This is a genomic window from Micrococcus lylae NBRC 15355 (assembly GCF_001570885.1).
In the GTDB taxonomy this organism is placed as follows: domain Bacteria; phylum Actinomycetota; class Actinomycetes; order Actinomycetales; family Micrococcaceae; genus Micrococcus; species Micrococcus lylae.
On the sequence record NZ_BCSN01000001.1, the window covers coordinates 114,004 to 171,674 of the forward strand.

Here is a 57,671-nt window from a genome sequence, read left to right on the forward strand (position 1 = left end):
AAGGACGGCCCGGAGCCCGTGCCGCGTGCGGCGTCCTCCTGGGCCTTCGAATAGGCGATCGCGGTGGTGCGGGCGGCGTCGAAGACCTTCTCCTGCCCGGCGTTCTTGGCCTTGGTGGCCACACCGGCCTCCAGCTTCTCGAACACGCGGGGCACGGCCAACAGCCAGTTCGGGCGGAAGGAGGCCAGGTCCCGGGTGAGCGTGCCCATGGAGGGGGTGTGGGCGATCTGGATGCGGCCGACGAGGCAGATGACCTGCACGGCGTGGGCCAGCACATGGGCCAACGGCAGGAACATCAGCGTGCGGGAGTTGTGCCCGGACTCCTTCCAGGCCACGACCTCGTGGGCGAACGCGAGCACGTTCAGGCCCCCCGCCGCGAAGTTGCGGTGGGTGATCATGGCGCCCTTGGGCTTGCCGGTGGTCCCGGAGGTGTAGACCAGCGAGGCGACGTCGTCGAGGTCCGCGGCGGAACGGGCGGCCTCCAGGGTCGCGTCGTCCACGTCCGTGCCGCCGGCGGTGAGCTCGTCCAGGCCGGCGCCGGACAGCTGGAAGGTGGAGACCTCCAGGCCGCCGTCCAGGGCGGCGCGCTGGGTGGTCTTCTCGTGCGAGGCGGTGCCGCAGGCGACCAGCGTGGTCCCGGAGTCGGAGAGGATGTGCTCGACCTGGTGGGCGGAGGAGGTCTCGTAGATCGGCACGGAGATCGCGCCGGCGAACCAGATCGCCTGGTCCAGGACTGCCCACTCGTAGCTGGTGGGCGCGAAGATCGCCACGCGGTCGCCCGGCTCCACACCCCGGGCGATGAGGCCGCGGGCGACGCTGCGGACCTGGTCCAGGAAGGCGGAGAAGCTCACGTCCAGCCAGCCGCCGGCGCCGTTGGGCACCGCGTACACGGGGGCGTGGGGGGCCTCGGCCTGGGAGGACAGGACGAGGTCCGTGATGTTGCTGTCCTCCGGCAGGTCGGCGGCGAGGGCAGTCGAGGTCTCGGTCAGGCTAGTGGGCTTCTGCACAGGTACAGAGCCTACAGACACCCGGAGTGATCTGCGTAGCAGCAGCGGCCCCGGAGGGGCTCAGATCCAGCTGGCGAACCACATGCGCCAGCGCCAGTGCTCGTAGGGGAGGACCTCGCCGGTCCAGAGGGGAAGGAAGAACACGGAGACGGCGAGCACCAGGAGCGTGTACGCGACGATGATCAGGGCGCCGCCCCGCCGTCCGAGCCGGCCGCCGGGACGCAGCAGCACAGACAGCATCAGGACCACCATGAGCACCAGGAACGGCTCGTAGGCCACCGTGTAGAAGAAGAACATGGTGCGCTCCGGCCACAGGAACCAGACCACCTGGCCGGCGAGATACGCCCCCAGCAGGGCGCCGGCGCGCCAGTCCCGCCGCGCGATCCAGAGCCACAGGCTCACCAGCACGGCCACCAGACCGGACCACCAGAGGAGGGGGTTGGCGATGTCCGTGATGGCGGAGGAGCACGTGACGTCCATGCCGATGCAGGGCGCCTCGCCCGGATCGCCGCCTTCGTAGAAGTAGCTGACGGGCCGTCCCATGAAGGGCCACGTCCAGGGGCTGGAGGCGTAGTCGTGGGGACTGGTGAGGCCCTCGTGGAAGTTCGTGGACTCCTGGTGGTAGTGGATGAGCGAGCGCAGCGCGTCCGGCAGCAGGTGCTCCCACCAGGCGCTCGGCGGGTTCTCGGCGCCCCACTGGCGGTAGTAGCCGTCCGAGCTGAGGAACCACCCGGTCCAGGACGCCAGGTAGACGGCCAGGCCGCCGCCCACCACCGCGAGGAATGCACCCAGGCCGTCGTGGGTGACGCCGGCGCGCAGCCAGTGGCGGATGCCGGCGGTGCGGCGGGCCTCCATGTCCCAGAGCACCGTCATCAGCCCGAACACGGCCATGAACGCCAGGCCGGAGAGCTTCACGGCGCAGCCGGCGCCGAGCAGCAGGCCGGCCGCCAGCCGCCACGGACGCCAGCCCAGCAGCGGGCCGGAGGCGAGGAGCCGTCGTCGGCAGGCATGGTCCCCCGCCGCGCCGAGCGAGGAGGCGAGGCGGCGCGCCAGCTGTGCCCGGCCGTCGTCGCGGTCCTTGAGCAGGGCCCAGAAGGCGGCGACCACGAAGAAGGAGAGGAAGATGTCCAGCAGCCCGATGCGGGACAGGATCAGGTGGTGGCCCTCGGTGGCCAGCAGGACGCCGGCCAGCGCGCCCAGGGTGAGCGAACGGAACAGGCGGCGGCCGATCAGCACCGTCAGCAGCACGGAGAGCGTGCCGGCCAGGGCTGCGGCCGAGCGCCAGCCGTAGCCGTTGTCCAGGCCGAACACCAGCATGCCGAGGCCGATCAGCCACTTGCCCAGCGGCGGGTGCACCACATAGGCCGGGTCCGGATCCGGGGTGGCGGTGCCCTCGGCGAAGGCGTCGTTCACGTCGTCCGGCCAGGAGCGCTCATAGCCGTAGTGGAGCAGGGACCAGGCGTCCTTGGGGTAGTAGGTCTCGTCGAAGACCAGCCGGTCCGGGAAGTCCAGGGCCGTGAACCGCATGACGCCCGCCGCCAGCGCGATGAGCAGCGGGACGACCCAGTCCCATCTCGTCATCGCCGCCGTCGGCACGTCGAGGCGGGCGCGCAGCGCTGCCTCGGAGAACGGGTCGCCGGCGCGCGCGCCGGTCAGGGCACGGGAGGGCGGGGCGACGGAGGTTCGGGGCACCCTGCCATGCTACGGGGCCGGGCGCGTGCGGCGGCTAGAGTGCGGCGCAGACAGTGTTGGACGACGACGGCACGCGCCTGTGCCTGCCACGACGCCGTGGGTACAGGCCGGCCCTGCCGGCGACAGGGAGGAACACGCATGACCGGACAGCTGATCCTCGCGGCCACGCCGATCGGGAACCTCGGCGACGCCACCGACCGGCTGCGCGAGGTGCTCGCCACTGCGGACGTGGTGGCGGCGGAGGACACCCGCATGGCCCGGCAGCTGTGCCGGAAGCTCGGCGTGACCCCGGCCGGGCGGCTTATGGCGCACCACGAGCACAACGAGGCCGCCTCCGCCCAGGGGCTGCTGGCTCTGGTGCGGGACGGGGCCACCGTGGCCGTGGTGACCGACGCCGGCATGCCGACCGTCTCCGATCCGGGCCACCGGCTGGTGGCCGCCGCCGCGGCCGAGGGGCTGGCCGTGACCTGCGCGCCGGGGGCCAGCGCCGTGACGACGGCGCTGGCCCTGTCCGGGCTCCCGACGGACCGCTTCGCCTTCGACGGCTTCGTCCCGCGCAAGGCGGGGGAGCGGACCCGCGCCTTCGAGCAGATCCGCACCGAGCAGCGGACCGTGGTGTTCTTCGAGTCCCCGCAGCGGATCACGGCGGCGCTGGAGTCCCTCGTGGAGGTGCTCGGAGCGGACCGCCCCGCCTGCGTGGCCCGCGAGCTGACGAAGCTGCACGAGGAGATCGTCCGCGGCACCGTCGGCGAGCTGCTGGACTGGGCCCGTGAGCGTCAGGCGGGCGAGGGCATCCGCGGTGAGATCGTCCTCGTCGTCGGCCCCGGTGCCGAGGCGGAGGCGACGAGCCTGCAGGAGCTGGTGGCCGTCGTCGAGCAGAGGGTTGCCGACGGCGAGCGGATGAAGCAGGCCGCCGCCGAGGTGGCGGCCGCCCACGGCGTGCGCAAGAACGAGCTGTACGACGCGGTGCTGGCGGCCCGGAAAGGCTGAGCCGGTCCCTGCGGCGTCGGGAGTGCCCGAGCGTCGGACAGCCGTGGGGCACAGGCCCTGTCGGTCAGTAGGATGCGCGGTAGAGGCCCCGGAGGGAGCGGGCGCCGGGAATGAGCCCGGCCCGGCCCGCCGTTGGAGCTGACAGGCAAGCGGCCGCCGCGGCAGGCGAGCCGACGACCCCGTGTGAGAGAGGTGCACCATGACCGTGACCGCCGAACGTGAGAAGGCCCTGCTGGAGTCCGTCCCGAAGGGCCTGCTGATCGACGGAGAGTGGCGTGAGGCCTCCTCCGACACGACCTTCGACGTGAAGGACCCGGCCACCGGCGAGGTCCTCGCCTCCCTGCAGGACGGCGGCTCGGACGACGCGATGGCCGCCTTCGACGCCGCCTGCGCCGCACAGAAGGACTGGGCCCGCACCCCGGCCAAGGAACGGGCGGACATCCTGCGCCGCGCCTACGACATGATCAACGAGCGCGCCGAGGACTTCGCGCTGCTGATGACCCTCGAGATGGGCAAGCCCCTGGCCGAGGCCCGCGGCGAGGTCACCTACGGCAACGGGTTCCTGCGCTGGTTCTCCGAGGAGGCCGTGCGCCACTACGGCCGTACCGTGAACGGCCCCGAGGGCACCCTGCGCATGCAGGTGAACCACAAGCCGGTCGGCCCCTGCCTGCTGATCACCCCCTGGAACTTCCCGCTGGCCATGGCCACCCGCAAGGTCGGCCCCGCCGTCGCCGCCGGCTGCACCATGGTGCTCAAGGCCGCCAAGCTCACCCCGCTGACCACCCAGCTGTTCGCGCAGGTCATGCAGGAGGCCGGCCTGCCCAAGGGCGTGCTCAACGTGGTCTCCGGCTCCTCCGCCTCCGCGATCTCCGGGCCCATCCTCGAGGACCCGCGCCTGCGCAAGGTCTCCTTCACCGGCTCCACCCCGGTGGGCGTGAAGCTGATGCAGGACGCCGCCAAGAACGTGCTGCGCACCTCCATGGAGCTCGGCGGCAACGCCCCGCTGATCGTGTTCGAGGACGCCGACCTCGACGCCGCGGTGGAGGGCGCCTTCGCCGCCAAGATGCGCAACATGGGCGAGGCCTGCACCGCCGCCAACCGCTTCCTCGTCCACGAGGACGTGGCCGAGGAGTTCACGAAGAAGTTCGTGGCCAGGCTCGAGGCCCTCAAGCCGCTGCGCGGCACCGACCCGGACTCCACCCTCGGCCCGATCGTGGACGAGGGCGCCCGCGATGACATCCACGCGCTCGTCACCGAGGCCGTGGAAGCCGGCGGCGAGGTGCTCACCGGCGGCGACAAGGTCGAGGGCCCGGGCTACTTCTACCAGCCCACCGCACTCAAGGTGGACAAGGACAACCCGATCCTGAAGCAGGAGATCTTCGGCCCCGTGGCCCCGATCGTCACCTTCTCCACCGAGGAGGAGGCCATCGAGATGGCCAACGACACCGAGTACGGCCTGGCGTCCTACATCTTCTCCAAGGACTACACCCGCATGTACCGGGTCTCCGAGCAGATCGAGTTCGGCCTGGTGGGCTACAACGCCGGCGTGATCTCCAACCCGGCGGCCCCGTTCGGCGGCGTCAAGCAGTCCGGCCTCGGCCGCGAGGGCGGCGCCGAGGGCATCGAGGAGTACACCACCGTCCAGTACATCGGCATCGCCGACCCGTACGCGGGCAAGTGATGCGCTGACCGGCTGCGCTGTTGTGCTGACCCGCCGCACAGCAACCGAGACCACGGCCCCCGGAGGAGACTCCGGGGGCCGTGGCCGTCCTAGAGTGGGCCGCATGCCCACTGAACTGAGCCCCGACCACGCCGAGCCGCCCTCGGTCCCCGAGGCCTACCTGCCCCGGCAGGCCGAAGCCCCGGCCGGCGACGGTCCCCGCCGCGACGAGAAGGACGAGAAGACGGGCCGGAAGCGCCGCCTCGAGTATCCACCCGCGCCGGAGCCGCTGCCGGTGCCCGTGGTGGACAACCACACCCACCTGGACTTCCGCGACGGCCTGGTGACCGTCACGCCGTCGCAGGCGATGGACGCGGCCGAGGCCGTGGGCGTCCGCGGCGCCGTGCAGGTGGGCTGCGATGTGGCCTCGGCCCGCTTCACCGTCGAGTCCATCGAGGCGGACCCGCGGCTGCTCGGCGCCGTGGCCATCCACCCGAACGACGCCGCACGGCACGCCGAGCGCGGGTCCCTGGACGAGGCGCTCGCCGAGATCGAGCTCCTCGCGGCACATCCGCGGGTCCGCGCCGTGGGGGAGACCGGCCTGGACTACTTCCGCACACGCGATGAGGCCGGTCATGCCGTCCAACAGGAGTCCTTCCGCTGGCACATCCGGCTCGCCCGCACCCTGGGCAAGGCACTGCAGATCCATGACCGCGACGCCCACGACGACGTCGTCCGCATCCTGCTGGAGGAACAGGGCGCAGGAGGGCTCCCGGAGAAGGTCGTGTTCCACTGCTTCTCCGGCGAGGTCGACCTGGCACGCATCTGCAACGAACACGGCTGGCACATGTCCTTCGCCGGCCCGGTGACGTTCAAGGCCAACGACGCCCTGCGCGAAGCCCTCCCCGAGGCCCGCGAGGACCTGCTGCTCGTCGAGACCGACGCGCCCTTCCTGACGCCGCACCCGTACCGGGGGCGCCCCAACGCCCCCTACCTGGTGCCGTACACCCTGCGGCACATGGCGCAGGTGCGCGGGACGGACGTGGACGACCTCGCCCGTGCGATCGACGCGAACACGACGGCGGTGTACGGAGAGTTCTGACGGGCCGGGGTCCGTCCGGCGCACCGGTCGAGGGCCCTGGGACGTTCCGCCCAGGGCCCTCGGTGCTTCCGTCACCGGCCGGGCATCAGTCCCTCTTCCGCTCCTTCTTCGCCTCGTCCATCGCCTCGACGACGGCACCGGCCGCCGCCGAGACCGCGGCAGGATCCGTGGGGGCCGGGCTGGTGGACGGCGCGTAGCGGGCCCACTGGACCGCAGACCGGACGGTGTCCATCTCCTCCTGGCGCTCCGGCACGAGGGCCACCCACGCGGCGGCCGCCGCGGCCTCGGCCTGGGAGGGGCCCTGCCGGACCTTCGAACGGGCTGCGGTGTCCCGTACCTCGGCCCAGGCGGCCAGCACGCGGGCACGTGCCTGGTCCTCGCCCTCCCACGGGCCCTCCAGACGCCGCCGCCGACGGCGCCTGCGCCACCAGGCAGGCCCGAAGATCGCCGCGGCGACCACGGCCACGAGCAGGAGGACGCCGAGCACGATGCCGACCACACGGAACACGTCGGCGGCCGAGACACCGGGCTTCTGCGGCTCGTCCCCGGCCTGCTCGGTGGACTCAGGCGACGCGGTCGGGCTCGCAGCCTCGGTGGGAGAGGGAGAGGCCGATGTGGAGGCCGAGGGCAAGATCTCGGTCGGGCTCGGCGAGGCCGGTTCGGAGGCAGACGGCGAGGCGGACTCGGACGGCAGGGCGCCGGCACCGGCACCGGCCTCCGGGTCGGTGTAGTCCGGGGCATCGGCCACGCCGGAGGTCGGCTCGAAGGCGATCCAGCCGACTCCGTCGAAGTAGACCTCCGGCCACGCGTGGGCCCGGTTCGAGGGAATGTCGGTGGGCTCACCGGCCTGACCGGTCTCCGGGGCGTAGCCGATGACGATGCGGGTCTGCAGCCCCTGCGACTCCGCCATCAGGGCGAAGGCCGAGGCGAAGTGCACGCAGTAGCCGGTGCGCTTCTGGAGGAACTGCTCCGTCATGGACAGCCCGGAGCCGTCGTAGTCGTCGTCGACGGGAGCCGTGGTGGAGTAGTCGAACTCGTCCGAACGCAGCCAGGCCTGCAGGGCGTTGGCCTTCTCCCAGTCGGAGGCGCCGCCGTCCATGACCTCCTCGGCCTGGCGGGCGAGCTCGGAGTCCTGGAGCCGGGCACGCTCGTCCGCGCTCATGCGGTCCCGGTCCGGCCCCTCCTGGTCTGTGCCAGCCGCCTGCTCAAGGTGGGCGGGCATGTCCTCGGGGGCGGCCGCGATCGCCGAGTCGATCAGCGTCAGACCGCCGGACAGACGGGTCGGCGTCGGCCGCGCGATGACGGTGTCCTGCAGCAGCGGCACCCAGTCGTCCTCGGCCGCCGGAACACGCTGGGCGCCGTTCGGCACGGGGATCCAGTCGGGGGAGAACCGGTCCAACGTCACGGTCACCTGGTCCGTGGTCTGCGGCAGCCCGGGCTGCGGGAAGGCGATCTCCTGGCGGGCGAAGGGGGCGTTGTCATCCGGACGGCGCAGGTGCCACGTGTCCGCCATGATGTCCTCCACCACGCCGGTGCGCAGGTACCGGCCGGTCCCGTCCTCGGTGGTGAGGGAGATGCCCGTGGGGCCGGGGGTGCGGCGCAGGTCCTCGCCGAGGTTCACCTCGGTGTTCAGCTGGGGACCGGAGCTCTGGCCGGACGTCCACCGCTGGCCCTCCGGAAGCAGGCCGGAGGTCAGCTGCGGCAGGGTCGCCGCGGCGACCAGCAGGGCCAGAAGGGCCGCCGCGGCGGTGCCCGCCGAGCCCAGGGCGCTGCGGACGCGCCGGGTCGGGTGCGCCAGCCACATCAGCCCCATCCAGGCGGCGGCGGCCAGCAGCATCGCCGGCAGCGGAGTCACTCCCGCGGTCACCACCGCGCCGATGACGACCAGGGTCAGCGCCGGTGCGCCGGCGAGGGTGGGCTGGTCCAGGGAGCGGGCGAGCAGCAGTGTCAGCGCGAGCGCGAGCAGCAGCACCGCGCAGGTGCTGGCGACTGCGCCTGCGGATGCGGTGATGGGCGGGGTCTCCTGCGCGATCGTCCGGCCCAGGAGGGAGATCTCCTCCTGCAGGGCTCCGAACGTCTGTCCGGTCGGGAGGGCGCCGAGCAGCAGGGTCTCGGACCAGCCGATGCGCAGCCAGAAGACTGCGGCGACCACCGCACCGGCCAGCACGCCCAGCAGCCCTGCGGTGTCGCCGGAGGCGTCACGGTGTTCGAACCAGGCGGTCACCGGCGTCCAGGCGACGGCAAAGGCGATGCACGGCAGGAACGCGGCCCAGAACCAGGGTCCGGCGAAGAGGGCGTCCGCGGCCTGCGCCGCGGCACCGATCAGGACCAGGGACAGCAGTGCGACCGCGGCGCAGCCGAGCAGGGCACGGGGGAACGTCGGGGGCGCGTCGGCGGCCGACGCGTCGTCCTGGACCGGGGCGGAGACGGTGGGTGCGGCGGACATCATCGGTCTCCTCCCGTGCTCGTCAGGACGTTCCAGCCGGCAGAGCGCCAGCGGTCTGCCTCGGCGGCCGCGGCCTCGGTCACCAGCACCACGGCTCCGCGCTGCGCAGGCGCCGCAGGAGGATAGGGCGTCGAGGCGCCGACGACGGCCACGAGCATCACGGCCGCACCGTCGATGGCGTCGCGGCGCAGTGACCAGGGCGCCCCTTCATGGTCCGCGCCGTACATGTCGGTCCAGGCCGAGGCGGGGTCGAAGCGGTCGCCGGTGTGGTCCACCACGTCCACGTCCAGGTCCGTCTGGGATCGCAGGGAGTTCTCGACGGCGGCGGCGGTGGCCACGACGGCCTCCAGGGCATCGTCGGTGCTCACCTCGTGGCCGGACGGGGACACGTGCCTCTGCGGCTCACCCGAGCCGAGGGTGCGGTCCACGAGCAGCTGGACCGGCGCTCGGTCCTCGGGCTCCTCGGCGCGCACCATGAGCTGGCCGGCGCGTGCGGTGGCGCCCCAGTGCACGCGGTGCAGGGCGTCGCCGGCCGTGTGCTCGCGCAGCCCGACGTCGTCCGGGCGCTGGGTGCGTCGATACCCGATGGCGCGCGCCACCTGGGCCATCAGCACCCGGTCCAGGTCCGCCGGGAGAGGCCTGCGGCGCGGGCCCACCGGCAGCTCGGCCTCCTGGGGGACGGCGATCCGCTGACGTGCGCTCCACAGGCCGAACGGTCCGGTGACGCGGCAGCGGACGGCGTCCAGCTCGTAGCGACCTCGCCAGTGGGGGAACAGGGAGAGCGCCGAGCCGCGCAACGGGGTCCACCCGCCGGCACGGGCGGAGCGCCACAGACGGCGGAGGCGTCGAGACCGAGGCGAGGGGCCGTCGTCGGGACGCAGGGACTCGGGGAGGTACACCTCGAGGCCGGCGCCGCCGGACAGGGAGTCAGCGCGCGTGTGCACGGTGAGGTCCAGGGGCTCGAGCCGTTCGTGCAGTCCGTGCAGGCTGTCCGTGCGCGGAGCGGCCAGACCGATCCAGGACCGCTCCCAGGCGCGACGGGTGAGGACGAGCTCGACGAGTGTCAGGACCAGGGCGGCCAGCACGAGGATCAGCAGGAACAGGCCCACCGCGATCGCCTCGCGTCGGCCCAGCACCGGGCCGAGCGCCAGGAGCACGACGCCGAGGATCATGAGCCCCACGGCGTCGGCACGGGGACGGAACCGGGGCAGCCGGGTCAGCGGCGCGCTCATCGGGCGGCTCGAGCCTCGGCGCGGGAGGCGAAGGGGGCCTGGACCTGGGAGAGGACCTCGTCCACGATGCGGCGCGCCTGCGGCGAGGTGGTGTCATGGCGGACGGGTCCGTCCAGCAGCAGGCGGTGGGCCAGGACCACATGGGCCACGGCGCGCACGTCGTCCGGGACCACGTAGTCGCGGCCGCTCAGTGCGGCTTCGGCGCGGGCGGCCGACATCCACTGCACCAGCGCGCGCGGGCTCGCGCCCACGCGCACGTCGGCGTGCCGGCGGGTGGCCTGGCCGAGCGCCACGAGGTAGCGGCGCACCGGCTCGCCGACGGCGACCAGGGAGGTGGCGGCGACCAGGCTGCGGGCGGTGTCCACATCCATGACGGGCTCGACGTCGTCCTGGACGGCCGCGTCGGGGCGGTCCGGGTCGTGGGTGTGGTGGGCCAGCATCAGCACCTCGGCGTCCGTGTCCGGGTAGCCCATGGAGATGCGGGCCATGAAGCGGTCCCGCTGGGCTTCCGGCAGCGGGTACGTGCCCTGGGAGTCGGAGGGGTTCTGGGTGGCGACCACCATGAACGGGTCCGGCAGGCGGTGCGTGGTGCCGTCCACGGACACCCGGTGCTCCTCCATGGCCTCCAGGAGGGCTGCCTGCGTCTTGGCCGAGGCACGGTTGATCTCGTCCGCGATCACGAGGTGGGCGAACACCGGGCCGGGGCGGAACTGGAAGTCGTGGCGCTCCTGGTGGAACACGGAGACGCCCGTGATGTCCGCCGGCAGCAGGTCCGGGGTGAACTGGATGCGGTTCACCTCGCCGCCGACGGCGCCGGCCAGGGTCCGGGCGAGCAGGGTCTTGCCGACGCCGGGCACGTCCTCCACCAGCAGGTGGCCGCCGGCCAGCTGTACCAGGACCGCGGTCCGGACGGCCTCGGGCTTGCCTTCGACCACCTCCTGGATCCTCGCGATGAGGGCGTCGGTGAGCTCGGTGAAGGCGGGAGTGCCAGGGCGCATGGACGTGAACTCCTGTCAGGCGGGGCCGGGGAGGTGACCGCCCGCGGGATGCGCACGGCCTCTGTTTCGGCCAGCCTACGCCCCGTGATGTGGAACAGTTCGGACGGTGCGGTTCGTCACCGATCCTTGATCTACCGTGACCAAGTCGTTATCGTCGATCCCGTTCATCTCGTGATAGGTCCCTACGTCGGCGTGATCCGCCGCAGCTGCACGGCTGAGATGCCGTGGCCAGTGTGCGACTGTCCGAGTCCCCTTGAGGAGAGAAGGCTTCATGCTGTCTGCCCCGAATCTGCGTTCGACCCGTCCCGGCCGTCTGGCCGCCGTCGCTGCGATCGCCGCCCTCGGTCTGACCGGATGCGCCGGTCAGGACGATGCCGCCCAGGCGAAGCAGGAGGACGTGACCCTGGAGCGCGTGGCCCAGGTGGAGAAGGACGAGGCGGACAAGGGCGGGGACGTCGAGCGTCAGGCCGAGGAGTCGGAGAAGGCCCGGAAGGCTGAGAAGAAGGCTGCCGAGAAGTCGGAGAAGGCCGAGGCGGCCGAGAAGAAGAAGGCCGCCGAGCAGAGGGCTGCGCAGCAGAAGGCCTGGGCGGAGAAGGTTGCCGAGCGTGAGGCCATGGAGAAGGCGTGGGCCGAGAAGGCAGCCGAGCGCCGCGCCGCCGAGCAGGAGGCCGCGGAGGAGGCCTGGGCGAAGAAGGTTGCCGAGCGTGAGGCCGCGGAGAAGGCGTGGGCCGAGAAGGTTGCCCAGCAGCGCGCCGCCGAGGAGGCTGCCCAGCGGCGCGACGCTGAGGAGAAGGCCGCGCAGCAGAAGGCCGCCGAGGAGGCTGCCGAACAGAAGGCTGCCGAGGAGGCCAAGGCGAAGCAGGCCGCCGAGCAGAAGGCTGCAGAGCAGAAGGCTGCAGAGCAGGCCGCCCAGCAGAGCGTCGCCACCGAGCGCGTCGCCGTCGAGCGCACCGCCTCCACCACGTCGAACGACGCCGTGTGGGACCGCCTGGCGCAGTGCGAGTCCGGCGGCAACTGGTCCATCAACACCGGCAACGGCTTCTACGGAGGCATCCAGTTCAAGCAGGACGTGTGGGTCGCCAACGGCGGCACCCAGTACGCCCCGATGCCGCACATGGCCACCCGTGAGCAGCAGATCATCATGGGCAAGAAGATCCAGGCCATGGCAGGCTGGGGCGCCTGGCCCAGCTGCGCGGCCCAGCTGGGTCTGTCCTGATCCGACCTGCGCATGACGCCGCGGCCCGGTCCCTCCACAGGGGCCGGGCCGCGGCGCGTCTGCGGTCGATAGACTCGTGACCATGCCCGACCACGCCGACGACACCTCCGCCGCGCCCGGCGTCGCCCCGCTGCTCAGCGCCGCGGACATCCGGCGCATCGCCGCGGAGCTGGACCTGCGCCCCACCAAGTCCTGGGGGCAGAACTTCGTGATCGACCCGAACACCATCCGCCGCATCGTCGCCGCCGCCGCGCTCGCCGAAGACGAGCACGTCCTCGAGGTCGGCCCGGGTCTGGGATCGCTCACCCTCGGCCTCATGGACGCCGCGGCCGCCGTGACCGCCGTGGAGATCGACCCGACGACGGCCGCCCGCCTCCCCGCGACCGCCTCCGCGATGCGTGCGGGCGCCTCCGAACGCCTCGCCGTCCTCCACGGCGATGCGATGACGGTGACGCCCGAAGAGGTCGACGCGGTCCGACCGGCTGCGGCGCAGGGCGGCCCGACCGCGCTCGTGGCGAACCTGCCGTACAACGTGGCCGTGCCCGTGCTCCTGCATGTGCTCGAGCACTTCCCGGACATCCGCCACGGGCTCGTCATGGTGCAGGAGGAGGTGGCCGACCGGCTCGCCGCCGGACCCGGCTCGAAGGTCTACGGGGTGCCGTCGGCCAAGGCCGCCTGGTACGGCCCCGTGCGCAAGGTCGGCACCATCGGCACCCAGGTGTTCTGGCCAGCGCCCCGCATCCACTCCGGGCTCGTCGCCTTCGAGCGTGCCGCGCAGCCGCCGGTGGCAGGCGTCGAGCGTGAGGACGTGTTCGCTGTGGTGGACGCGGCCTTCGCCCAGCGCCGCAAGACCCTGCGCGCCGCCCTGTCCGGCTGGGCGGGCAGCGCTTCCGCCGCGGAGGACGCGCTGCGCGCCGCCGGCGTCGAGCCCCAGACCCGCGGTGAGGCCCTCGGCATCGCGGACTTCGCCCGCATCGCCGCGGCCCGTGGTGCCCAGGTGACTGAGGAGACCGCATGAACACGCACGCGCGCCATGATGTCCACGGCGACGTCGCCCGCCGCCACGTCACCGCCACCGCGCCGGGCAAGGTCAACGTCTCCCTCCGGGTCGGACCGCTGCGCCCGGACGGCTACCACGACGTCGCCAGCGTGTACCTGGCCGTGTCCCTGACGGAGACCGTCACCGCGGTGGCCAGGGACGACGGCCGCATCACCGTGGGGCCCTGCCCTCGCCACGTGAGCCTCGTGGACGCCCACGATGTCCCGTGGGACGAGTCCAACCTCGCCCACCGTGCCGCCGTGCTGCTGCGCGAGCGCATGGGGCTGGACCCCGAGACCCACGGCGTGGACCTCCAGGTGGCCAAGCAGGTCCCCGTCGCCGGCGGCATGGGCGGGGGGTCGGCCGACGCCGCGGCGGCGCTCGTGGCCTGCTCCGCCCTCTGGGACACCGGACTGACCCGCTCGGGACTCGCCGAGCTCGCCGCGGAGCTCGGCGCGGACGTCCCCTTCTCCGTGGTCGGAGGAGCCGCGGTCGGTCTGGGCACCGGCACCGACCTGACCCCCGTGGCAGCCCGGAATCCCGTGCATCTCGTGGTGGTCCCGGCGGACGGCGGACTCTCGACGCCGGTGGTGTTCGAAGCCCTCGACCGCCTCCGGGCCGAGGGCACCCTGGACTCTCCTGGGGGCGTAGAGGTGAACCAGGACGTGGTCCGCGCCCTGGCCCTCGCCGACCCGCTGGCGCTTGCCCTGGCCATGGACAACGACCTGCAGACGCCGGCCGTCTCCCTGTTCCCGGAGCTGTCCGATGTCCTCGACCTCGGCCTGGACGAGGGGGCGCTGCGCGGCATGGTCTCCGGCTCCGGTCCCACGCTGCTGTTCGTGGCCCGGGACGAGCAGGAGGCCGAACGCCTGGCGACCGCGGTGAAGGAACGGACCGGCATCGAGGCGATCCCGGTCCACGGCCCCGTCCACGGTGCCGGCCTGCTCTGACCGGCGCGCCACACGGGCCGGCTCCGGCCCCTCTGACGACTCCCTGACCCCACCCGGCGTCCGGCACGGACGCGGAAGGACTGACACCACCGCTCATGGCACATCTGCTCGGCGCTGAGAACATCGGCATCTCCTTCGGCACCCGCACCGTCCTCGAGGGTCTCTCCCTCGGCGTGGACGAGGGCGACCGCATCGGACTGGTCGGCCGCAACGGAGACGGCAAGTCCACCCTCATGCGGATCATGGCCGGCCTGCAGACCCCGGACTCCGGCCGTGTCACCCGGCGCGGCGGCGTGCGTGTGGGCGTGCTGGACCAGCGTGACGACCTCGACCCCGCCCACACCGTCAAGCAGGCCGTCGTCGGGGAGGTGGACGACCACGTCTGGGCCTCGGACGCCAAGGTCCGCGACGTCTTCGACGGTCTCCTGTCCGGCCTGGACCTCGAGCGGACGGTGGAGGGGCTCTCCGGCGGACAGCGGCGCCGCGTGGCCCTGGCCGCACTGCTCGCGGACGACCATGACGTCCTCTTCCTGGACGAGCCCACCAACCACCTGGACGTGGAGGGCGTCGCGTGGCTCGCCCAGCATCTGAAGGGCCGCTGGCGCCCCACCGACGGCGCCCTCGTGGTGGTGACCCACGACCGTTGGTTCCTGGACACCGTCTGCACCCGCACCTGGGAGGTCCACGACGCCACGGTGGACCCGTTCGACGGCGGCTACGCGGCGTGGATCCTCGCCCGTGCCGAGCGTGCCCGCCAGGCGGCCGTGGCCGAGCAGAAGCGGCAGCAGCTGATGAAGAAGGAGCTCGCCTGGCTCCGCCGCGGTGCTCCGGCGCGCACCTCGAAGCCGAAGTTCCGCATCGAGGCGGCCAACGCGATCATCGCGGACGTCCCCGAACCCCGGGACTCGGTGTCCTTGGCCAGGATGGCCACCGCCCGACTCGGCAAGGACGTCCTGGACCTCGAGGACGTCTGCCTGGCCCTCGGCGCCAAGACCGTCCTGGACCACGTCACCCTGCGCCTGGCCCCGGGCGAACGCCTCGGCATCGTGGGCGTCAACGGTGCCGGAAAGTCGACCCTGCTCAAGCTGCTGGACGGCCGTGTCCAGCCTGACGCCGGCCGTGTCAAGCGGGGCAAGACCGTGGTCACGGCGACGCTCACCCAGGACGTGCAGGAGCTGGACGAGGTCGCGCACCTGCGCGTGGCCGAAGTCATGGCCCGTGAGGGCTCGAGCTTCCGGGTGGGAGAGAAGGAGATGTCCTCGGGCCAGCTTCTCGAGCAGCTCGGCTTCGGCACGGACCGTCAGTGGACACCGGTCGCCGAGCTCTCCGGCGGCGAGCGACGCCGGCTGCAGCTGCTCCGCCTCCTGGTGGGAGAGCCCAACGTCCTGCTCCTCGACGAGCCGACCAACGACCTGGACACGGACACCCTCGCCGCCGTCGAGGACCTGCTGGACGGTTGGCCGGGCACGCTGATCGTGGTCTCCCACGACCGCTATCTGCTCGAGCGCGTGACGGACCACCAGGTCGCCCTGCTCGGCGACGGCAAGGTGAGGGGCCTGCCCGGGGGAGTGGACCAGTACCTCGAGCTGCGCTCTGCGATGCCGGCATCCGGATCCGCCGTCGAGGCCAGTGCGCGGACCGACGGGCCGGTGTCGGCGGCCGCAGGAGCCGGATCGGCCGACGGGGCGGCTCCTGCGGGACCGACAGCCGCCGAACGCAGGCAGGCGCGCAAGGACATGGCCCGCCTGGAGCGGCAGCAGGAGAAGCTGAGGGAGCGCGCCGCCGGCCTGGAGGCACGGCTGGCCGAGCTCAGCGACGCGCAGCGCTTCGGCGAGCTCGGACCGGTCGACGCCGAGCTCCAGCAGGTGAACGCCGAGCTGGAGGCGGCGGAGGAACAGTGGCTCCTCGCTGCCGAGCTGGCGGAGTGATCCTGTCCATGTCAGCGTTCTCACATGCGTATGTGATGAGCTCCTCGGTGCCGAACGTCTAGCCTGGACCGCCTGGGTCTGCTTACCATTCACGGCATAGGAAATGCTCAGGATCCTGGCCGCAGGAGCCTGACCGTCGGGCCGCCCTTCGTCGACTCCGACGTCCGCGGACCGCAAGCAAGAGGGAGAACGTGGCAACCACCTTGGAGACATCGGCAGCGCATGCCCGGCCTGCACGGCCGCCCCGGCCCCAGGGAGAACGACTGCTCGGTGCCTCCTGGCATCAAGGGATCCCGCGACTGCTCGTCCTGGTGGACAGCGTGCTCATCCTGCTCAGCATGCTCATGGCAGAGTTCCTCCGATTCGGGGGGCTCGGCGCCCGCATCGTCGGTATGGATGTGTTGAACTACACCGCCCTCACGGTGTTCCTCGCCGCCGGGTGGGTCGTCACCCTCGCCATCGTCGGTTCGCGCGACATCAAGGTCTTCGGTGTGGGCGCGGAGGAGTACAAGCGGGTCCTCAAGGGGACTCTCTACTTCTTCGGCGCCGTCGCCATCGTCTCCTATGTGACCCGTACGGATACCGCCCGCGGCTACGTGGCCGTCGCCCTGCCGGTCGGCCTGCTTGCCGTGCTGCTGGGCCGCTTCGCTGTCCGCACCTGGGTCGCGCGCCAGCGCGCGAAGGGCCGCTACCGCCGCCGCATGCTCCTGGTCGGCGGTCCAGGCGGCGTCGCACACGTCCATGGTGTCCTTGTCTCAGAGGCTGGGTCGGGCTATGAGCCAGTCGCGGCGGTCATGCCCGGATACCGGCCCCGGGGTGAGGGGTTCCTGCCGATCCCGAGCCGTACGGATCTGAGCACCATTGGTGAGATCGTGGACTTCGCCGTGGACAATCAGGTCGAGGCCATCACCCTCACCTCAGGTGATCCGTTCCCGCCGCATGACGTGCGCCGCCTCGGGTGGGAGCTGCAGGAGCGCGGCATCTCGCTGATCATGGCGCCGGCCCTCGTGGACGTGGCCGGTCCCCGGATTCACATGCAGCCGTTGGCCGGCATGCCGCTCATCCACGTCAGCACGCCTCGCCTGTCCAGGGGTAAGGCGGCCACCAAGCGCGCGTTCGATGTCCTTGCAGCCGGCGTCGGGATCGTCCTGATCTCCCCACTGCTGCTCGGCGTCGCCCTCGCGGTGCGCCTGGACAGCCCCGGCCCCATCCTGTTCCGTCAGGAGCGCGTCGGCCTCCACGGCAGACGGTTCACCATGCTGAAGTTCCGTTCCATGGTCCCGGACGCGGAGAGAATCAAGTCCGCCCTGTCCTCGGACTCGGGCGATGCGAACGTCCTGTTCAAGATGAAGGACGACCCGCGCATCACCAGGGTCGGCCGCTTCATCCGGCGCACGAGCATCGACGAGCTTCCCCAGCTCATCAACGTCCTGCGTGGGGACATGTCCCTGGTGGGCCCACGCCCGCACCTTCCCCACGAGGTCGAGCAGTACGAGGACTACGTCCACCGCAGGTTCCAGGTGCAGCCGGGCATCACCGGCCTCTGGCAGGTCTCAGGTCGCTCCGACCTCTCGTGGGAGGATGCCGTTCGCCTCGATCTCTACTACGTGGAGAACTGGTCCCTCCTCGGGGACATCGTCATCCTCGGCCGCACGGTCCGCGCTGTCACCGCCGCGGACGGCGCCTATTGACCGCGGCCGCCATCGCGCTTCGGCCGGGGCGCCCGTGGGCGGAAGTCCGCCGTGTGGAAGAATGACGACGCGTCGCCGCGCCTGCCGGTGCGGCCGACGGTCCGCCCTGGTGTAATGGCAGCACGCCGGCCTTTGGAGCCGTGCAGTCTAGGTTCGAATCCTAGGGGCGGAACACCGGGCCGCCTCCGTCAGGCGACCGGCCCTCGACCGCCATCCCAGGAGAAGCGCAGGAATGTCCGAGACCACCGCACCCCGACCGTCCGCCGTGATCGTGCTGGCCGCAGGCCAGGGCACCCGCATGAAGTCCGCCACCCCCAAGGTGATGCACACCATCGGCGGCCGCTCCCTCGTGGGCCATGCCCTCCACGCCGCCGCGTCGCTGGACCCGGAGCACCTCGTCGCCGTCGTGCGCCACGAGCGGGAGAAGGTCGCCGCGCACATCGAGGAGCAGCTTCCGGGCATCGCCATCGCGGACCAGGACGAGATCCCGGGCACCGGCCGCGCCGTGGAGCTCGGCCTCGAGGCCGTGCCGGCCGAGACCGAGGGCACGGTGGTGGTCACCTACGGCGACGTCCCGCTGCTCACCCCGGAGACCCTCGCGAACCTCGTCTCCACGCACGAGGCGGACGGCAACGCCGTCACCGTGCTGACCGCCACCCTGGAGGACCCCACCGGCTACGGCCGCATCGTCCGCGACGCCGCGGGTCTCGTCGAGCGGATCATGGAGCACAAGGACGCCGTCGCCCACGCCGAGTCCACCGGCGACTCCTCGTTCGTGGAGATCGCCGAGGTCAACTCGGGCATCTACGCCTTCGACGCCGCCCTGCTGCGCCGCACCCTGCCGACGCTGTCCACGGACAACGTCCAGGGCGAGAAGTACCTGACGGACGTGCTGGGCCTGGCCCGTGCCGAGGGCGGTCGAGTGGCCTCCGTCGGCACCGACGACGTCTGGGAGGTCGAGGGCGCGAACGACCGCCGCCAGCTCTCCGACCTCGGCCGTCAGCTCAACGACCGCGTGCTGCGCCACTGGATGAAGGAGGGCGTCACCGTGATCGACCCCTCCTCCACCTGGGTGGACGTCACGGTGCAGCTGTCCAACGACGTGCTCCTCAAGCCGGGCACCCAGCTGCACGGCACCACCACCGTGGGCGCCGACGCCGTGATCGGCCCGGACACGACCCTCACGGACACCGAGGTCGGCGCGGGCGCCACCGTGAAGCGGACGGATGCCACGGGCGCCGTCATCGATGCGAACGCCACCGTGGGCCCCTTCACCTACCTCCGCCCGGGCACCGTCCTGGGCGAGGACGGCAAGATCGGTGCGTTCTATGAGACGAAGAACGTGACGGTGGGCCGCGGTGCGAAGCTGTCCCACCTCGGCTATGCCGGGGACGCGGAGATAGGCGAGTACACCAACATCGGCTGCGGCAACATCACGGCCAACTACGACGGAGTGAACAAGTACCGGACCACCATCGGCGCTCACGTGCGCACCGGCTCCAACACCGTCTTCACCGCCCCGGTGACGGTCGGGGACGGCGCCTACACCGGTGCCGGCGCCGTCGTCCGCGAGGACGTCCCTGCCGGCGCGCTCGCACTGAACAGGGTGGAGCAGCGCATCATCGACGGCTGGGTGGTGGCCAAGCGCCCGGGCACCGGCTCGGCGGACGCCGCCGAGGCGGCCGGCGCAGACCGCGACTGAGGCACGCGACAGACCAGGACATAGGATGGCTCCGGGCCGCCAGGACGGCCCGGAGCCGCAGATCCCGAGAGAGCAGGGGAGCGAGAATGACGGAACTGAGCCGCAGCGAGGACAAACGACTGGTGCTGGCCGCCGGCCGGGCGCACCCGGAGCTGGCCACGGAGATCGCGGAGGAGCTCGGCACCGAGCTGTTGCCGATGAGCGCCTATGACTTCGCGAACGGGGAGATCTACGTCCGCTCGGGCGAGTCCGTCCGCGGCAAGGACGTCTTCGTCATCCAGTCCCACCCTGCTCCGCTGAACAACCACCTCATGGAGCAGCTCATCATGATCGACTCCATGAAGCGGGCCTCGGCCCGCCGCATCACCGTGGTCTCGCCGTTCTACCCTTACGCCCGCCAGGACAAGAAGGGGCGCGGTCGCGAGCCGATCTCCGCCCGCCTCGTCGCGGACCTGTACCAGGCCGCCGGTGCATCCCGCGTGATGTCCGTGGACCTGCACACGGCACAGATCCAGGGCTTCTTCGACGGCCCGGTGGACCACCTGTTCGCCATTCCGCTGCTGGCGGACTACATCCGCACCCGCCTGGAGGGTGAGGAGGTCACCGTGGTCTCCCCGGACACCGGCCGCGTGCGTGTGGCCGAGCAGTGGGCGGACCGTCTCGGCGGCGTGCCGCTGGCGTTCGTGCACAAGTCCCGTGACCTCACCGTCCCGAACCAGGCGGAGTCCAAGACCGTGGTCGGGGACATCGAGGGCCGCGTCTGCGTGCTGATCGACGACATGATCGACACCGGCGGCACCATCGCCGGCGCCGTGCGCGTCCTCAAAGAGGCCGGCGCGAAGGACGTCATCATCGCCGCCACCCACGCCGTCTTCTCGGATCCGGCCGCCCAGCGCCTGGGCGAGTGCGGCGCCCGCGAGGTGGTCGTCACCAACACCCTGCCGATCCCGGAGGAGAAGCGGTTCCAGAACTTGACCGTCCTCTCGATCGCCCCGCTGATCGCCCGTGCGATCCGCGAGGTCTTCGAGGACGGTTCGGTCACCAGCCTCTTCGACGGCGACGCCTGAGCCATGGCGAGCACCTCAGCCAGCACGGAGGACCACCACGACGGCGTCTCCGAGGGCCCGTCGGCGAGCCGTGGCCGGCAGCGCCGTCAGCTGCCGTTCGCCGTCTCGGTCCTGCTCAACGTACTCGTGGCCCTGGCGGTGGTGGCCGTGGTGCAGGCATTCCTGGTCAAGGTCTACTCGGTGCCCTCGGGCTCCATGGAGAACACCCTCCAGGTGGGGGACCGGATGCTCGTCAACCGGCTCGCCTACGGCGGGGACGGCACTCCGGAGCGCCAGGACGTCGTCGTGTTCAACGGCGATGAGCACTGGGCTCCGCCGCTGGAGGACTCCGGTGCGCTGGACACCGTCGTCCGCACGTTCGGGGACATCACGGGCATCGGTGTCTCCCATGACCAGGCGCTGGTGAAGCGCGTGATCGGCCGCGGGGGCGAGGAAGTGGAGTGCTGCACGGACGAGGGCAAGGTCACGGTGGACGGCAAGCCCCTGGAAGAGCCGTACATCTATCAGGACCTGCCGTATGCCAAGGACGAGCTGGACTGCTCGAGCGAGCCGCGCTCCCAGCGGTGCTTCGGCCCGATCTCGGTGCCGGAGGGGAAGCTGCTCGCCGTCGGCGACCACCGTTCGAACTCCTCGGACTCCGTCATCGGCTGCCGCGGCCTCTCTGCAGAGGAGGCAGGCCCGGACTGCGCCCGGTTCGTGGACGAGGAGGATGTGGTCGGCGAGGTCTTCGTGACCGTCTGGCCGCCCGCCAACTGGTCCACGCCGTGACCGCAGGAGCCTGCCGGCCGCGGAATTCCCGACGGCGGCCGCTGCCCTGACATACGAAGGTCCCCGCACGGTCGGGGACCTTCGTCGTGTCGGGGATGTCCGGCTCAGCGCCGGAGCAGTCCTCGCTCGGTGAGGTCGTCGAGGCCCTGCACCACGATCTGCTCGGCGTCGTCCGGCACGTCCGTCTCCTCGGCCAGTCGTTCGACGAGCTCGGCGGGGGTGCGGGCGACGTCCAGGTGCAGCCAGAGAGCGGCGCCGAGGCCGCTGAGCACGGTGAGCTCGGTGCCGTGCAGCAGCAGGAGCCGTCCGTCGTCGGTGAGGACGCCGTCGTCCACCTCGGTGCGTGCACGCGCCCCCACGGCGCCGGGCAGCGAGGCGGTCAGCTCCTCCTCGGTGAGCGCGTCCCAGGCCGGGTCGATCGGTGCGGCGGGGGAGGAGAGGAGGTCCTGGACCACTGGGAGCAGGTCCTCGGCTTCACGGTAGACCAGGCGCACCGCCCCGCCCTGGGAGTCCAGCAGCGTGCACAGCGTCACCAGGCCGCGCGGCAGGCGGCCGAGGGAGGAGGACTGCGGGGTCAGCGCGGTCACGGCGGTGACGATGTCCATCGGCTCGGCGTGGGCGAGGACCTCCTCATCGCCCTCGCGGACGCGGTCCAACACCGCGATGCGGGCGAGTTCGGCGTCCTCGAGGGTCGGGCCGAGGCCGAGCTCGTCCGGCCCGTGCTGATGCTTCGGCCGCACTCCCGAGGAGCCGTAGAGGGACAGGGGTTTGGCGTAGGGGGTGATCCGGCGGGTCTGCGGATCCACGATCGTGGTCTCGTCCGTGAGATAGGCGAGGTGTCGGCCCAGGCGCCGCGTGGCGGTGGACTTGCCCGTGCCGGAAGCCGCGGTGAGTGCCAGGGCCTGCTTGGTCTTCGGAAGGGCCAGCGCGGCCGCGTGGAGCATGATGTGGGTGCCTCGACCGGAGGCGATGGCGGCCTTCGTGGCGTCGTAGACGATCTGCTCGTGGAACGCGGTCCAGTCCGCAGACGTACGGGTCAGCCGCGGCACCTGGTCCGCCGCGCAACGGTGTTCGTCGTCCTCATCTGCGGCCGCCGGCGGTTCGTGGTCCCGGACGTCGCAGCGGGACCAGTGACGCCGGATCTCCGTCTCTTCCTGCGGGGCGAGTCCGTCCACATCGATGTGGCCCAGGCCGACGTGCAGCCGCAACATCTGAGTCTCCTGTCGTGTGGCGGCCAGGGATTGGGGCGGTGGCCGCAGGGGAACGGTGTCAGCAAGGTACCAAAGTCCGGCCACCGGATCTGATCGGTCCCTGTGGCGGGGAGAAGGCGACGAACGTGTCGGTGGGTCCAGCATCGCTGGTACGCTTCTCTTCGTTGCCCAGGCGAGGGAGTCGAGGACTCCGTGATCGACGAGGCCGCCGGACGCCGTCCGCACCGCTCTGATCTGAGCCGTGCCTGACGCTCCGGCCCCCTTCCCTGGAGACACCCGCGTCCCGCACGGGTCGCGGCCGAGAGAACCAGAGGAGGACGTCATGTCTGACAAGATCAAGATCAAGGTCACCCGCCGCACCGACTTCGGCAAGGGTGCCGCCCGCCAGGCCCGCCGCGCCGGCCAGATCCCCGCCGTCGTCTACGGCCACGGCCAGGACCCCGTGCACCTGCTGCTGCCGGCCCAGGAGACCACCCTGGCCGTCCGCAACCCGAACGCCCTGATCACCGTCGTGAACGAGGCCGGCGAGGAGCACCTGGTGCTGCCGAAGGACATCCAGCGTCACCCGATCAAGATGACCGTGGACCACCTGGACCTCATCGAGGTCCGCCGCGGCGAGAAGGTCATCGTCGAGGTGCCGGTCGAGGTCGAGGGCGAGGTCGCCCCCGGCACCACCTACAACCTGGACCAGGCCGTGGTGTCCGTGGAGGCCGAGGCCACCAACCTGCCGGAGTCCGTCACGGCGAACATCGAGGGCCGTGAGGCCGGCGACCACCTGTACGCCTCGGACCTGCAGCTGCCGGCCGGCGTTGCCCTGGACATCGAGGAGCCGGCCGAGTACGTCATCGTCTCCGTCTTCGAGCCGATCGAGCAGGACCTGGGCGACGAGTCCGTCCAGGAGGAGCAGGCCGCAGAGAGCGAGGAGTCCGAGGGCTCGGACGACGCCGAGGGCTCCGAGGACTGATCTGCCTCATGACGGGAACCACGCTCATCATGGGCCTCGGCAATCCGGGGCCCCAGTATGAGCGCACCCGTCACAACATCGGCCAGATGGTGGTGGGGGAGCTCGCCTCCCGCATGGGGGTCGGGTTCACCCACCACCGGGCCGGTGCCCAGGTCGCCACGGGACGGCTGGGGATCGGCGGCCCCCGCGTGGTGCTGGCCGCCTCCACCGGATACATGAACGTCTCCGGCAGGCCCACCGCGGCGCTCTGCCGTTTCTACGGGCTCGGCGCCGAGGATCTGATCGTGGTCCACGACGAGCTCGACATCCCCTTCGACACCCTGCGCATGAAGGTCGGCGGGGGAGAGGGCGGCCACAACGGGCTGAAGTCCATCACCGCCTCGCTGGGCACCAAGGACTACCGCCGCGTCCGCGTCGGCATCGGTCGTCCGCCAGGGCGCATGGACGTCGCCGACTATGTCCTGAAGCCCTTCACCAAGGCCGAGCAACAGCTGCTGCCGCTGCACGTGGACCGGGCGGCCGACGCCGTCGAGGCTTTGCTCACGGACGGGCTGCAGGCTGCCCAGACACGCTTCCACTGACCACCGCACGCACGGCCGCCGGCTTCAGTGCTGTCGGTTACTGCCTTGAGGCGTCGTCTGGGGGCGGGTGGCCCTGTCCAAGGCGTCGGTGAGGACGTCCAGGACCGGTTCGAGGGTGGACGCCATCTCCAGATAGTCGTCCTCCGCCTTGCCGAAGGGGTCGGCCAGGTCCAGTCCGTTCAAGGCGTTGCGCGCCTGGGAACGGTGCTGGGCCGCCACGCGGCTCATCGCGGACACACCCATCCCGGGCTGCAGCCATGAGCCGTCGGTCTGCTCGTCGAGCATCGGCAGAAGCGTCCCGATCTCGAGCATGGTGAACGTCCGCTTCAGCGCGGTGGGCGTTTCCCGGAGGACGAGGTCGAGGTGGTCTGCCGTGGCTGTGATGATCAGGTCGGCGCCCTCGACGGCTCGGCGGTCCAGCGGCGCAGGCCGGTGGTCCTCCAAGCCGGTGATGCCCTGTGCGAGGCCCCTGCGCACCAGGGGCTGGGGTACGGTCAGAGCCTGGTTCGGGTGCGTTCCGCGGCTGCCGACCGCGATCCGGTCCTCGAGCCCTGCGCCGCGCAGACGGTGGCTCAGCCCGTGCTCGGCATAGGCCGAGCGGCAGATGTTCCCGGTGCACACGAAGAGCACGGCGGCCCTGTGGGCCTCGTCGGAGGAAGGTCGGCTCGGAAACCCGGGACGGCGAAGGTGAAGCATGGAGGCGGCTGTCCGTTCTCAGCTCTGCCGGCTGCGGCCGTCCAGCCAGGCCTGGAGCTCGCGCGCCTGACGGGTGACGACCTTGCCCACCATCGGTTCGGCCTTGGCGGCCAGGGTGGAGCCGACCAGCGGGATCTTGCAGGCCAGGGTGCCGTCCACGGCGTACTCCGTGCCGGCGCCGGCGACGCGCAGGGCGGTGGAGGCCTCCGCGGTGGCCTTCGCCTTCGCCACGGTGATGGTGGTGGTGCCGGTGCGGGAGCCGTCGGCCGCCGGGGCGTTCCACCGCTCGACCTGCTCGATCTGCAGGTTGTCTCCCACGAACTTGCGGGCCTTCTCCGGGACCTTGTCGGTCGGCGCGGTGCGGACCGTGGTGACGGTCATCGCGCCGGTCGGGTCGCCCTCGCGGGAGAAGGAGACGAGCGAACCGCCGAGGGACTCGATGACGCTGCGGTGGAAGTCCTCGCTGCCGAGGGCCTCGGCCACCTCGCCGGGGGTGCGGGCGATGGTGTGCTGGGCGGAGAAGGCCATTGTTCACTCCTGGTGAGACGGTCCGACGGGATTCATGGTCAGCCTATATGCTGGACCAGCCCGTCGGCCCGGCCCGCACCAGTCGCCCCACGCCGGGACGTTGCTCGGACCGCGCCCCTCCCCGGCCGGAAGGTACCCCCATGTCAGCACTCTGGGCTCTCGCGGTCATCCTGATCGCCAGCGGACTGGCCAAGCTCCAGGCACCCCAGGAGACCGCCGCCACGTTCACCCGCCTGGACGTGCCGGCGACGCTCTCCCACCCGTCGTTGGTGAAGGCCTTCCCCTTCCTGGAGGTCCTGCTCGGCATCGCACTGCTGCTGCCGTTCACCGTCCTGCGGCCCCTGACGGCGCTGGCCACGGTGGTCCTGTTCATCGCCTTCACCTGGCTGGTGGTCCGGGCGAAGGACAAGGGCGTCTCCTGCGGTTGCTTCGGCCCCACGGCCCGGCCCATCACCGGCTGGACCGTCCTGCGCAACATCATCCTTGTGGTGCTCGCACTGCTCGGCCTGTTCGAGGCGGTCATCACCCTCACCGTCACGGGCGTCCGCATCGCCTGGTGGCCGCTTGCCGGGTTCTTCCAGGGCTACGTGGAGTGGTCCGTCCTCGTCACCGTCCTGCTGACGGCGGCCGCCTATCTCATCGGCCGGGACACCGCACCGCTGGAGCAGGAGGCAGGCGTCGCGGCCGGAGCGGGTGCTCCGACCCCGGCCGCCGAGGCCCCGCAGGCCCCCGAGCCGAACGCTGACGCCGACCCCGACGGCGAGCCCGCACGCCATCCGATCCCCGACGCCGTCCTCGGCACGGACCGGGGGTTCGAACGCCTGCAGGACATGGCCGCACGCCAGTCGATGCTCCTGCTGCACGTGTCCGCCGGCTGCGGGTCCTGCCGCCGCGTGATGGACCACATCGAGCACATGGACCCGCAGATCGGTCCGGTGGCGCTCCGCGTCCTCAAGCCGATCCACCAGACCGACGCCGCCGCTCCGGCCGGTGTGGGCGCCGTGCCCCGGGACATCGTCCTGACCGATCCTGCCGGCAGCGCGGTCCGGGACCTGGGCATGCAGCGGTATCCGTCCGCGGTCCTGGTCGGCACCGACGGCCTGACGGCCGGGGGCCCGGTCTCCGGCGCGGACGACGTCATCGACCTCATCAAGGAGGTCCGGGAGATCATGGCGGAGGCCGGACATCTCCAGCAGCCCGCCACCGACGAGACCGCCCAGGAGCCCACCGCATGACCGAGACGCCGGTTCTCGCCCCGCTGTTGCCCACCGTCCTGACGGACGAGGCCCTCGCCGCGGCCCGGGACTCCGCGGCCCGGCCGGGGGACCGCACCCCGGACCTGCAGATCGGCCTTCCCGACGGCGGCCGCGCACCTCTGCTGGCGTCCCTCGCCGACTCTGTGGCCGCCTCCGGCGGGGACGACGCCGTCGTCCTCGTCGTCACGGCGACCACGCGTGAGGCCGAGGACCTGGCCGGCGACCTGGCGGCATGGACCGCGCCGGAGTCGGTGGCCCTCTTCCCGTCCTGGGAGACGCTGCCGCACGAGCGGCTCTCGCCGCGTTCGGACACCGTGGGCGTCCGCCTCGAGGTGCTGCGTCGGCTGACGCATCCGCGAGAGCACGGGGCGGCCCCGCTGCGGGTCGTCATCGCCCCGGTGCGTGCCGCACTGCAGCCCCTCGTCTCCGGGCTCGGGGACCTGGCTCCCGTGCACCTGGAGGTGGGGCAGGAGACCGACTTCGACGGCGTCGTCGCCGCGCTGGCCGGTGCCGCCTACGCACGCGTGGACATGGTCTCCAAGCGCGGCGAGTTCGCGGTGCGCGGCGGACTGATCGACGTCTTCCCGCCCACCACCGCCTACCCGGTGCGCGTGGAGTTCTTCGGCGACGAGGTCGAGCAGATGCGCTGGTTCTCCGTGGCGGACCAGCGGTCGCTGGAGGACACCTCGGCGGACGGATCCGGCCACCCGACGGTGCTGGACGCACCGCCGTGCCGCGAGCTGCTGATCACCGAGGCGGTGCAGGAGAAGGCCCGCGCGCTCAGCCCGAGCATGCCCGCCGCCGCAGACATGCTGGACCGGATCGCCGAGGGCATTGCCGTCGAAGGCATGGAGTCCCTGTCCCCGCTGCTGGCCGAGTCCATGACCTCCCTGCCGGCCATGCTCCCGGCCGGCTCGCTCACGGTCCTGGCCGAGCCCGAGCGCATCCGCCACCGCGCGGACGACCTGCTGGCCACCAACGAGGAGTTCCTCCATGCGGCCTGGGCGGGAGCGGCCCACGGCGCCTCCGCCCCGGTGGACATCGCCTCTGCGGACCAGGAGGACGCCGGAGGGTTCCTCACCCTGGCCCGGCTGCGCGAGGAGACTCTGGAACGCGGGCAGGGACACTGGTCCACCACGGCGCTGAACCCGGACGACGAGCTGCTGCCGGAGGCCTCCACCCTGCGGGCCGGCATGGGCGTGCCGCGCACCTTCGGCGGAGACATCGGAGCCCTCGTGGAGGCCCTGCAGGAGCGCACGCGGGACGGCTGGTCCGTCGTCGTGCTCACGGACGGACCAGGATCGGCGCGACGTCTTGCCGAACTCGCCTCCGAAGGCGGTGTGACGGCCTCGATCTTCGACGGCCCCGTCCCCGCCCAGCTGCCGTCCGGCCAGGTGCTGCTGGGCGCGGCCGCCGTGGGGACGGGCTTCACCCTCCCGGGGGCCAAGGTGGCCCTGGTCACCGAGCAGGACCTCTTCGGCCGTCAGCGCACCGCCGGCACCCGGGCCGCCGGAGCGAAGCTGGCGCGCAAGCGCAGGAACGCCGTGGACCCGCTGGCGCTGACACCGGGCGACTTCGTGGTCCACGCCCAGCACGGCATCGCCAGGTTCGTCGAGCTGCAGCGTCGCAAGGTCGCCGGGGCCGCCCGCGGCGCCGCCGAGGACTCCTACCGCGAGTACCTCGTCCTCGAGTACGCCTCCTCCAAGCGCGGTGCCCCGGGAGACCGCCTGTTCGTGCCGACCGAGCAGCTGGACCTGATCTCCCAGTACGTCGGCGCGGAGACGCCCACGCTGTCCAAGATGGGCGGCTCGGACTGGGCGAACACCAAGTCCAAGGCCAAGCGGGCGACCAAGCAGATCGCCGGGGAGCTGATCCGGCTCTATTCGGCCCGCATGGCGTCCAAGGGCCACGCCTACGGCCCGGACACCCCGTGGCAGAAGGAGCTGGAGGAGGCGTTCCCCTACATCGAGACGCCGGACCAGCTCACCACCATCGACGAGGTCAAGAAGGACATGGAGGCCGTGGTCCCCATGGACCGGCTGGTCTCCGGCGACGTCGGCTTCGGCAAGACCGAGGTCGCCGTGCGTGCAGCCTTCAAGGCCGTGCAGGACGGCAAGCAGGTGGCCGTGCTGGTGCCCACCACGCTGCTGGCCCGCCAGCACCACCAGACGTTCTCCGACCGCTTCGCCGGCTTCCCGGTGCGCGTCGGTGCGCTCTCGCGCTTCCAGACGGCCAAGGAGTCCAAGGACGTCCTCAACGACCTGGCCTCGGGCGAGCTGGACGTGGTGGTCGGCACCCACCGGCTGCTGGGTCAGGGCGTGCAGTTCAAGGACCTGGGCCTGGTGATCGTGGACGAGGAGCAGCGCTTCGGCGTGGAGCACAAGGAGGCGCTGAAGAAGATGCGCACCAACGTGGACGTGCTCGCCATGTCCGCGACGCCGATCCCGCGCACCCTCGAGATGTCCCTGACCGGCATCCGAGAGACCTCCACCCTGGCGACGGCACCGGAGGAACGGCACCCCGTGCTGACCTCCGTGGGCCCCTACACGGACCAGCAGGTCACCGCCGCCATCCGCCGCGAGCTGATGCGCGAAGGCCAGGTCTTCTACGTCCACAACCGCGTCACCAGCATCGACGGCGTCGCCCGCCGCATCGCCGAGCTCGTGCCCGAGGCCCGCGTGGCCGTGGCCCACGGCAAGATGGGCGAATCCCGCCTCGAGCAGATCATGGTGGACTTCTGGGAGAAGAAGTTCGACGTCCTGGTCTCCACCACCATCGTGGAGACGGGCCTGGACATCGCCAACGCGAACACACTGATCATCGAGGACGCCCATCGCTACGGCCTGGCCCAGCTGCACCAGCTCCGCGGCCGCGTCGGCCGTGGCCGCGAGCGCGCCTACGCCTACTTCCTCTACGACCCGCTCAAGCCGCTCGGAGAGGTCGCGCTGGAGCGCCTCAAGGCCGTGGCCACCCACAACGAGCTCGGTGCCGGCATGCAGCTGGCCATGAAGGACCTCGAGCTGCGCGGTGCCGGCAACCTGCTGGGCGGCGAGCAGTCCGGTCACATCGCCGGTGTGGGCTTCGACCTCTACCTCCGCATGGTCGGCGAGGCCGTCGCCGACTTCAAAGGTGAGGAGGACACCTCGCCGGCCGAGGTCAAGGTCGAGCTGCCGGTCAACGCCCATCTGCCGCACGACTACGTGCCAGGGGAGAGGCTGCGCCTGGAGATGTACCGCAACCTCGCCGCCGCGCACGACGACGCCGCCGTGGATGCCGTCGTCGAGGAGCTCCAGGACCGCTACGGCGAGCCTCCGGCGCCGGCCCAGGCGCTCATCGCGGTCGCCCGGTTCCGCAACCGCGCCCGCGCCGCGGGCGTGACCGAGGTGATGATGCTCGGCAAGAACGTGAAGTTCGGCCCGGCGGCGGACCTGCCGGAGTCCCGTCGGCTGCGCCTGTCCCGCATGTATCGCGGCGCCCAGGTCAAGCCGGCGCTGAACGCCGTGCTGATCCCGCGCCCCATGACCAAGCCGGTCGGCGGTCGCGAGCTGACGGACGCCCCGCTGCTGGAGTGGGCCGATCAGGTGCTGACGGCGATCTTCGGTACCGCAACGGGCTCTTGATCGGACGGAGGAAGCCACGGCACAGTGGCCCCGGTGCTGCCCCCGATGCCCTCCTGCCGACCACGATCGGTGTCGTCCACCCCCCCCTCAACGGGGCGACGTGCTCTGGTGGGGTGGCAGGTCACCTGTCGTTCTATATTGGGCCAGGCGGGTCATGGGCCTCCGGGGCCGTTCTGGAGACATCCTCCCGACCTTCCCCAGTGGTTCGACTCTGAGCGGGCACCATAGGAAAGGGACAGCGCAGCATAGACTGGTCGTCATCGGGCAAGGGTATGTGGGGCTTGCGGTCTCCATGCAGGCTGTCGAGGCGGGTCTTGACGTCGTCGGTCTGGACCTCAGCGAACACCGCATCTCGGACCTCGCAGCCGGGCACTCCTAGGTCGAAGACATCAGCGACGGCGAGTTGCGGTCGGCCCTGGACACGGGACGTTTCCTCCCTTCGCGGGACTATGCGGACGCGGAGGACTTCGACGTCGCCGTGATCACCGTCCCCACGCCGCTGCGGGACTCTCTGCCGGACATCGCCTTCATCGAGTCTGCAGGCCGGTCTCTCGCCCCGTACATCCGGCACGGTTCCACTGTGGTCCTGGAGTCCACTACGTACCCGGGCACCACGGATGAGCCCTTGGTGCCTCTGCTTGAGGACGGCTCAGGCTTGCGAGCCGGCCAGGACTTCCATGTCGGATACTCCCCGGAGCGCATCGATCCGGGGCGCAAGGACTGGACGTTCAAGACCACCCCGAAGGTCGTCTCCGGCCTCTCGGACGCGTGCCTGGAGAAGATGCTGGCATTCTACGGAACCATCATCGACGAACCCGTGCCCGTGAAGGGCACTCGCGAAGCCGAACTGGCGAAGCTGCTGGAGAACACCTTCCGTCACGTCAACATTGCCCTCGTCAACGAGCTCTCCGTCTTCGCCCACCAGCTGGGCGCGGATGTGTGGGACGCCATCCGGGCGGCAGACACCAAGCCCTTCGGCTACATGCGTTTCACCCCCGGTCCGGGAGTCGGCGGCCACTGCCTGCCGGTCGACCCGAGTTACCTGTCCTGGGCCGTGCGCAAGGACCTTGGTCAGACCTTCCGCTTCGTGGAGCTCGCCAATGACGTCAACGATGCTCAGCCGCGGTATGTGGTCGAGCGCACTGTGGAGTTGCTGAACGAGGACCGGAAAGCTCTGAACGGAGCCAAAGTGGCTCTCGTGGGACTGTCGTACAAGCGGGATTCCTCGGACATCCGCGAGGCCCCGTCATCGGATGTGATGAAGCGTCTGTCCGAGTTCGGAGCCGAGCTCTCGGCTCTCGACAATTGGGTGCTGGAGCGCTCCTGGCCTGAGGGGGTCCGACGGCTTTCCGCCGAGGCCGACCTGGGAGACCAGGACGTTGTGATCGTCCTGACAGATCACTCGGATGTGGACTACCGCGCACTGGCGGACCTGGGCGTACGGGTGTTCGACACTCGGAACGTCGTTCCCGCCTCAGACACCGTGTCCGTGCTCTGACGCGTCAGAGCGTCGGTCCGACGGCGGCGGTCATCGGGAACGGAGGCGTTCGGTGCCTGCGGGAACCGGCGCCTGGAACGGGTGGAACTGACGGGGCACACCCGTCAGCAGCCGGGACAGCGGTGTGGAGAGCAGCACCAGACCGATGGCCCAGCTGAGCAGCAGGGTGCGCACGAATTTGGGGAACGGATCCGTCACACCCAGCTCCATGAGCTCCATGAGCACCTCGCCGTGGACCAGCACCACCACGGTCCCCGTGCGCACGAGTGCGGAGATCGCCGTGCGCACCACCCGCCCGGTACCGGTGCGCTCGGCCAGCAGGCGCAGGAGACGGTTGACGAAGGAGCCGAACACCAGCACCGCGCCGGCGGCCATCATGACGCCCACCAGCGGGGTCAGCAGCGGCGTGCCGAAGCCGCCGAACTTGATGTTGTGCGGCTCCAGGCCCAGCGCCACGGCGCCCAGGCCGAGCCCGATCAGCACGGTGCCGATCAGGGCCCGGTGCCGGACCACGTTCGGCTCGATCCGGCGGCGGAACAGCTCGCCGGCCAGCAGGTAGAACAGGCAGGGGAAGGCCAGGCCGAATCCCAGGGGGGTCTTCGCGATCCACGAGTCCGCGGTCGTATAGGCGACCCCGAGCCCGGCGCCGCTGAGCACCCAGGCGGCCCAGGAGGGGAAGCGTTCCAGGAAGCGGCGCAGCACCGTGGTGAAGAACAGGACCGAGATGAACCAGAAGGCCCACCACGGCGGATCCTGGTCCGCACCGCCGTACCAGCCGCTGCGCATGAGCTCCCAGAACCGGTCAGGGTCCTGGTGGTTCCAGCGCCAGGCGGCCACGGACATGAGCACGGCCCAGACCAGGTACGGGACGGCCAGGGACTTCCAGCGGCCGCGCACGTCAGGGACGAACGGCCGGCCCCGGGTCCAGAAGTAGCCGCTGAGGAAGAAGAACAGCGGCATCCTCCAGACCTCGAGGTACTGGCTGAACTCGAGCTTGGAGAGGTAGGAGTGGCCGAGCACCACGGCGGCGATGGACACAAGACGGAGGGCGTCCACGCCGGTGTTCCGGGTGGACGCCCTCCGTACAGGTGTCGCGGCGCGCGAGGTCATCGACCGCCGGGAGCCTTCAGTTCAGGGCTGGCTCAGTGGCCGCGCTCGACCGCATGGGAGGCCGGGGTGTGGATGGCGACCTCGTCCACCGAGTCGCCGCGTCCGAGGATCTGCTTCGGGATGAGGAAGGCGAGGACGGCGCAGACCAGGACCGCGATGCCCGGGACCCACACGTTCTCCAGGGTCCAGAAGCCGATGGCATAGCAGACGCCCACGAACAGGCCGAAGCTCACGATGAAGGCGACGAGGCTGCCCCAGAGCCCGCCGACGTTCGAGTGGTCAATGGGCTTGCCGTTGCGGATCACGACATACTCCTTCGTCAGTCAGATGGACGCGGCACGGTGCGAGGACGCGTCAGTCACCAGCCAGGATACCAAGGGTGGCGGAGGCGCCGATGCGTGTGGCGCCGGCCTCGATCATCGCCAGCGCGTCCTCACGGGTGCGGACGCCGCCGGAGGCCTTCACGCCGATCTCCGGGCCCACGGTGCGGCGCATCAGGGCCACGTGCTCGGCGGTCGCGCCGGCGGTGGAGAAGCCGGTGGAGGTCTTCACGAAGTCCGCGCCCGCCTCCACGGAGGCCTCGCAGGCCAGGACGATCGCGTCCTCGTCCAGCAGGGCGGTCTCCACGATCACCTTGAGCAGTGCGCCGCCCTGCCCGGCGGCGCCGTTCTCATGGGCGGCCTCGGCCACGGCCCGGATGTCCTCGACCAGGCGCTGACGGTCGCCGGCACGGGCGGCGGCCACGTCGATGACCATGTCCACCTCGTCCGCGCCGTCGGCGATCGCCTGGCGGGCCTCGAACGCCTTCACGGCGGAGGAGTTCGCGCCGAGCGGGAAGCCGATCACGGTGCAGGTCAGCACGTCCGAGCCCTCCAGCGCCTGCGCCACGGTCGGCACCCAGCGCGGGTTCACACACACGGACTTCACGTTCGCCTGCAGGGCCTCGGCCACGATGCGCCGGATGTCCTCGGCGGAGGTCTCGGCCTTCAGGGCGGTGTGGTCGATGTACGTGGCCAGCTCGGCGGAGGTCAGGTCTGCGGTGGTCATCGTCGGCGTTGCCTTTCGGTCGGTTCGGGTCTGGTCGGTCTCGGTGCGGGCAGGACGTCACCCGGCCACGAGGGCGGCGATCTGGTCCCGCACGGCCGCGAGGCGCGTGCGGGCGGTCTGCGGGTCCGCGTCCGTGGTGCCGAGGTAGCACTTGAGCTTCGGCTCGGTGCCGGAGGGACGGATCACCACGCGGGTGCCGGTGTCCGTGGAGAAGAGCAGGCCGTCGGTGGGCGGCAGGTCCTCCGAGCCGGCGGCGAGGTCCACGGACGCGGTCACCGGGTCCCCGGCGAGCTCGGCGATGCCCTCGGAGCGCAGGCGGGCCATGGCGTCCGCGATGATCTGCACATCCTCCACGCGGACGGACACCTGGGCGGACGGCATGGCGCCGGTGGTGGCGTCCAGGTCCGCGAGGGCGTCCCACACGCTGCGGCCCTCGGCCTTGAGCCCGGCGGCGAGGTCCGCGGCCACGAGGGCGGCGGTCATGCCGTCCTTGTCCCGCACGAGGTCCGGGGCAACGCAGTAGCCGAGGGCCTCCTCGTAGCCGTAGCCGATCTGTGGGGCGCGGCTGATCCACTTGAAGCCGGTCAGCGTGGCGTGGTGGGGCACGCCGGCGTGCTCGGCCAGGCGGGACAGCTGCGGGGAGGAGACGATCGAGCAGGCGGTCGAACGGCCCAGGGCCTCCAGCCGTGGCAGCAGGTGCGCACCGAGCAGGGCGCCGACCTGGTCCCCGGAGAGCATGCGCCAGGTGCCGTCCGCCTCGGGCGCGGCGAGGGCGAGGCGGTCGGCGTCCGGGTCGTTGGCGATCACCAGGTCCGCGCCGAGGTCTGCGGCGGCGTCGAAGGACAGGTCCAGGGCGCCGGGCTCCTCCGGGTTCGGGAAGGCCACGGTGGGGAAGTCCGGGTCCGGCTCGGCCTGCCGGGCCACCACGTTGACGTCGGTGAAGCCGGCGCGCTCCAGCAGTCCGGGCAGCACCGCTGCGCCCACCCCGTGCATCGGGGTGTAGACGATCGTCAGCGCGTCCCGGCCGGTGGCTTCGCGGCGGTCCTCGTCCAGTACGCCGAGTGCGGCCTCGGAGTACGCTTCAACGAGCTCCTCGTCCGCGACGTCCCAGCCGGAGTTCGCCATCGGTATGTCCGCGAACCAGGCCTCGTGGTCGATGCGCGCGGCGATCTCCGCGTCCGCCGGGGTGACGATCTGCGCGCCGCGGCCGGCGGCGTCGGTCATGCGGCCGCCGAGGTACACCTTGTAGCCGTTGTCCGCCGGCGGGTTGTGGCTGGCGGTGACCATCACGCCGGCGTCGGCGTTGAGGTGGCGCACCAGGAAGGCGAGCACGGGGGTCGGCAGCGGGCGGGGGAGCAGGGTCACCTGGGCGCCGGCGGCGGTGAACACGCCGGCGGAGTCGCGGGCGAAGGACGCGGAGCCGTGGCGGGCGTCGTAGCCGATCACCACGGACGGCGGTGCCTCGTCCTCGCCGAGGGTGTCCAGCAGGTACCGGGCGATCCCCGCGGTGGCACGGCGGACCACCAGCCGGTTCATGCGGGACTCGCCCGGACCCTCCTCGGCGCGCAGGCCGGCGGTGCCGAAGGTCAGCGGACCGGAGAAGCGGGAGCGCACGGCCTCGGCCGCGGCCACGTCCCCGCCCTCGGCGGCCTCGAGCTCGGCGGTCAGGGTGGCGGCATGCTGGGCGTTCGGCTCCTCGAGGGCCCAGCGGCGGGCGCGCTCGAGCAGCTGCGGGTCCAGTGCGGCGGTGTCACGGGGTGCGGTCATGGGAGGAACCTCGGGGTGTGTCAGAGGAGAGGGGAGAAGAAGGCGGGATTCCCGACGACGGCAGCTCGCCGTCGTCGGGAAGCCGTCAGCGACGTCAGAGGCGACCGATGATGTCCGCCAGCAGCGCCGGGATCCGCGGGCCGGCGGCCTGGCCGGCCTCCACGACCTCCTGGTGCGACAGCGGCTCCTCCTGGATGCCGGCGCCCAGGTTGGTCACCAGGGAGATGCCGAAGACCTCGAGGCCGGCGTGGCGGGCGGCGATCGCGTCCAGGGCGGTGGACATGCCCACCAGGTCGCCGCCGAGGACCTTCGCCATGCGGACCTCGGCGGGGGTCTCGTACTGAGGGCCGGAGAACTGCACGTACACCCCCTCGGTCAGGGACGGGTCGATCTCCTTGGCGATCCGGCGGATGCGCGGGGAGTACAGGTCCGTCATGTCCACGAAGGTGGCACCGACCAGCGGGGTGGCGCCGGTGACGTTGATGTGGTCTGCGATGACCACCGGAGTGCCGGGGGCGATCTCCGGGTTCAGGCCGCCGCAGCCGTTGGTGAGGATCACGGTCTTCGCGCCGGCCGCCGCGGCGGTGCGCACGGTGTGGGCCACGGCCTGGGCGTCGCGGGACTCGTAGAAGTGGGTGCGGGAGCCGAACACCAGGGCGGAGGTGCCGTCGGCCAGCTTCACGGAGCGGATGGACGCGTTGTGGCCCGGCACCTTCGGAGCATGGAAGCCCGGGACGTCCGCCAGCGGGACGGAGTGCTCGGTCTCGCCGATCAGCTCGGCGGCACCGCCCCAGCCGGAGCCGAGGACCACGGCGATGCGGTGCTCGGCCACGCCGGTCGCCTCGGCGATCACGGCTGCCGCAGCACGGGCCTCGTCGAATCCGGGGTGGTCGCCCTGCAGGGCGGGGGTCTGCGCGGTGGTTCCGTTCTGGTCTCTCACGCAGGACAGTCTAGGCGGGCGGCCCACTGTGGCGCCGGTGCGTGCTCTGCCACAATGGACGCCGTGAGCACCTCGAACAGCACCTACACCCCGTCCCTGACCATCATCGGCGGAGGCCCCGGCGGATACGAGGCCGCCATGGTGGCCGCGAAGCTGGGCGCGAACGTCACCGTGATCGAGCGGAAGGGCATGGGCGGCTCCGCAGTGCTCACCGACGTGGTGCCCTCCAAGACCCTCATCGCCACCGCAGACTCCATGCGCCGCGTGGGCACCGCCCAGGACCTCGGCGTGGACCTGGGCGCCGGCGCCGAACCGCGCGCCGTGATGGCCCAGGTGGACCGCCGCATCCTGGAGATCGCCGGCGAGCAGTCCCAGGACATCCAGCAGGTGCTCGAGCGCCGCGGCGTGCGCGTCATCCACGGCGTCGGCAAGGTCGTGGGACCGCACGAGGTGGAGGTACGCCGCCATGACGACGCCGACGGCGAGCCCGAGGTCATCACCTCGGACGCGATCCTGCTGTGCGTGGGCGCCAGCCCGCGAGAGCTGCCCTCCGCCCAGCCGGACGGGGAGCGCATCTTCAACTGGACGCAGCTGTACTCGCTCGCGGAGGTCCCGGAGCACATGATCGTGGTGGGCTCCGGCGTCACCGGCGCCGAGTTCGCCTCCGCCTACGACCTGCTCGGCGCGAAGGTCACCCTCGTCTCCTCCCGCGACCACGTGCTGCCCGGCGAGGACCAGGACGCCGCGGAGCTGCTCGAGCATGTCTTCGAGTCCAACGGCGTGAACGTGGTGGCCCGCTCCCGCGCCGAGGGCGCCGAACGCACCGAGGACGGCGTGCGCGTGCACCTGTCCGGCGAGGGCGCCAAGGACACCCCGTACATCGACGGTTCCCACGTGCTGTTCGCTGTCGGCGGCATCCCGAACACCGCGGACCTGGGCCTCGAGGAGGCCGGTGTGGAGCTCACCGAGTCCGGCCACATCAAGGTGGACGGCGTCTCCCGCACCTCCGTGCCCTCCATCTACGCCGCCGGGGACTGCACCGGCGTGTTCGCGCTGGCCTCCGTGGCCGCCATGCAGGGGCGCATCGCCGTGGCGCACCTGATGGGCGATGCCGTGAAGCCCCTGCGCCCGCACCTGGTGGCGTCCAACATCTTCACCTCCCCGGAGATCGCCACCGTGGGCGTCACCCAGGCCCAGGTGGACTCCGGCAAGTATCAGGCGGACGTGGTGAAGCTGGACTTCTCCACCAACCCCCGCGCCAAGATGCAGGGCGTCACCGCGGGCTTCGTGAAGGTCTTCGCCCGCAAGGGCTCCGGCACCGTGATCGGCGGCGTGGTGGTGGCCCCGCGCGCCTCGGAGCTCATCTGGTCCCTCGCGCTCGCCGTGACCCACAAGCTCCACGTGGACGACCTCGCGGACACGTTCACCGTGTACCCGTCCATGGCCGGCTCGCTGGCCGAGGCCGCGCGCCGTCTGCACGTGCGCCTCTGAGCCCGCACGCAGAAGGGCCCCGGCAGGAGCTGTTCCTGCCGGGGCCCTTCTGCGTGGAGGGAGGCGTCGGTCAGCGGGCGGTGCGGCGTTCCCGGGCCGAGGTCACCGCGTGGAGGTCGGCGTGCTTGGTCTCCGGTGCCAGGAAGAGCGCGATGAGCGTCAGCAGCGAGGCGGCGGCCAGGTAGTAGCCCACGTAGGCCACGTCGAAGGTGGTCACGAGCCAGGCGGCGATGAACGGGGTCAGTGCGGCGCCGAGGATCGAGGACACGTTGTAGGCGATGCCCGAGCCGGTGTACCGGGTGTTGGTCGGGTACAGCTCGGGCAGGACCGCGGACATCGGGCCGAAGGTCAGGCCCATCAGCATCATGCCGATCACCAGGAACATCACCATGCGCGGCACGTCCACGTCCGCGCCGGTGCCCATGGTCTCCGGGTTGAGCCACCAGCCGAAGGTCAGCCCGAACAGGATCATCAGGCCGGTCACGATGAGCAGCACCGGGCGGCGGCCGAAGCGGTCGGCCAGCATGCCGGAGACCGGGATGAAGGCTGCGAAGAACACGATGCCGACCAACTGCAGGACCAGGAACTCTGCGTAGGGGACGCCGAGGAAGCCGTCGCCGGTCTTGCCGATCGCGTAGGACAGGATCCACGTGGTCATGATGTAGAAGAGCACGTAGGTGGCGTACATGACGAAGGTGCCGAGGATCAGCTCCCACCAGTTGCGGCGGAAGACCTCGCCCAGCGGAGCGGAGACGCGCTGGTCGTTGGCCAGGGCGCGCTGGAAGACCGGGGTCTCCTCCAGCTTCACGCGGACGTAGAGGCCCACCAGCACCATCACGAGGGACAGCAGGAACGGCACACGCCACACCCAGGTGAGGAACACGCCGTCCATCTCCGGGTTGGTGGAGTCGTGGTCGAAGCCCAGCACGAGCAGCAGGAATAGGCCGTTGGCGAGGAAGAAGCCGATGGGAGCGCCCAGCTGCGGCCACATGGCGGCCCAGGCCCGCTTGCCCTCCTTGGCGTACTCGGTGGCGAGCAGGGCCGCACCGGACCACTCGCCGCCCAGGCCGAGGCCCTGGAAGAAGCGCAGGATGGTCAGCATGGCAGGCGCCCAGAGGCCGATCTGCTGGTACGTCGGCAGCAGCCCGATCAGGAAGGTCGCGATGCCCATGGTCAGCAGCGAGCCGATCAGGGTGGTCTTGCGGCCCACGCGGTCGCCCAGATGCCCGAACACCACCGCGCCGAGCGGGCGGGCGATGAAGGCCACGCCGAAGGTCGCCATCGAGGCGAGCAGCTTCGCCGTGTCATCGGCGCCGGAGAAGAAGATCAGCGGGAAGACCGAGACGGCCGCCGTGGCATAGATGTAGAAGTCGTAGAACTCGATCGAGGTGCCGATCAGCGACGCGGTGACCACGCGGGAGCGGGGCACCTCGTCTGCAGCGCTGATGGCCGCTGCAGAGCCGTCCGGGGAGGGGCCGGGGGGAGACGGAGGACATGGGATCTCCTGGCGGTTCGGGCCGTCGGGATCGGCGGCTCAGGCGAGTGGGACGATGGTCACCGTAGGACCGTCGACGAGCATCCTGTCTGTCGGGCGCCGGAATGTCCAGCATGCGGGACGGGGATGTCCATGTCGACGCCCCGGCGCTGATGCGCCGGGGCGTCGTCCGTGCTCGCAGGCCGGCCTCGGGGCCGGCCACGCTGTCAGCCCGATTCCGGGAGACTCACTCCGCGTCCTCGATGGTGACGATCGCCGTGCCCGCGGAGACGGAGTCGCCCGCGTTCACGGCAAGGCCCTTGACCACGCCGTCCCTGTGGGCCGTGAGCGGCTGTTCCATCTTCATGGCCTCCATGACCACGACCAGGTCGCCCTCACTGACCTGCTGGCCCTCCTCCACGGCCACCTTGACGATGGTGCCCTGCATCGGGGCGGTCAGTGCGTTCGACGAGGCGGCGGCACCGCCTCCGGAGCCGCGGCGGGCGCCGCGCGGACGGCGGCGGCCGCCGGCGCGCTGGGCGGCGTCCTGCACCGTGTGCAGGGCGGTGGCGAAGGTCGGCAGGGTCACCTCCACGCGCTTGCCGTTGACCTCCACGGTGACGGTGTGGCGGCTCTCCGGCTCGTGCGGGGCCTGGGCATCGCCGCCGAAGGGGGCGAGCTGCGCGGTGAAGTCGGTCTCGATCCAGCGGGTGTGCACGTCGAAGCCGGAAGGCTCCTCGGCGCCGGCGGTGAGCTCCGGCGCGAAGGCCGGGTCCTTCACCACGGCACGGTGGAATGGCAGCACGGACGGCATGCCGGCGATCTCCATCTCCTCCAGGGCACGCGCGGCGCGCTGGAGGGCCTGCAGGCGGGTGGCGCCGGTGACGATCACCTTGGCCACCATCGAGTCGAACGCGCCGGAGACGGTCTCGCCCTCGGTGATGCCCGTGTCCACACGGACGCCGGGGCCGGCGGGGAGACGGAAGCGGGTCAGGCGCCCCGGGGCGGGGAGGAAGCCGCGGCCCGGGTCCTCGCCGTTGATGCGGAACTCGAAGGAATGGCCGTGGACCTGCGGGTCCGTGTAGCCGAGGGCTTCGCCGCGGGCGAGGCGGAACTGCTCGCGGACCAGGTCGATGCCGGTGACCTCCTCGGAGACCGGGTGTTCCACCTGCAGGCGGGTGTTCACCTCGAGGAAGGACAGAGTGCCGTCCGCGCCCACCAGGAACTCGCAGGTGCCGGCACCCACGTAGCCGGCCTCCTTCAGGATGGCCTTGGAGGACTCCACGAGACGGGCGTTCTGCTCGTCGGAGAGGAACGGCGCCGGGGCTTCCTCCACGAGCTTCTGGTTGCGGCGCTGCAGGGAGCAGTCGCGCGTGGAGACCACCACCACGTCGCCGTGCTCGTCCGCGAGGCACTGGGTCTCCACGTGGCGCGGCCGGTCCAGGAACCGCTCCACGAAGCACTCGCCGCGGCCGAAGGCGGAGATCGCCTCGCGGACGGCGGAGTCGTACAGCTCGGGGATCTCCTCGCGGGTGCGGGCCACCTTGATGCCGCGGCCGCCGCCACCGTGGGCGGCCTTGACGGCCAGTGGGAGGCCGTGCTCGTCGGCGAACTCCAGCACCTCGGCGGTGCCGGAGACCGGCTCGGTGGTGCCCGGGGCGAGCGGGGCGCCCACGGCGGTGGCGATGCGGCGGGCCGAGACCTTGTCCCCCAGGGCCTCGATCGCCGCCGGGGGCGGGCCGATCCAGACCAGGCCCGCGCCCTCCACGGCGCGCGCGAAGTCGGCGTTCTCGGAGAGGAAGCCGTAGCCGGGGTGGACGGCGTCTGCGCCGGAGCGTTCGGCGGCGTCCATGATCTTGTCGATCAGCAGATAGGAGTCCGCCGCGGTCTGGCCGCCGAGGGCCACGGCCTCGTCCGCCAGGCGCACGTGCATGGCGTCCCGGTCCGGCTCGGCGTAGACGGCCACGGAGGTCAGCCCCTCGTCCTGGCAGGCGCGGATCACGCGGACGGCGATCTCCCCGCGGTTGGCCACGAGGACCCGGGAGAAGCGACGGGGCGGGGCGTCGGTCTCACGGTTCTCGTGTGCGGCGGCGGAAGTCATGCGCGTCAGTCTCCTCACGGTGGCAGGTCTACTCGGGCGCCCGCGCCGTCCGCGCACATGATGTGCGCCGGACCGGTCGTCGCCCACTCGGGCACCCTAGCCGCGAGACGTCGGAAACCTACAGTTCTCGGCGCCGATCCCGCGCTGTCAGGGCTCGGAGTTGGAGGAATCCCACAAAACGGTGAAGGGGACGCCCAGCTCCTCGCACTGTGTCCGCAGCGTGGACACGGACAGGCCGACCACCGCGTTGGGGTCACCGTCCACGGAGTCGACCAGTGCGGCACCTGCGCCGTCGATGGTGAAGGCGCCGGCGCACCGGAGTGGTTCTCCGGTGGCCACATAGGCGGCGATGGTCCGTTCGTCGGCGGCGGCGAACCTCACCACAGCGGACACCTGCGCGGAGGTTGACCGCAACGTGCCGTCCGGCTGCACCAGTCCCAGCCACTGCCCGGTGTGAAGCACGCCCTCACGGCCCTGCTGCAGCCGCCAACGCTCCACCGCCACCTCCGGCTCGTACGGCTTGCCGTAGGCGACGCCGTCCATCTCGAACACGGAGTCGCAGCCGACCACCAGGGTCGGCCGCTCCACGCCGGCTTCGGCGACCTGCGCGGCCACGTTCCGCCCCTTGGCCTCGGCCAGCAGCAGGGCGAGCTGCGCCGGGGACGCGCCGGAGGCCCGGGCGCCGACCGCCGCCTCGTCCACGTGGGAGACGAGCGTGCGGAACGGCACCCGGGCCCGTGTGAGGATCTCGGCTCGACCCGGCGAGGCCGAGCCGAGCACGAGCTCCGGTGCGTCGGTCATGCCAGCGCCTCGCGCAGGGTGTCCAGCCCCATGCCGCCGAGCTTGAGCGCGCGGGTGTGGAAGGCCTTGAGGTCGAAGTCCTCGCCCTCGCGCTGCTCGTGCTCGGCGCGGATCTGCTCCCAGATGCGCTGGCCGACCTTGTAGGACGGCGCCTGGCCCGGCCACCCAAGGTAGCGGGTGAACTCGAAGCGGCGCTGGCCCTCGGAGATGATCAGGTGCTTGGCCAGGAACGCGTAGCCCTTCTCCGGGTCCCACTCTCCGCCGCCCTCGGACTCGGGAGCCTCGAAGCCGCAGTGGTAGCCGATGTCGAACACCACGCGGGCGGCGCGCATGCGCTGCATGTCCAGCATGCCCAGGCGGTCGCCCGGGTCGGCCAGGAAGCCCAGCTCGTCCATGAGCTTCTCGGAGTACAGCGCCCAGCCTTCGCCGTGGCCGGAGGTCCAGCAGGCGTTGCGGCGCCAGTCGTTGAGCTCGCCGCGGTTCATCATGGCCGTGGCGATCTGCAGGTGATGGCCCGGAACGCCCTCGTGGTACACCGTGGTGGTCTCGGCCCACGTGGTGAACTCGTCCTCGCCGGCGGGAACGGACCACCACATGCGGCCCGGACGGGAGAAGTCCTCGGACGGGCCGGTGTAGTAGATGCCGCCCTCCTGGGTGGGGGCGATCATGCACTCGACCCGGTCCATCGGGGCCGGGATCTCGAAGTGCTCCTTCATCGCCTCGATGGCCCGGTCGGACAGGTCCTGCATCCATGCGCGCAGCGCGTCGGTGCCCTTGAGTCTGCGTTCCGGGTCCGCGTCCAGGATCTCGCGGGCGCGCTCCACGGAGGCGCCGGGCTCGAGCTGCTCGGCGATGGCCTCTTGCTCGGCGATGATCCGGGTGAGCTCCTCCTGGCCCCAGCGGTAGGTCTCCTCCAGGTCCACCTCGGCACCGAGGAACATGCGCGAGCCGAGGGAGTACAGCTCGCGGCCCACGGCGTCGTGCTCCGGGGCATGGGGGCGCAGCTCGGTCTCCAGGGTCTGGGCGAAGTCGCGATAGGCCTGGGCGGCGGCCTCGGCATTGACCTGGATGCGGGCGGCGAGCTCCTCGTCCACCACCTCGGCCGCGGCGGCGCGGGCGATCAGGCCGGGGAAGAAGCCCTCGTCCTCGCCGTGGGCGCGGGCCTGCTCGATCACGATGTCCACCTGGCGCACGGCGGCCACCTGGCCGCGGTCGCGGGAGGCGAGCAGGGACTCGGTGTAGCCCTGCAGAGCGGCGGGCAGGTTCGCCAGGCGGCCGGCGATGTGCTCCCACTGCTCGGCGGTGTCCGTCGGCATCAGGTCGAAGATCGCGCGGATGCTCTGGGCGGGGGAGGCGATGTTGTTCAGCTCGGTGCGGCCGGTCGCGTGGATCTCGCGCTCGAGGCCGAGACGCTCGCGGAGGGCGGCGATCGTGACCCGGTCGACGTCGTCCGCGGGTTCGAGGCCATCGAGGGCGCCGAGGGTGTCCCGGTTGAGCTCGTCCAGGGCACGGGCCCCGGCGGGGGAGTAGTCGCCGTACTCGGTTTCGTAGCCGGCGCGGCCGAGGGTGGTGGCCTCCTCCGGGTGGAGCTCGAGGTAGCGGGCGACGTGGCGCTCGGCCAGATCGTCCACGGCGGTCGGGGTGCGCGTGCCGGTGGGCGCGTCAGAGATGATGGAGGTCATGCTCTGCACTCTATCCGCAGCCCGAACACCTGCCGAGGAAGTTCGACTCGCCTCGCGAAGGACCCCGGGGCGGCAGGTCAGGTGCCATCGGTGGGGGAGGGGGCGGCCGTCGCCAGAGCGGAGGAGAGGTTGCGGCGCTTGAGGGCGCGCATCTCCACGACGAGCAGCACGCAGAGGTAGACCGTGATGCATACCTCTGCCGCCGCGTATGCGAGAAGGAGCCCCGCGGCTCCGAGGAGGGCCGTCAACGGGTAGGCGGCGCAAGCCAGGGTGATCAGGGCGGCGGTTCCTCCCGCGGCGACGGATCGGGTACGGCCCAGCAGCACCAGGGACGAGTTGCCGGTGATCGAGTTGAAGGCGATCGCCCCGAGCACCACCCCGACCGCTGTGGACTCCACTGGAGACAGCGTGATCTCACCCGCCGAGATGACCGGGGAAAGCGACCAGGTCACGATGGCAGATCCGATGGTGGTGACGACAGACAGGACGATTGTGCGGAGAACGCCTCGCCGGATCCGCATGGCCAGGGGGCTGGTGCCGCGGGGAATAGAGGTCTGCATGAATTGCAGGAACGGCGTCAGCGCTCTGTTCCCCCACCGGATGAACTTGTCCGCGAGGGCTACGACTACGCCGATGCCTTCTGAGGCTATGCCCGCCGCGAGGACGGGCAGACTCATCCTGGCGACCAGCACGAGACCGATCACGAATGCGCTGAATCCGGCACGCAGTTCCGTGAGCGCCTGAGTGAAGGTGGGATGGGCGTAGGCGACGCCCGCGCGGGCGAGCCTGCGCCGCATGACGACCACAGGGATGACGGCGGCGACGACGTTGGAGGTCAGGACCGCCGTCGAGTACAGCCAGGCCTCCGGGTGCAGGGCAAGTGCCGCGACGCCGAACAGTGGCACGATGGTGCGTGGAAGCGCGTCGTACCGCAGGAGGCCGCGCGGATCGTGGGCACTGATGTAGATCCACGCCCCGTTGAGCCCATTGACCATGCCTGCGGATGCCATCAGGGCGAAGTCGATTGGCGAGGCTGTGGGAATAAGGGCCGTGGCAAGCGCGATCGCCCCTGCCGCCGGCAGGCACAGCAGGAGTCGGGGCGGTATGGAGTCTAGGTAAAAACCGGGGCGGGCGCCGTCCTCCAGTGCTGAGGCACGCGCTAGGCCGACGGAGTTCCAGCCCCAGATGACGACGACCCGCGCCAGCTCTCCCAGGGCCTGGCCCAGGGCGATGCTCAACCAGACCGCCTGTCCTGCCACACCCAGGAGGATGGGGACGGCCACCATGGCGCTGATGCTCACCAGGAGGGGGGCGAGGGTGAACCCACTGACGTTTTTCAGTGCCGAACGCATGGGAGGGGTCAGGCGGATTCGGGGAAGTTCAGCCGGGACCGGCGCACCACCTCGGGCCGCACCCGGGTCAGCTGGTCGATCACGACGTTGCGCTGGTCGAGCCAGGAGCGGAGCACCGAGACAATGGCGTCTCCCATCCCCGGGCGGGGCTGGACGACGCCATCGGTGAGGCCCATCATCTCGTAGAGGCCCTCGACCTTTCCGGCGGTGGCCACAGTGACCACGGGGACGGAGTGCGTCATGGACATGATCGCCAGATGCATGCGTCCGGTCACGACGATGTCCGCATGTTGCACAAGCGCCTTGACTTGGGCCGGCCACAGCTGCTCGGTGACGAGGTGGTCCGTTGTGGCAGCGTAGCGCCGGAACACCGCAGACGAAGCCTGGAGGTCGTCGTCCCAGTCACGCAACACATGCGGCAGGACCAGGATCCTCAGGCCGCGCTCGTGCAGTTCTCGGAAGACTAGGTCATACTCGGTGGCCTGTGCGGAGAACTTCCGCCCCACCATCCCACTCACGTTGACGATGGCGACAGGCTGATCAGATGCGTCGAGCCATTGGGTGACGGCGTTCGGTAGGTCCTCGAGCGTTCCGTAGTCGAAGACGATGTCCGCCGCGTCCACGACCGGAGTTACGCCCGAGCTGACCAGACGCCGGTGCGATAACGGATCGCGTGCTATGAGACGTACCCCCTCCCGTGCGGCGTTCCGGGCGGCACGCACGACTGAACGCGGTGCGTCGTCGGACCAACTGAAGCCTAGGATTGTGGTCGGGACGCCCTGCGCGGCTGCCAGGCGCGCCAGGGAGAAGCGGGCGAGGGAGGCCGAAGGATGGCCTCCATCCATCGTGTCCGCTCCGGGAATCCAAAAACGGGCGGCACCGTCGAGCGCGCGGAGGAAGCGCCGGATGTCGGCCCCGCGGACGGGCGGCGGCGTCTTGAGGAGGTGAGGGACAGTGACGAGGGTCACGCGTCGGCGGTCGGCGTCGCGCAGCCGGAGCGCGTCGCCGTGGCTTACGAGGGCCACGATAGGACCCTGGGCGGTGGCGAGGATCATATCGAACATGGCTTGGTCGCCGATGTTCCCGCCCCCGGAGGGTGCCAGGAGCAGTGTATGGCCTGATGTCGAGGGCGCGACCGGGAACCGACGTCCGAGGAGTTTGTCGAACTGATGCAAAGCGGTCGCGTAGAGCGAGCTGGCCAGGACGTTTTTCCCGGTCTGACGGACCAGACGACGGGAACGGCTTTGGAATGACATGTTCCTCTTAAGAATGGGCGTGAGAGGGGGCGGGTAGCATGAGCGGTCGGGAGGCGGCCAGGAGCGTTCCCACCATCGGCTACAGTCTAACGTGAATTATGGAGACTCCATGACCTCTGTCCCCGTTGATCCGCAACGCCGCGGTGCCCCGCGAGCAAAGAGGTCGTTGTCCGAGCATCTGGTCTGGCTGGCCATGGCCACATTGCCCTTTCAGCGTGCCCTGACGATCGACGTGGGGGTTCCATTGAAGCTGAGCGAGATCTTTCTGGGCTTGGTGCTGGTCAGCCTTCCGTTCACCATCAGACGACGTCAACGCATCGTCGGCCTTCCAGCGGTTGTGGGTCTGGCGATGGTCGTAGTGTTGTCCACGCTGGTGGCGTACGCGGGGCCGCTCCCGCTGCAGCCGATCGGGGTCACGGATCTCCGCTTCGACACGGTGTTCTATGGAGTGTTCGCGGTAGTCACGCTTGTCTTCTGGTGGGCTGTGGCCACGCGGTCCGTCTCTGTGGTCGAGTCCGGGCTGCGGATGGGCGTCTGGCTCTGCCTGGCCGCGGTCGTCGTTCAGTTCGTGCTCTACACCAACGGACAGGTAGACCTCTTGGAGGCCATGAATTTTCAGACGGATCGGGCGACGCATGCTCTGGAAGGCGACGGCGAGACCGCCTCGCTGCGCACCGGCCCCTTCACCGAGGGGCAGCATCTCGGGTTCTTCGCGGGGGGCATGTTCTTCCTCAGCCTGCGCCGGCGTGAGTGGTTTACCGCGCTGGCAGCGCTCGGTAGTGTCTACTATTCCCAGTCAACCACCAGTTTCATCGCTGTCCTCGCAGGGGTCGCGCTCATCGGATTGCGCTCCTGGTCCGCACCGGGATTGCTGCGCACCGTCATCGTGGGAGGTGGAACGGCGATCGCCGTGTTGTCCTCGGACTCGGCTCGGGCGTTCGTCCGGTTCCAGGGGGCGAAGCTGGGTCTGGTCGACATGCCTGGAGGCGCGTTGACCCGTTCCATGGACCTTCGTGCGGCCAAGACGGAGATGGGCTTTCAGATGGCCCTGGACCACCCATTGGTGGGTCTGGGACCGGGACGCTTCGCCGGGCATTTCGCCGACTACGTAGACCGCAGCGCCGTAACCTTCCCCAACAACTACTTCACCGGGGAGTTTCGCCCGATTGTGGAAAACGCCTACGCCCAGATCGGTGCGGAACTAGGTCTGGTCGCCCTCGTTCTGTTCATCTGCCTTCTCGTGGCCGTAGGGTGGAATGTTCGGCGGTCCCCTGTGATGTCGGCACTGGCGCTGTTCCTTGCGGTCATGCTGTCCACCGCTTCGTCGTGGACCTTCATGCCCGCATGGGCCTTCCTGGCAGTCCTCTGCCTCAGGAGAGGCCAGCGGTTCGTGGCGTCGGCGCCTGTCGCATGACGGCGCGCGGGTGCCGCATGGACAGATGCCGCCGCTCAGTCGTGGTGCCGGATCGTCTCGGCAGTCGGGCGACGGGGGGAGCGCGCCACCCGGTAGCCCGCGGCGGGGTACCCCAAGGCGATGACACAGATGATGTCCTCCCGGACCGGGATGTCGGCCACCTCGCGCAGGCGTGCGCTCATGGCGTTGGACTTCGACCAGTTCAGCATGCACGCTCCGACCCCATGAGCGTGCAGCGCCCAGACGAACGACATTGCCACCAGGGCACCGTCGATCCACTTCTGATTGCGTTCGCCGGCGCCAGCGAAGAGCGTCGAATTCACCGTCACGACGGCAAGCTGTCCGACGGTTTGGCCGAATCCCATGTTGCCGCGCTGGAGGCGGAGGATGTGCTCGACGAGCTCGTCTTCGCAGTAGAGGTGAATGCGACCTGCCCGCCGGTTGCAGACCGAAGGAGATGTCATGGCGAGCTCCGCGGCATGGTCGAGGATCTCGTGGGGGACCGGACGAGAGCGGTCGAAGTTCCTCACACTGTGCCGTGAGAAGACGAAGGCCTCAACGGCCTCGCGATCGAGTGCGCGTAGTTCGGGTCCAAGCGGAGCGATCTCCTCGTCCACCACGCCCTCATCGTTCCAGCGGGACAGGGCCGCACGGGCTGACGTGACGTTCCGCACAAGGTCGTCGTCCATGGAGGCCGGATCCAGGAGGCCGTCGATGCGGTGCTCCAATGCACTGCCGAACGGCCGCTTGGGCGCGGGCATGGCAAGGCCCTTCTCAATTCGGTGGTAGTCCTTGATGAGCTGTGTGTCCCGGGAATGCGGCCGCAGGTCGCGGCCGAATCCGACCTCGGGTGTGGAGGAAAGGGCGATGCTGCGACGCATGTCAGCCGTGTGTTCGAGGACGGTCTGACCCTTCAGGGCGAACCGCATGAGGGGCAATCTCAGTCGGGAGGGCAGATGGCCGAGGGCGGATCTTACAAGTCGACGCATAGGCGACCTTCCGTTACGGGGGAGATGGGTGTCCCAGGCTCACGGCAGCTGATCGCCGAGCGTGATGACATCGAGGACGGTTCGTGTGCCAGTATATGAGCGCACCACTTGCTCTGAATACACGGTGCCCCTGTGACCTACCCCGCCCCCGCGACGATTCGACTACCGCCATGCGCCCGCGAGGAGAATGATGAAGATCTACATGCCGTCTCGAATACTGGATCGTCATGTGGGAGGAAATACCACATACGCCCGGCATATAGCCCAGGGGATGCGTGAGCGCGGTCATCAGGTGCTCTCCATGCCTGCGCACACGATGGCCCCGGTGACGGCACTTCTCGAGACCGGCTTTGGACTGCGCCGCGGTGGTGCCGAGGACGTGCTCCACTACGTGGCGGACACCGGTCCGCTGCTGGACACCCGGCGTCCTTCGGTGGTGACGGTTCACGGAGTCGCTTCGCGGTGGATCTCGACGGCGCGCACTCCACGGCAGGAGTGGACGTGGCGTACCCGGGTCTCCCGCGCCATCGCCGCGACCGACGCTGTGATTACGGTCTCCGAGTCCAGCGCTGACGACATTGCCGATGTATTCGGCCTCGACAGGTCCCGGATCACGTCGATCCCGCATGGAATCGACGTCGCCCACTTCTCCCGACCGGTGGTGATGTCGGACGCCGTCCGAGCCCGGGTCCCGAAGAACTTCGTCCTGTACCTGGGGAACCTGGAACCTCGGAAGAACGTGGTGAACCTCATCCGTGCGTTCGAATCCCCGGCCGTCAAGGCCCTCGGCGTCCCCTTGGTCATCGCTGGAAAGCCTGCATGGAATTATTCGCAGATCCTGAACGAGATCGAGGGTTCCTCCAACGTGATCGCGCTGGGGTTCGTCAGTGACGACGACCGTGTCGCGATGATGCAGAATTGCGCTCTGTTCGCCTTCCCAAGTCTGTACGAGGGCTTCGGGTTCCCCGTCCTCGAGGCGATGGCCGCCGGTGCCGCCGTGATCACGACCGACCGCGGCTCCCTGAAGGAGGTCGCAGGGCCGGCGTTGCTGTTCGATGGCGTCGATGAAGAAGCGATCCAGGCCGGTCTCCTCCACGCACTTGAGGACTCCCGGCGACGGGAGGAGTCGCGCGTGTCGGGCCTTACCTGGGCCAGCCAGTTCAGCTGGGGTCGAAGTGTCGCCCGCCACGAGGAAGTCTACCGGGCGGTGCTTTCCGCATGAGAATCCTAGTCCTCCACGGCTACAGTGCTGCCAACCTCGGTGATGGTCTCCTCGTTACGGAGACACTCGAGTTGCTGCACGAGGCGTTCGGAGCTGATGTGGACCTGACGATCGTCGCCTCTCACCCCGAGACCTTCAGCGCACTGCCCCATCGAGTCGTCGACTCGATGCCGCGGTGGAACGGCTATGCCCCCGCGTACCGTGCTGTCCTTCGCGAGATCGACGAGTTCGATCTCGTGGTCGCCGTCGGTGGCGGGTATCTGCGAGCCGGCCGGCCTGTCGAGGCATTGAAGACCTTGCTGGTGCATGGGCCACAGCTGCGCGCAGCGGCGCGCACGACCGCGCCGACCTTCTATATGCCTCAGAGCATCGGTCCAGCGCGTGGGGGGACTCGGTGGATCTTCGAGGCTCTTCTGCGCGCTGTGGACATGGTCCACGTCAGAGACGACCGCAGCCTCGAACAGTTCCGGCGGGCGCAGGTCCATCGGACCCCTGACCTTGCTGTCCTGGCCAGTGAACGATCCTGGCCTCAGGAGGACTCCGTCCCGGACCTCCATCCCGTCTTCAGCATCCGGGCCATTCACGGCAGCGTCCCGGAGGCCGTGATGGATCTAGCGCGGCGATTCGAGGGCGTGGGCTACGATACGTACATCCAGAGCCAGACGGGAACGGGGAACGACGACCGCGCAGCCACCGATCAGCTCTCTCCCCGACGTGTCATCGATCGTGCGGAACTGATGACCACAGGGGCAGGGCCAACACGCGTCGTCGTCGCGGTGCGGCTCCACGCTTCCCTTATGGCTCTGGCCGCTGGTCATTTCGTGGTCCATCTGGCGTACGAACGCAAGGGCTTCGGTGCTTTCAGTGATCTCGGAGTTCCGGATTTCGTTCACAATGTCAACGATTTCGACGTGGACCTCGTTTCTGAACAGATCGAACGGTTGCGCACTGATCCGGCGGCGCGTCGCGACTATGCACAAGCGCTTCATTCACGAGCCGCCCAGATGCCGGCCGTACGTGAGTCGTTGGTGGGCTCACTGCGCAGGGCGGCTGCATCCCGATGACCGACCGTCTGTCACCTTTGACCACCCCGCTTTCAGTTAAGCTTGGCGCCATAGGAAACCTGAGGAATTCGTCGTGCGCATACTCCATCTGACACAGTGCCCTGTGGCCGGCGTGCCCCATGCGATTGAGCGTTATGCGCGGGGCACCTCCGAAGTCCACGAGCATCACCTACTAGCGGTGCCCGAAGTGGACGTGGAAAAGTCGGCTTTCGCCAGTTTCATGCCCCTGCCGTCCGGGACCCTGGGACGTATCCGTGAGGTGGCTCGGGCAGTGAAGAAGATCCGGCCGGACGTCATCCACGCCCATTCGAGCTTCGCCGGGGGATACGCGCGTCTGGCGCCCGTCGCCGTGCCGATCGTCTATCAGCCCCATTGCTTCGCCTTCGACGATCCAGGGCGGCCCTGGGCCGTTAGGGGTGCCTATTGGGCCGCAGAGGTCCTACTCGGGGTCCGCAGCACCTTGACGGTGGCCTTGACGCCGCATGAGAGGGCTCTCGCTCGCAGCATCGGCCAGGGGCGCCGCACAGTGGAGGTACCCAATGTGTCGAACGTGGAGCCTCTCGGCGCCAGCGTCGTGCGGCGGCACGTCGGCAGGGCCCTGAGAGTGGCCATGATCGGCCGCATCGCACCCCAGAAGGACCCAGCGTTCTTCGCTGAGACCGCTCGCAACCTGGGTCTCAACGAGGGGCGGAACCCGGGAGTCGAGCTAGTGTGGATCGGGGGCGGAGACCCGCAGGACGAAGCCACGCTGCGCGACTCCGGGGTCACTGTGACCGGCTGGACCGATCGTGAGGGCGTCGCACGGCAGCTCGACGAGGCGGATCTGTACCTGCATTCCGCTGCATACGAGGGGTTTCCCCTGTCGGTGCTCGATGCTGCTGCCAGGAATGTGCCCGTGGTGGTCCGAGACATCTCGTGCTTCCGCGGATACGACATTCGCAAGGTCTCCTCGCCGAAGGAGGCGGCGGCGCTGTTGACCACTCTGACTGAAGACAGGTCGCCCCTCAATGCGATCGGCAGACAATCGGATGCCCTTCTGCAGCACATGAACCCGGCCTCTCAGAAGAACGCACTTTTGGACCTGTACAGTCGTGCCGTGGGGTCGGCAGCCTTGGGTAAGGAGCACTGAGATGAGCTGGATGGTGACCGGAGCGGCCGGATACATCGGATCACACGTTGCGCACACCCTGCATGGCAGGGGGCGGGAGGTCGTCGCCGTCGACAACCTCTCCACGGGGCACCGCGCGTTCGTTCCGGAGGGCGCGGTGTGGGTTGCGTGCGACGTGCGGGACGCACGACAGTTGACGGAGGTCATGCGCCATCATGACGTAACGGGTGTCATCCACTTGGCCGGCTTTAAGTACGCGGGTCTGTCGGTGAAGGAGCCCCTGCGGGCCTATCAGGACAACGTCCACGGAACGATGGGTCTGCTGCAGGCCATGACTGACGCTGAGGTCCGCATGCTCGTCTTCTCATCTTCTGCGGCGACGTACGGTACACCGAGCGAAGAGGTCGTCACCGAGCGCACCCCGGTGCGACCGGAATCCCCGTACGGAGAGTCGAAGCTGATCGGGGAGTGGTTGATCGCCGATCAGGGGCGTGCCACAGGGCTGCGGCACACCTCGCTGCGCTACTTCAATGTCGTCGGTGCTGGCCGTCGCGAGGTGGCCGACACCAGCCCCCACAACCTCTTCCCTCGCATCTTCTCGGCTTTGGACCAGGGACGCTCCCCGAAGATCTTCGGCACGGACTACCCCACCTCCGACGGGACGTGCGTTCGTGACTACGTCCACGTCCAGGATCTCGCCGACGTGCACGTCGCGGCCGCAGACTGTCTGGAGGCCGGAATCGAGCTCGACCCTATCTACAACATCGGTTCAGGTACGGGGACGTCCGTGGCGGAGATCATGTCTGTGATGAAGAAGGTGACGGGGATCCCCTTCGATGCCGAGGTCTGTCCTCGGCGACCCGGCGATCCCTCCCGCATCGTCGCAGACGGTGCCGCCGCGCGACGTGACCTCGGCTGGGCCATGTCTCACTCGTTGGAGGAGATGGCGGCCTCCTCATGGGATGCGTGGAGGAGATTCCACCGCTGAGAGGCGTCAGAGGCACGCCACATTGACGCAGCGGGATCACCCGGCCGTGCGCTTACTCTCTTGGCGCAGGTGCGACGCGGCCCTCATGATCTGGGGTAGGTTCCTGAGGAACTTCTTCCAACGGGCCGTTCGCGCCTTCATACGATGCACACGCGAGGCGTTCTCCAGGGAGAGATCGCGTTTCACAAGAAGCTCAGCGGAAGGGAAAGCCGCGTGCCACAGGAGACGGGGCCAGTGTCTCAGTGGTGCCCGTCGGATGGCGTCCAGCCAGAGGACCGTGGGATGCTCCAGATGTTGATAGAGCAGCCACTCGTGGGAGGCCGGTCCGAGATCCGGGGTGATGCTCTCGGGAGCTTGCTCGGCGAAGAAGGAGGAGAGCGCGCGTGCCGCATCCAGGGTCTGGGCGAGGTCGTTCAGTGCATGCCAGTCGTCGACGTCGAGCACGGATGCCAGATGCGTCAGCTCCCTTTGGGCGCGCTTCTCCCAGGGTGTCCTGAGCCCATTGAGCATCAGGAGCATCGCATGGGCGATTCGTGACGGGACTGGGACGGGGACATGGGCTATCTCGAGTGCGTCGCGTTCCTCCCACAGGCGCTCGAACGCCTCCTCGGGGTCCGCTTCGATGCCCGGGACCCGGCGGTGGAGATCTATGTCCACGGGCCAGCCGTCGTGCAGCAGAGTCCGCGCGTGGACAAGACCAACGCCCAGATCACCTCCGGAGGGTCGGTCTCTCCAGCCGTGTGCGGCCAGGGCCTGGACGACGGCGTCTTCTCCCCCCGGCTCGATGAGAACATCAACATCGGACGACCGATTGCGCACCCGCAGATTCATGCCATGGGCGATGGGGCCCTTGAAGAAGAGTCCCCTTCCCCCGACGTCGACGAGCGTCTGGGCCACCACACCATGCGCCAACTCCACCGCGACATCAAGCGGCAGTCGAACCTCGACGGTGTGTTCGGAGGAAATTGAGGGCGTGTTCATGGTGTCAGGACCGGCCTGCAACGTCCTGCTGCTGACTTGCAGTGTAGTAGGTGGCCCCGTAGTACTGGTAGGCGCTCGCGGCGGTGCCCGACGCTGGGACGCGGTTGAGCACCGCGCCGAGAACCTCTCCATCGATTTTGCGGATGCTTGAGACGGCCTTGCTGAACTCGTCGTACGTGGTGCGACCGGCGCTGACGACCAGGAGGCATCCGTCGAATCGGCGGGCAAGGATGGCCGCGTCCGTGACAGGTAGGAGAGGCGGTGCATCGATGATGACTAGGGCGTCCTCGGCGAGGGCGTTGATGAGGTCGTTGAAACGGTCGGATGCGAGGATCTCAGATGGGTTCGGCGGAATGGGGCCCGACGCGAGCACTTGAAGCGACGGTCGATTCCCCACCGTCTGGAGCGCGTCAGCCAGTTCGACGCGTCCCAGGACTACGTCTGTGAGACCCACGGTAGAGATCAAGCCGAAGTTCTCTGCGACGACGGGGCGACGGAGGTCGCCGTCCACGAGGACAACCCGCTGGCCGGACTCGGCGACGGTGACGGCCAGGTTGGCCGCCACCGTGGACTTCCCTTCACCCGGGTGCGCCGAGGTGACCGTGACGATGCTCACGGCTTCGTCCGGACGGAGAAACTGCAGGTTGGTTCGCAGCTCTTTGAACGACTCGGTGAGCCGGAAGCTATCTTGATGCTGTTTCGGCGACGTCTCACCGTCGACACGGCCAGCCAGGTTAATGACGTCGCCGCCATCGCGGCGGCGTCGGTTTCTCGCGGAACGGGTGGACTCCGGAACCGTGCCGAGGATGGTCAGGCCGAACCGGCTCTCCAGAGCAGCCGCAGATCGGATCTTGTTGTCCAGCACATGCCGGACGACGGCGACGCCGAGTCCCGCGAGCAACCCCAAGGCGCCGCCGATGGAGAGGGCGAGTGGCAAATTGGGACTGGAGGGGGCGGAAGGGAGGGAGGCGTCGGAGAGCGTTTCGAGCGAGATGATGGACTGGCCTGCGATGCCCCCGGCCTCTACCTCGGTCGCCTGTGCCTCAAGTGCCCCTAGCCATGCGGAGGCCAGCTGCTGGGCACGTTCCGGTGAGGAATCCTCTGCACGGACGACGATTTGGGCGCTGCCGCTCGTGGAGGCCACCTCGACATTCCTCAGCGCCTCACCGGAACTCAGGTCGAAAGGGAGTTCCTCCACCGCCTTGTCCGAAACGGCGCGGGACTCTCCCAGCAGCGCGTATTGCTGGGCCTTTGATTTGGCCAGGTTGTCCGCTGTGAGGGCGACACCGAGGCTCTCACTGTTGCCCACCACCACCAGCGCGTTAGCTGTAGAGGCGTACCGAGGGTTCTGCGTCAGGACCCAGAGTCCGGCCAGCAGGACGCCGATGAGCGGCGCAGCAACGAGGATCATCCAGTGCCTCTGGAGCATTGACATGGCCTTGGAGAGGCTCATGACGGGGGGCGCTGGTGCCATGGGCGATTCTGTGGTCACAGGGGGTCCTTCGAAGCGGAGACGAAATGGTCGAACTGTGGGCTGGGCATGGCCAGGAACATGGCATGCCCTCTACGTGCATCGAGAATTCGTTCGTCCTTAGTGTAGGTGACGCTGAGCAGGTCAGTGCCGTTGACGTCGTCTCACTGGAGATTCACTCGATCAAACCTAGTCGTCTCAAAGCGCAGACCTGGGCGAGGACTTGCCGGGTGGACGGCGCATCGGCAAATGATCCTGCCGCGGCCAGACGCTCGCGGATCTCACGGGCCGTCGTCGTGCCGAGCGCCTCCCGCCAAACGCTGAGGCTGGGCTCGTGCAACCGATATGCGGATGAGGGATCAGGGGCTACATAGACCTCATCGGGGGACACCTCTACCCACGGGACTCGGACGGCGCGGATGCAGGTGTCCGGAGTCAGCGGACGATGCTGGTTTCCGGTCACTGCGGCCCCTCGCCCCGCCGCCACTGGCCGGAACCGGGCCGGGCCCACAGCCCGAGCCGCTGGCGGCGGTCCAGGGTGCGGTCCACGCCGCGCGGGCCGGAGGGGCGGTGCTGCTCGCGGCCCCCGCGCTCGCTCTCCACCGGGGGAGCGCCGGCCTGCAGCTGGTGGATGACGGCGGTCAGCGCGGCCATCTCCTCCGGCTCCAGGTGGGCGCCGGAGATCTGCACGGCCTCCTGCGTCTCCTCGGCGGCGGTGGTGTCCGCGTCGAAGCGCTCCGGGTTCTGCTCGGTGCTCACAGCGGCATGTTCCCGTGCTTCTTGGCGGGCCGGGCTTCGCGCTTGTGCAGGGTGGCCCGCAGCGCCTTGAGCAGGTTCACGCGGGTGTGGGACGGCGGGATGACGGCGTCCACGTAGCCGAGCTCGGCGGCCTGGTAGGGATTGAGCAGCTCGGCCTCGTAGTCCTGCACCAGCTGGGCGCGCGTGGCCTCCACGTCCTCGCCGGCCTCGGCCGCGGCGGCCAGGTCCCTGCGGTAGAGGATGTTGACGGCGCCCTGCGGTCCCATCACGCCGATCTGCGCGGACGGCCACGCCAGGTTCAGGTCCGCGCCGAGCTTCTTGGAGCCCATCACGATGTACGCGCCGCCGAAGGCCTTGCGGGTGATCACGGTCAGCTTCGGCACGGTGGCCTCGGCGTAGGCGAAGATCAGCTTCGCGCCGCGGCGGATGATGCCGTTGAACTCCTGGTCCGTGCCGGGCAGGAAGCCGGGGACGTCCACGAAGGTGAGGATGGGGATGTTGAAGGCGTCGCAGAACCGGACGAAGCGGGCGGCCTTCTCCGAGGCGGCGATGTCCAGGGTGCCGGCGAACTGCATCGGCTGGTTGGCCACCACGCCCACGGACATGCCGTCCATGCGCGCCAGACCGGTGATCACGTTCGGCGCGTAGAGCTCCTGCAGCTGCAGGATGTGGCCGTCGTCCACCACGGAGCCGATCACGTCCAGCATGTCGTACGGCTGGTTGGCCGAGTCCGGGACGAGGGTGTCCAGCTCCTCGTCCTCCTCGGTGACCTCCAGGTCCGCCGGGGCCGGGAAGACGGGGGCCTCGGCGAG

General features: G+C 70.1%; 45 protein-coding genes, 1 tRNA gene and 1 pseudogene (2 of these 47 only partly in view). 23 read left to right on the forward strand and 24 right to left on the reverse strand.

From position 1 onward, the window contains the following. Positions 1-1,007 carry the 5' portion of an AMP-dependent synthetase/ligase gene (locus MLY01S_RS00490; RefSeq protein ID WP_067188146.1) on the reverse strand. The gene continues 850 nt to the left of window position 1, outside the view, so the window shows 1,007 of its 1,857 coding nt (coding positions 1-1,007); the start codon lies at positions 1,005-1,007; its stop codon lies beyond the left edge, outside the window. A gap of 60 nt (positions 1,008-1,067) precedes the next feature. Beyond that, the gene (locus tag MLY01S_RS00495) at positions 1,068-2,699 is read right to left on the reverse strand and encodes a dolichyl-phosphate-mannose--protein mannosyltransferase (RefSeq protein WP_067188150.1); all 1,632 of its coding nucleotides are present in this window, start codon (positions 2,697-2,699) and stop codon (positions 1,068-1,070) included. 138 nt (positions 2,700-2,837) lie between these two features. Here MLY01S_RS00495 and rsmI point away from each other — a divergent pair, with 138 nt between their 5' ends. The 3 genes from rsmI to MLY01S_RS00510 all read left to right on the forward strand — a co-directional run bounded on the left by rsmI (position 2,838) and on the right by MLY01S_RS00510 (position 6,451). Further along, entirely contained in the window at positions 2,838-3,689 is an 852-nt protein-coding gene (rsmI, locus tag MLY01S_RS00500; RefSeq protein ID WP_067188153.1) for a 16S rRNA (cytidine(1402)-2'-O)-methyltransferase, read from the forward strand. 199 nt (positions 3,690-3,888) lie between these two features. Then, positions 3,889-5,370, forward strand: coding sequence for an NAD-dependent succinate-semialdehyde dehydrogenase (locus MLY01S_RS00505; protein ID WP_067188156.1), 1,482 nt, complete (start codon positions 3,889-3,891; stop codon positions 5,368-5,370). Positions 5,371-5,473: 103 nt separating this feature from the next. Next, positions 5,474-6,451, forward strand: a complete 978-nt coding sequence (locus tag MLY01S_RS00510; RefSeq protein ID WP_082739485.1) for a TatD family hydrolase — start codon at positions 5,474-5,476, stop codon at positions 6,449-6,451. 85 nt (positions 6,452-6,536) lie between these two features. On the opposite strand, the gene MLY01S_RS00515 is transcribed toward MLY01S_RS00510, so the two are convergent. From MLY01S_RS00515 to MLY01S_RS00525, 3 genes are read right to left on the reverse strand one after another with little or no spacing between them, the layout of a single operon-like run. Continuing rightward, positions 6,537-8,897, reverse strand: coding sequence for a transglutaminase TgpA family protein (locus tag MLY01S_RS00515; RefSeq protein WP_067188159.1), 2,361 nt, complete (start codon positions 8,895-8,897; stop codon positions 6,537-6,539). Beyond that, on the reverse strand, positions 8,897-10,129 hold the full coding sequence (locus MLY01S_RS00520; RefSeq protein WP_067188163.1) for a DUF58 domain-containing protein: 1,233 nt from the start codon (positions 10,127-10,129) through the stop codon (positions 8,897-8,899). The genes MLY01S_RS00515 and MLY01S_RS00520 overlap by 1 nt, the downstream gene beginning before the upstream one ends. After that, on the reverse strand, positions 10,126-11,127 hold the full coding sequence (locus MLY01S_RS00525; protein ID WP_067188166.1) for an AAA family ATPase: 1,002 nt from the start codon (positions 11,125-11,127) through the stop codon (positions 10,126-10,128). The genes MLY01S_RS00520 and MLY01S_RS00525 overlap by 4 nt, the downstream gene beginning before the upstream one ends. 271 nt (positions 11,128-11,398) lie before the next feature. Here MLY01S_RS00525 and MLY01S_RS12755 point away from each other — a divergent pair, with 271 nt between their 5' ends. From MLY01S_RS12755 to lepB, 9 genes are all read left to right on the forward strand, one after another. Further along, the gene (locus MLY01S_RS12755; protein ID WP_067188169.1) at positions 11,399-12,343 is read left to right on the forward strand and encodes a transglycosylase family protein; all 945 of its coding nucleotides are present in this window, start codon (positions 11,399-11,401) and stop codon (positions 12,341-12,343) included. Between the two features lie 82 nt (positions 12,344-12,425). Beyond that, positions 12,426-13,361, forward strand: coding sequence for a 16S rRNA (adenine(1518)-N(6)/adenine(1519)-N(6))-dimethyltransferase RsmA (gene rsmA, locus MLY01S_RS00535; RefSeq protein WP_067188340.1), 936 nt, complete (start codon positions 12,426-12,428; stop codon positions 13,359-13,361). Then, positions 13,358-14,332 carry a 4-(cytidine 5'-diphospho)-2-C-methyl-D-erythritol kinase gene (locus MLY01S_RS00540; protein WP_067188172.1) on the forward strand — a complete coding sequence of 325 codons (975 nt, stop codon included), beginning with the start codon at positions 13,358-13,360 and terminating at the stop codon, positions 14,330-14,332. The genes rsmA and MLY01S_RS00540 overlap by 4 nt, the downstream gene beginning before the upstream one ends. Positions 14,333-14,427: 95 nt before the next feature. Then, complete coding sequence (locus MLY01S_RS00545; RefSeq protein WP_067188175.1) at positions 14,428-16,260, forward strand: ABC-F family ATP-binding cassette domain-containing protein; 1,833 nt, start codon at positions 14,428-14,430, stop codon at positions 16,258-16,260. A gap of 320 nt (positions 16,261-16,580) precedes the next feature. Continuing rightward, a complete protein-coding gene (locus MLY01S_RS00550) occupies positions 16,581-17,951 on the forward strand; it encodes a sugar transferase (RefSeq protein WP_306301684.1) in 1,371 nt (456 codons plus the stop codon). A gap of 100 nt (positions 17,952-18,051) precedes the next feature. Continuing rightward, positions 18,052-18,123: transfer RNA gene (locus tag MLY01S_RS00555), tRNA-Gln, on the forward strand. 60 nt (positions 18,124-18,183) lie between these two features. Continuing rightward, positions 18,184-19,653: a bifunctional UDP-N-acetylglucosamine diphosphorylase/glucosamine-1-phosphate N-acetyltransferase GlmU gene (glmU, locus tag MLY01S_RS00560; protein ID WP_067188182.1), complete on the forward strand. Its 1,470-nt coding sequence runs from the start codon at positions 18,184-18,186 to the stop codon at positions 19,651-19,653. An 86-nt stretch (positions 19,654-19,739) separates the two neighbouring features. Then, positions 19,740-20,720: a ribose-phosphate diphosphokinase gene (locus MLY01S_RS00565; RefSeq protein WP_067188185.1), complete on the forward strand. Its 981-nt coding sequence runs from the start codon at positions 19,740-19,742 to the stop codon at positions 20,718-20,720. A 3-nt stretch (positions 20,721-20,723) separates the two neighbouring features. Then, the gene (gene lepB, locus MLY01S_RS00570) at positions 20,724-21,488 is read left to right on the forward strand and encodes a signal peptidase I (protein WP_067188188.1); all 765 of its coding nucleotides are present in this window, start codon (positions 20,724-20,726) and stop codon (positions 21,486-21,488) included. A 104-nt stretch (positions 21,489-21,592) separates the two neighbouring features. Here the strand turns inward: lepB and MLY01S_RS00575 are convergent, their stop codons facing one another. Continuing rightward, positions 21,593-22,699 carry a PqqD family protein gene (locus MLY01S_RS00575; RefSeq protein WP_067188190.1) on the reverse strand — a complete coding sequence of 369 codons (1,107 nt, stop codon included), beginning with the start codon at positions 22,697-22,699 and terminating at the stop codon, positions 21,593-21,595. 322 nt (positions 22,700-23,021) lie between these two features. Between MLY01S_RS00575 and MLY01S_RS00580 the strand changes: the two genes are divergently transcribed. Further along, positions 23,022-23,663, forward strand: a complete 642-nt coding sequence (locus tag MLY01S_RS00580) for a 50S ribosomal protein L25/general stress protein Ctc (protein ID WP_067188193.1) — start codon at positions 23,022-23,024, stop codon at positions 23,661-23,663. A gap of 8 nt (positions 23,664-23,671) precedes the next feature. Beyond that, positions 23,672-24,244, forward strand: a complete 573-nt coding sequence (gene pth / locus MLY01S_RS00585) for an aminoacyl-tRNA hydrolase (protein ID WP_067188195.1) — start codon at positions 23,672-23,674, stop codon at positions 24,242-24,244. Between the two features lie 24 nt (positions 24,245-24,268). Here pth and MLY01S_RS00590 read toward each other — a convergent pair whose 3' ends face one another. After that, entirely contained in the window at positions 24,269-24,874 is a 606-nt protein-coding gene (locus MLY01S_RS00590) for an arsenate-mycothiol transferase ArsC (protein WP_167635485.1), read from the reverse strand. Positions 24,875-24,958: 84 nt separating this feature from the next. Then, on the reverse strand, positions 24,959-25,468 hold the full coding sequence (locus MLY01S_RS00595) for a DUF2505 domain-containing protein (RefSeq protein ID WP_067188199.1): 510 nt from the start codon (positions 25,466-25,468) through the stop codon (positions 24,959-24,961). 140 nt (positions 25,469-25,608) lie between these two features. Between MLY01S_RS00595 and MLY01S_RS00600 the strand changes: the two genes are divergently transcribed. From MLY01S_RS00600 to MLY01S_RS00610, 3 genes and pseudogenes are all read left to right on the forward strand, one after another. Then, complete coding sequence (locus MLY01S_RS00600; RefSeq protein WP_067188201.1) at positions 25,609-26,703, forward strand: MauE/DoxX family redox-associated membrane protein; 1,095 nt, start codon at positions 25,609-25,611, stop codon at positions 26,701-26,703. Further along, positions 26,700-30,344, forward strand: coding sequence for a transcription-repair coupling factor (mfd, locus tag MLY01S_RS00605; protein ID WP_067188204.1), 3,645 nt, complete (start codon positions 26,700-26,702; stop codon positions 30,342-30,344). Before MLY01S_RS00600 ends, mfd begins: the two co-directional genes overlap by 4 nt. A gap of 154 nt (positions 30,345-30,498) precedes the next feature. After that, a pseudogene (locus tag MLY01S_RS00610) lies at positions 30,499-31,842 on the forward strand (nucleotide sugar dehydrogenase). Positions 31,843-31,872: 30 nt separating this feature from the next. Here MLY01S_RS00610 and MLY01S_RS00615 read toward each other — a convergent pair. The 5 genes from MLY01S_RS00615 to MLY01S_RS00635 form a co-directional block, all read right to left on the reverse strand. Beyond that, positions 31,873-32,952, reverse strand: coding sequence for an acyltransferase family protein (locus MLY01S_RS00615; protein WP_245232054.1), 1,080 nt, complete (start codon positions 32,950-32,952; stop codon positions 31,873-31,875). Between the two features lie 32 nt (positions 32,953-32,984). Next, a complete protein-coding gene (locus tag MLY01S_RS00620) occupies positions 32,985-33,257 on the reverse strand; it encodes a hypothetical protein (RefSeq protein WP_067188208.1) in 273 nt (90 codons plus the stop codon). A gap of 49 nt (positions 33,258-33,306) precedes the next feature. Beyond that, positions 33,307-33,999, reverse strand: a complete 693-nt coding sequence (deoC, locus tag MLY01S_RS00625; RefSeq protein ID WP_067188210.1) for a deoxyribose-phosphate aldolase — start codon at positions 33,997-33,999, stop codon at positions 33,307-33,309. A 57-nt stretch (positions 34,000-34,056) separates the two neighbouring features. Continuing rightward, positions 34,057-35,766, reverse strand: a complete 1,710-nt coding sequence (locus MLY01S_RS00630) for a phospho-sugar mutase (protein ID WP_067188212.1) — start codon at positions 35,764-35,766, stop codon at positions 34,057-34,059. Positions 35,767-35,860: 94 nt separating this feature from the next. Next, complete coding sequence (locus MLY01S_RS00635) at positions 35,861-36,706, reverse strand: purine-nucleoside phosphorylase (RefSeq protein WP_082739474.1); 846 nt, start codon at positions 36,704-36,706, stop codon at positions 35,861-35,863. 54 nt (positions 36,707-36,760) lie between these two features. On the opposite strand from MLY01S_RS00635, the gene MLY01S_RS00640 reads away from it, so the two are divergent. Further along, positions 36,761-38,197, forward strand: a complete 1,437-nt coding sequence (locus tag MLY01S_RS00640) for an NAD(P)H-quinone dehydrogenase (RefSeq protein WP_067188216.1) — start codon at positions 36,761-36,763, stop codon at positions 38,195-38,197. 70 nt (positions 38,198-38,267) lie between these two features. Here the strand turns inward: MLY01S_RS00640 and MLY01S_RS00645 are convergent, their stop codons facing one another. From MLY01S_RS00645 to MLY01S_RS00670, 6 genes are all read right to left on the reverse strand, one after another. Continuing rightward, positions 38,268-39,698, reverse strand: a complete 1,431-nt coding sequence (locus tag MLY01S_RS00645) for an MFS transporter (RefSeq protein WP_082739476.1) — start codon at positions 39,696-39,698, stop codon at positions 38,268-38,270. Between the two features lie 220 nt (positions 39,699-39,918). Next, positions 39,919-41,772 carry an acetyl/propionyl/methylcrotonyl-CoA carboxylase subunit alpha gene (locus tag MLY01S_RS00650; RefSeq protein ID WP_067188220.1) on the reverse strand — a complete coding sequence of 618 codons (1,854 nt, stop codon included), beginning with the start codon at positions 41,770-41,772 and terminating at the stop codon, positions 39,919-39,921. A gap of 147 nt (positions 41,773-41,919) precedes the next feature. Then, positions 41,920-42,573, reverse strand: a complete 654-nt coding sequence (locus tag MLY01S_RS00655; RefSeq protein ID WP_067188222.1) for a Maf family protein — start codon at positions 42,571-42,573, stop codon at positions 41,920-41,922. After that, entirely contained in the window at positions 42,570-44,255 is a 1,686-nt protein-coding gene (locus MLY01S_RS00660; protein WP_067188225.1) for a DUF885 domain-containing protein, read from the reverse strand. Before MLY01S_RS00660 ends, MLY01S_RS00655 begins: the two co-directional genes overlap by 4 nt. Positions 44,256-44,332: 77 nt before the next feature. Further along, positions 44,333-45,556: a hypothetical protein gene (locus MLY01S_RS00665; RefSeq protein ID WP_135103239.1), complete on the reverse strand. Its 1,224-nt coding sequence runs from the start codon at positions 45,554-45,556 to the stop codon at positions 44,333-44,335. 59 nt (positions 45,557-45,615) lie between these two features. Then, the gene (locus MLY01S_RS00670) at positions 45,616-46,863 is read right to left on the reverse strand and encodes a polysaccharide pyruvyl transferase family protein (protein ID WP_067188232.1); all 1,248 of its coding nucleotides are present in this window, start codon (positions 46,861-46,863) and stop codon (positions 45,616-45,618) included. A gap of 109 nt (positions 46,864-46,972) precedes the next feature. On the opposite strand from MLY01S_RS00670, the gene MLY01S_RS00675 reads away from it, so the two are divergent. Then, positions 46,973-48,277 (forward strand): O-antigen ligase family protein, encoded by a 1,305-nt coding sequence (locus tag MLY01S_RS00675; protein ID WP_082739477.1) that lies wholly within the window; start codon positions 46,973-46,975, stop codon positions 48,275-48,277. Between the two features lie 35 nt (positions 48,278-48,312). Here MLY01S_RS00675 and MLY01S_RS00680 read toward each other — a convergent pair whose 3' ends face one another. Beyond that, on the reverse strand, positions 48,313-49,206 hold the full coding sequence (locus tag MLY01S_RS00680; protein WP_067188238.1) for a nitroreductase family protein: 894 nt from the start codon (positions 49,204-49,206) through the stop codon (positions 48,313-48,315). A 247-nt stretch (positions 49,207-49,453) separates the two neighbouring features. On the opposite strand from MLY01S_RS00680, the gene MLY01S_RS00685 reads away from it, so the two are divergent. From MLY01S_RS00685 to galE, 4 genes are all read left to right on the forward strand, one after another. After that, entirely contained in the window at positions 49,454-50,488 is a 1,035-nt protein-coding gene (locus MLY01S_RS00685) for a glycosyltransferase family 4 protein (RefSeq protein ID WP_209279928.1), read from the forward strand. Then, positions 50,485-51,552 carry a polysaccharide pyruvyl transferase family protein gene (locus MLY01S_RS00690; RefSeq protein ID WP_067188241.1) on the forward strand — a complete coding sequence of 356 codons (1,068 nt, stop codon included), beginning with the start codon at positions 50,485-50,487 and terminating at the stop codon, positions 51,550-51,552. Before MLY01S_RS00685 ends, MLY01S_RS00690 begins: the two co-directional genes overlap by 4 nt. A 73-nt stretch (positions 51,553-51,625) precedes the next feature. Continuing rightward, positions 51,626-52,681: a glycosyltransferase gene (locus MLY01S_RS00695; protein WP_067188243.1), complete on the forward strand. Its 1,056-nt coding sequence runs from the start codon at positions 51,626-51,628 to the stop codon at positions 52,679-52,681. Between the two features lies 1 nt (position 52,682). Then, positions 52,683-53,648, forward strand: coding sequence for a UDP-glucose 4-epimerase GalE (gene galE, locus MLY01S_RS00700; RefSeq protein WP_067188245.1), 966 nt, complete (start codon positions 52,683-52,685; stop codon positions 53,646-53,648). 36 nt (positions 53,649-53,684) lie between these two features. On the opposite strand, the gene MLY01S_RS11955 is transcribed toward galE, so the two are convergent. From MLY01S_RS11955 to MLY01S_RS00725, 4 genes are all read right to left on the reverse strand, one after another. Next, positions 53,685-54,629: a nucleotidyltransferase family protein gene (locus MLY01S_RS11955; RefSeq protein ID WP_167635487.1), complete on the reverse strand. Its 945-nt coding sequence runs from the start codon at positions 54,627-54,629 to the stop codon at positions 53,685-53,687. A 4-nt stretch (positions 54,630-54,633) separates the two neighbouring features. Next, positions 54,634-56,082, reverse strand: a complete 1,449-nt coding sequence (locus MLY01S_RS00715) for a polysaccharide biosynthesis tyrosine autokinase (RefSeq protein ID WP_067188253.1) — start codon at positions 56,080-56,082, stop codon at positions 54,634-54,636. Between the two features lie 477 nt (positions 56,083-56,559). Continuing rightward, the gene (locus MLY01S_RS00720; RefSeq protein WP_245232056.1) at positions 56,560-56,859 is read right to left on the reverse strand and encodes an acyl-CoA carboxylase subunit epsilon; all 300 of its coding nucleotides are present in this window, start codon (positions 56,857-56,859) and stop codon (positions 56,560-56,562) included. Continuing rightward, a protein-coding gene (locus MLY01S_RS00725) for an acyl-CoA carboxylase subunit beta (RefSeq protein ID WP_067188256.1) crosses the window boundary here: on the reverse strand, positions 56,856-57,671 show its 3' portion. It continues 771 nt past the right edge of the window; the window shows 816 of its 1,587 coding nt (coding positions 772-1,587); its start codon lies off the right edge, out of view; its stop codon occupies positions 56,856-56,858. The genes MLY01S_RS00720 and MLY01S_RS00725 overlap by 4 nt, the downstream gene beginning before the upstream one ends.

What these genes read in the sequence shown, in the direction of transcription:
- rsmI (WP_067188153.1), top strand. Translation starts at nt 2,838, where the DNA reads ATGACCGGACAGCTGATCCTCGCGGCCACGCCGATCGGGAACCTCGGC.
- MLY01S_RS00505 (WP_067188156.1), top strand. Translation starts at nt 3,889, where the DNA reads ATGACCGTGACCGCCGAACGTGAGAAGGCCCTGCTGGAGTCCGTCCCG.
- MLY01S_RS00510 (WP_082739485.1), top strand. Translation starts at nt 5,474, where the DNA reads ATGCCCACTGAACTGAGCCCCGACCACGCCGAGCCGCCCTCGGTCCCC.
- MLY01S_RS00515 (WP_067188159.1), bottom strand. Translation starts at nt 8,897, where the DNA reads ATGTCCGCCGCACCCACCGTCTCCGCCCCGGTCCAGGACGACGCGTCG.
- MLY01S_RS00520 (WP_067188163.1), bottom strand. Translation starts at nt 10,129, where the DNA reads ATGAGCGCGCCGCTGACCCGGCTGCCCCGGTTCCGTCCCCGTGCCGAC.
- MLY01S_RS00525 (WP_067188166.1), bottom strand. Translation starts at nt 11,127, where the DNA reads ATGCGCCCTGGCACTCCCGCCTTCACCGAGCTCACCGACGCCCTCATC.
- MLY01S_RS12755 (WP_067188169.1), top strand. Translation starts at nt 11,399, where the DNA reads ATGCTGTCTGCCCCGAATCTGCGTTCGACCCGTCCCGGCCGTCTGGCC.
- rsmA (WP_067188340.1), top strand. Translation starts at nt 12,426, where the DNA reads ATGCCCGACCACGCCGACGACACCTCCGCCGCGCCCGGCGTCGCCCCG.
- MLY01S_RS00540 (WP_067188172.1), top strand. Translation starts at nt 13,358, where the DNA reads ATGAACACGCACGCGCGCCATGATGTCCACGGCGACGTCGCCCGCCGC.
- MLY01S_RS00545 (WP_067188175.1), top strand. Translation starts at nt 14,428, where the DNA reads ATGGCACATCTGCTCGGCGCTGAGAACATCGGCATCTCCTTCGGCACC.
- glmU (WP_067188182.1), top strand. Translation starts at nt 18,184, where the DNA reads ATGTCCGAGACCACCGCACCCCGACCGTCCGCCGTGATCGTGCTGGCC.
- MLY01S_RS00565 (WP_067188185.1), top strand. Translation starts at nt 19,740, where the DNA reads ATGACGGAACTGAGCCGCAGCGAGGACAAACGACTGGTGCTGGCCGCC.
- lepB (WP_067188188.1), top strand. Translation starts at nt 20,724, where the DNA reads ATGGCGAGCACCTCAGCCAGCACGGAGGACCACCACGACGGCGTCTCC.
- MLY01S_RS00575 (WP_067188190.1), bottom strand. Translation starts at nt 22,699, where the DNA reads ATGTTGCGGCTGCACGTCGGCCTGGGCCACATCGATGTGGACGGACTC.
- MLY01S_RS00580 (WP_067188193.1), top strand. Translation starts at nt 23,022, where the DNA reads ATGTCTGACAAGATCAAGATCAAGGTCACCCGCCGCACCGACTTCGGC.
- pth (WP_067188195.1), top strand. Translation starts at nt 23,672, where the DNA reads ATGACGGGAACCACGCTCATCATGGGCCTCGGCAATCCGGGGCCCCAG.
- MLY01S_RS00595 (WP_067188199.1), bottom strand. Translation starts at nt 25,468, where the DNA reads ATGGCCTTCTCCGCCCAGCACACCATCGCCCGCACCCCCGGCGAGGTG.
- MLY01S_RS00600 (WP_067188201.1), top strand. Translation starts at nt 25,609, where the DNA reads ATGTCAGCACTCTGGGCTCTCGCGGTCATCCTGATCGCCAGCGGACTG.
- mfd (WP_067188204.1), top strand. Translation starts at nt 26,700, where the DNA reads ATGACCGAGACGCCGGTTCTCGCCCCGCTGTTGCCCACCGTCCTGACG.
- MLY01S_RS00615 (WP_245232054.1), bottom strand. Translation starts at nt 32,952, where the DNA reads ATGACCTCGCGCGCCGCGACACCTGTACGGAGGGCGTCCACCCGGAAC.
- deoC (WP_067188210.1), bottom strand. Translation starts at nt 33,999, where the DNA reads ATGACCACCGCAGACCTGACCTCCGCCGAGCTGGCCACGTACATCGAC.
- MLY01S_RS00630 (WP_067188212.1), bottom strand. Translation starts at nt 35,766, where the DNA reads ATGACCGCACCCCGTGACACCGCCGCACTGGACCCGCAGCTGCTCGAG.
- MLY01S_RS00640 (WP_067188216.1), top strand. Translation starts at nt 36,761, where the DNA reads ATGGACGCCGTGAGCACCTCGAACAGCACCTACACCCCGTCCCTGACC.
- MLY01S_RS00650 (WP_067188220.1), bottom strand. Translation starts at nt 41,772, where the DNA reads ATGACTTCCGCCGCCGCACACGAGAACCGTGAGACCGACGCCCCGCCC.
- MLY01S_RS00655 (WP_067188222.1), bottom strand. Translation starts at nt 42,573, where the DNA reads ATGACCGACGCACCGGAGCTCGTGCTCGGCTCGGCCTCGCCGGGTCGA.
- MLY01S_RS00660 (WP_067188225.1), bottom strand. Translation starts at nt 44,255, where the DNA reads ATGACCTCCATCATCTCTGACGCGCCCACCGGCACGCGCACCCCGACC.
- MLY01S_RS00670 (WP_067188232.1), bottom strand. Translation starts at nt 46,863, where the DNA reads ATGTCATTCCAAAGCCGTTCCCGTCGTCTGGTCCGTCAGACCGGGAAA.
- MLY01S_RS00675 (WP_082739477.1), top strand. Translation starts at nt 46,973, where the DNA reads ATGACCTCTGTCCCCGTTGATCCGCAACGCCGCGGTGCCCCGCGAGCA.
- MLY01S_RS00680 (WP_067188238.1), bottom strand. Translation starts at nt 49,206, where the DNA reads ATGCGGTTCGCCCTGAAGGGTCAGACCGTCCTCGAACACACGGCTGAC.
- MLY01S_RS00685 (WP_209279928.1), top strand. Translation starts at nt 49,454, where the DNA reads ATGATGAAGATCTACATGCCGTCTCGAATACTGGATCGTCATGTGGGA.
- MLY01S_RS00690 (WP_067188241.1), top strand. Translation starts at nt 50,485, where the DNA reads ATGAGAATCCTAGTCCTCCACGGCTACAGTGCTGCCAACCTCGGTGAT.
- galE (WP_067188245.1), top strand. Translation starts at nt 52,683, where the DNA reads ATGAGCTGGATGGTGACCGGAGCGGCCGGATACATCGGATCACACGTT.
- MLY01S_RS11955 (WP_167635487.1), bottom strand. Translation starts at nt 54,629, where the DNA reads ATGAACACGCCCTCAATTTCCTCCGAACACACCGTCGAGGTTCGACTG.
- MLY01S_RS00715 (WP_067188253.1), bottom strand. Translation starts at nt 56,082, where the DNA reads ATGAGCCTCTCCAAGGCCATGTCAATGCTCCAGAGGCACTGGATGATC.